The organism is Enterobacter soli (assembly GCF_964208575.1).
GTDB classification, from domain to species: domain Bacteria; phylum Pseudomonadota; class Gammaproteobacteria; order Enterobacterales; family Enterobacteriaceae; genus Enterobacter; species Enterobacter soli_A.
On the sequence record NZ_CAXOFU010000010.1, the window covers coordinates 114,645 to 169,810 of the forward strand.

Sequence of the window (55,166 nt, forward strand, 5' to 3'; positions counted from 1 at the left end):
GTGCGCCACGCGGCCGTCGCGACCGGTATAGAGCACCGGGAAGGCGGACTTCAGGCGGGTCGCAATGTAGTTGGCGTTCAGGATAGCCACCTGGCTTGCCTGCTTCAGCCCTTCCGCGCCCATCATGCGGATGTACATCCAGCTGATTGGCAGAATAGAGGCGCTGCCAAACGGCGCCGCGGACACCGCGCCCTGACGGGTCAGCATGCCTTCGATTTGCACCACGCTGTGGCCCGGCACGAACGGCGCCAGGTGCGCTTTCACGCCAATTGGCCCCATGCCCGGGCCGCCGCCGCCGTGCGGAATGCAGAAGGTTTTATGCAGGTTGAGGTGCGACACGTCCGCGCCGATAAAGCCCGGCGACGTAATGCCTACCTGCGCGTTCATGTTCGCGCCGTCGAGGTAAACCTGACCGCCGAACTGATGCACCACTTCGCACACTTCGCGGATGGTCTCTTCGTACACGCCGTGGGTGGACGGATAGGTCACCATGATGCAGGAGAGCTTATCGCCCGCCTGCTCGGCTTTGGCGCGCAGGTCGGCCAAATCAATGTTGCCGTTCTTATCGCACGCCACAACCACCACTTCCATACCCGCCATCTGGGCAGAGGCCGGGTTGGTGCCGTGGGCGGAGCTTGGGATCAGGCAGATATCGCGATGGCCTTCGTTGCGGCTTTCGTGATAGTGGCGAATCGCCAGCAGGCCCGCGTACTCGCCCTGCGCGCCGGAGTTCGGCTGCATACAGAGCGCGTCGTAGCCGGTCAGCTTCACCAGCCAGTCGGAGAGCTGGTTAATCATCAGGTGATACCCTTCCGCCTGATCCGCCGGGCAGAACGGGTGCAGCTCAGAGAACTCAGGCCAGGTGATCGGGATCATCTCGGCGGCGGCGTTCAGCTTCATGGTACAGGAGCCCAGCGGGATCATCGCCTGGTTCAGCGCCAGATCTTTGCGCTCCAGAGAGTGCATGTAGCGCATCATCTCGGTTTCGCTGTGATAGCGGTTGAACACCGGGTGCGCCAGAATGGCATCGTCACGCAGCATCGTTTCCTGGATAGAGCGGCTGTCGTGAGCCACCTCTTTGTCCAGCGCATCGATATCCAGACCGTGCGCATCGCCCAGCAGAACGTTAAACAGGTTTGCCACGTCGTCACGGGTGGTGGATTCATCCAGCGTGATCCCAACCGCGCTGAGGATGTCGCTGCGCAGGTTGATGCGCGCGGCTTCCGCGCGCGCCAGCACGCTGGCTTTATCAGCCACTTCAACGCACAGGGTGTCGAAGTAGTGCGCGTGACGCAGCTTAATGCCTTTCTGCTGCAGGCCGCAGGCCAGAATATCCGTCAGGCGGTGGATGCGGCTGGCGATACGCTTCAGGCCAGCCGGGCCATGGAAGACCGCGTACAGGCTGGCGATGTTGGCCAGCAGTACCTGAGAAGTACAAATGTTGGAGTTCGCTTTCTCGCGGCGGATATGCTGCTCGCGGGTCTGCATCGCCATGCGCAGTGCGGTGTTACCGGCGGCATCTTTCGACACGCCGATAATACGGCCAGGCATAGAGCGTTTGAATTCATCTTTCGCGGCGAAGAAGGCCGCGTGCGGGCCGCCGTAGCCCATCGGCACGCCGAAGCGTTGCGCCGAGCCGAACACAATGTCCGCGCCCTGCTTGCCTGGCGCCGTCAGCAGCACCAGCGCCATAAAATCGGCCGCCACGCTGACAATCACCTTGCGGGATTTCAGCTCGGCAATCAGCGGGCTGTAGTCGTGAACTTCCCCGGTGGTGCCAACCTGCTGCAGCAGCACGCCGAAGACGTCCTGGTGATCCAGCACTTTATCCGCATCGTCAACAATCACGTCGAAGCCGAAGGTTTCCGCGCGGGTGCGCACCACGTCCAGGGTCTGCGGATGCACGTCAGCCGCCACGAAGAAGCGGTTGGCGTTTTTCAGCTTGCTGACGCGTTTTGCCATCGCCATTGCTTCGGCGGCGGCGGTCGCTTCGTCGAGCAGCGAGGCGGAGGCGATATCCAGACCGGTCAGATCCAGCGTGACCTGCTGGAAGTTCAGCAGCGCTTCAAGACGCCCCTGAGACACTTCTGGCTGGTAAGGGGTATAGGCGGTGTACCAGCCCGGGTTTTCCAGCATATTGCGCAGGATAACCGGCGGTAACTGCACGTTGGTGTAGCCCATGCCAATATAAGACTTAAAGCGCTTGTTGAGACCGGCAATAGCTTTCAGCTCCGCCAGCGCGGCGAATTCGGTCGTGGCTTCACCCACCTGCGGCGGCGTGGCGAGCTGGATGTCTTTTGGCACTATCTGGCCGATCAGTGCGTTTAATGAATCCGCGCCAACCGTGTTCAGCATCTCCTGCTGTTGCTGAGCATCCGGCCCAATGTGACGTTCAATGAAAGCGCCACGGTTTTCAAGCTGGCTTAAAGTCTGTGTCATGAGCGATGGTTCCTGAAACGTGCAGTGAATGTGTTTTCTCCCTCTCCCTGAGGGAAAGGGCTGGGGTGAGGGTGTCGTCTGTTCCCCTCACCCTACCCTCTCCCCAAAGGGGAGAGGGATAATGGCTTACTCGTCTTCTAACAGGGCTTCGTACGCGGTCGCATCAAGCAGCGCGGCAACCTGAGACTCATCGCTGGCTTTGATTTTGAAGATCCAGCCGCCTTCATAAGGCTCGCTGTTCACCAGCTCCGGGGAGTCGCTCAGCGCGTCGTTCACGGCAACAATCTCGCCGCTCACCGGTGCATAGATGTCGGATGCCGCTTTTACGGACTCGGCAACGGCGCAGTCATCGCCCGCGCTAACGGTCGCGCCCACGTCCGGCAGGTCAACAAACACCATGTCGCCCAGCAGCTCCTGCGCGTGCTCGGTGATCCCCACGGTGTAAGTGCCGTCCGCCTCTTTACGCAGCCACTCGTGTTCTTTGCTGTATTTCAGTTCTGCTGGCACATTGCTCATTGAAGTTCTCCTGATAAAAATGATTAGGCGACCGGCTTACCGGCGCGAACAAAAATCGGTTTGGTCACGCTGACCGGCATTTCGCGATTGCGGATCTGTACCACCGCCGTTTCGCCAATGCCCGCCGGCACGCGTGCCAGTGCAATACTGTAGCCCAGCGTCGGGGAGAAGGTGCCGCTGGTGATAATGCCTTCGCGGTGATTACCGTCCGCATCGGTGAAGCGCACCGGCAGCTCGCCGCGCAGTACGCCTTTCTCGGTCATCACCAGGCCAACCAGCTGCTCCGTGCCTTTTTCACGCTGCATTTCCAGCGCTTCGCGGCCGATGAAATCGCGGTCGGCAGGCTCCCAGGCAATCGTCCAGCCCATATTGGCGGCCAGCGGAGAGACACCTTCGTCCATCTCTTGTCCGTAGAGGTTCATGCCCGCTTCCAGACGCAGCGTATCGCGCGCGCCCAGCCCGGCTGGCTTCACGCCCGCTTCTACCAGAGCACGCCAGAAATCGGCGGCCTTCTCGTTTGGCATCGCAATTTCGTAGCCCGCCTCACCGGTATAGCCGGTGGTGGCGATAAACAGATCGCCCGCCTGCACGCCGAAGAACGGCTTCATCCCTTCCGTGGCCTTGCGCTGCTCGTCGCTAAACAGAGAAGCGGCTTTCGCCTGGGCGTTCGGGCCCTGCACGGCAATCAGCGACAGGTCGTCACGCACGGTGATGTCGATGGCGTAAGGTTCAGCGTGTTGGGAAATCCAGGAGAGGTCTTTTTCGCGGGTGGCAGAGTTGACGACGAGGCGGAAGAAATCTTCAGTGAAGTAATAGACGATGAGGTCATCAATCACGCCGCCGGAGGCATTTAGCATCCCGGTGTAGAGCGCTTTGCCCGGCGTCTTCAGTTTGGCGACGTCGTTAGCCAGCAGATAACGCAAAAACTCCCGGGTGCGGCTGCCGCGCAGGTCGACAATGGTCATGTGGGACACGTCGAACATTCCGGCGTCGGTGCGCACCGCGTGGTGCTCATCGATTTGCGAGCCGTAGTGCAGCGGCATCATCCAGCCGTGGAAGTCCACCATGCGTGCGCCGCATAACACGTGTTGTTCGTACAAAGGAGTCTGTTGAGCCATCTTTTCCTCGTTGAATAAGCAGGGCTGTTTTGCGTTTCATGCGCCTAAAACTCGCCACGAAACCCGACGTCGGCATCACCTGTGGACGTCGACGCAAACGTTCTCTTTATACCTGAACTTACCACCGAAACCGGCGGTTAACCATAAGGTAAAACGGGTCATCACATTAGCTTATGACCAAAAAACGCTAAAAATCCTACAGAGTTATTCACTGGCAAAATGCGATTTACCCCGCATAAAATTAACATCATGTTCACAGGATTGCGCACATGGTGATATTTCATGCGGAAAAACGGGCGGAATTTCCGTCACATAAAAATCGCGACATTAGATTATCTAATGCGAAAAATGGCGTGGAATTAGAATATTTCAAACGAGGGGAATTTCCCGGCGCAGAGGCCGGGAAAGTAAAGTGTGACGGGGGTCAAATCACTGAAGCCAGTCGGGCAGATCGTTAAGACCCATCGCCTGACGAAGAAGCTGAGGTTTTACGCCTGGAAGGGTATCAGCCAGCTTGAGGCCGATGTCGCGCAGCAGCTTTTTCGCCGGATTCGCACCGGCGAACAGCTCGCGGAAGCCCTGCATGCCCGCCAGCATCATGGCCGCGCTGTGCTTGCGGCTGCGCTCATAGCGGCGCAGATACAGGTGCTGCCCGATATCTTTGCCTTCGCGATGCAGGCGGCGCAGCTCTTCAACCAGCTCGGCGGCGTCCATAAAGCCAAGATTCACGCCCTGCCCGGCCAGCGGATGAATGGTGTGCGCCGCGTCGCCCACCAGCGCCAGACGATGCGCCGCAAACTGACGCGCGTAGCGCCCGGTCAGCGGGAACACCAGACGCTCGCTCTCAAGCGAACACAGCCCAAGACGATTATCAAAGGCAATGCACAGCGCCTGATTAAAGTCCTCAGGAGTCGCGTCGCGCATCTGCTGCGCTTTTTCCGGCACCAGTGACCAGACGATAGAGCACAGATGCGGATCGCTTAGCGGCAGGAACGCCAGGATGCCGTCGTCGTGGAAGATCTGGCGGGCAACGCCGCCGTGCGGCTCGTCGGTACGAATGGTGGCTACCAGCGCGTGATGGCGATAATCCCAGAAGGTCAGCGGAATATCGGCCTTATTGCGCAGCCAGGAGTTTGCGCCGTCAGCGCCCACCACCAGCCGTGCGGTGAGCATGTCGCCGCTTTGCAGGGTCAGGAAGGCTTCGTTTTCGCCCCACGCCACCTGCTGAATCTGCGCCGGGGCCATCAGGGTGATGTCGCTACAGCTCTGGGCTTTTTGCCACAGCGCGTGGTGAATCACCGCATTTTCAACGATGTGGCCCAGATGGCTATAGCCCATGCTTTGATCGTCGAAAGCGATATGGCCAAAGCTGTCTTTGTCCCACACTTCCATGCCGTGATAGCAGCTGGCGCGGTGCGCCACGATATCTGACCACACGCCGAGGTGCGTCAGCAGCTTTTCGCTGGCGGCATTAATGGCCGACACGCGCAGCTCGGACGGCGCATCGTGCGCGACGGGCTGCGGCTGTTTTTGCTCCAGCACGGCCACGCGCAGGCCGCTGCCCTGTAAACCACAGGCCAGCGCCAGACCAACCATTCCGCCGCCGACAATGGCAACATCAACATTATGCACGGTGTTAACTCCTTAACGCGCGACCCAACCCAGGGTCCGCTGCGCCAGCACGTCGCGTGCCGGAATGAATAATTCCATCGCCATCAGCCCGAGGTTACGCCCCGCAACCAGCGGCGCCCAGCGGTTGGCAAACAGATGCACCAGACCGTCGGCGACGCCAATCGTCGCCGCTTTATCGGCCTGACGTCGCTTCTGGTAATGGCTAAGTACGGAATACGCGCCGCAGTCCTGCTGCTCTCGCCACGCCTGTGAGAGCGATTCGGCCAGGCTCATCACGTCGCGCAGCCCCAGGTTAAACCCCTGTCCGGCAATCGGATGCAGGGTTTGCGCCGCATTTCCCACCAGCGCAACGCGATGGGAAATGGACTGCGAAGCCGTGGTCAACGACAGCGGATACGCCGCGCGCTTGCCCGCGTGGGTGATACGACCGAGCCGCCAGCCGAAGGCCTTTTGCAGCTCGGAACAAAAACGTTCATCAGACCAGCTTAGCACTTCATCCGCCTTTTCCTGCGGATGGCACCACACCAGCGAGCAGCGCCCGCCGGACATCGGTAGCATCGCCAGCGGCCCGTGCTGGGTGAAGCGCTCAAACGCCCGCCCATGATGGTCGCTCGCGGTCGACACGTTCGCAATCACCGCAACCTGCCCATAAGGCTGAGAGCGCCACTCCACGCCGCTCCGGGCGCCGATCGCAGAGCGCGAACCGTCCGCGGCCACGAGCAGCTGCCCTTCAAGAGTCGTGCCATTTTCCAGCGTCACGCTAACGGCATCGTCGCGGCGGCTAAAGCTGGCAACGCGCGCCGGGCAGTGCAGGGTCACGCCGGGCGCGTCCTGCAGCTGACGAAACAGGCGCAGCCCGACGTCATGCAGCTCAACAACCTGCCCCAGGGCGTCGATACGGTAATCGTGTGCATCGAGGGTCACAAAACCCGCATGGCCGCGATCGCTGACGTGTACGGTGCCGATTGGGGTTGCACAGTCGGCGATGGCCTGCCAGACGCCAATGCGCGAAAGCTGCTGGCATGTGCCCTGCGCCAGCGCAATGGCGCGGGCGTCAAAGCCGGGATGATCGGTAGTCTGAGGGGCAACGGCTTCAACCAGGTGAACCGGAAGCTGCCCCTGGGTTAAGTGGGAGATAGCCAGCGCGAGCGTCGCCCCGGTCATGCCGCCGCCAACGATAATCACGCTCATACGCGTGCCGCCGCCATCAGCGCCTCAATGTCGTCCGCTTTTTTCACCACCGACGCCGTCAGGTTTTCATTGCCGGTTTCCGTAATCACGATGTCGTCTTCGATACGAATGCCAATCCCGCGATACTCTTCCGGCACGTCCGCATCCGGCGCGATGTACAGCCCGGGCTCGACGGTTAATACCATTCCCGGCTCCAGCGTACGGGAGCGATCCGGGCCGTAAACGCCCACGTCGTGTACGTCCAGCCCCAGCCAGTGGCTCAGGCCGTGCATAAAGAATGGACGATGGGCATTCTCGGTAATCAGGGTATCCACGTCGCCCTTCAGGATATCGAGCTTCACCAGACCGGTAATCATGATACGCACCACCTCGCCGGTGACGTCCTGAATGGAGGTGCCCGGGCGGAACAGCCTCAGCGCCGTTTCCAGAGATTCCAGAACGATGTCATAAATCGCGCGCTGGGCCGGGGTGAATTTGCCGTTCACCGGGAAGGTATGGGTGATATCCCCGGCGTATCCCAGATATTCACAGCCGGCGTCGATCAGCACCAGATCGCCATCGCGCAGCTCGCTTTCGTTTTCGGTGTAGTGCAGGATGCAGCCGTTAACGCCGCCGCCAACGATGGTGTTGTAAGAAGGATACCGCGCGCCGTGACGGATAAACTCGTGGTGAATTTCCCCTTCAAGCTGATACTCGAACATGCCCGGGCGGCACTTTTCCATCGCACGGGTATGCGCCAGGGCGCTGATTTCACCCGCGCGACGCATCACGCTCAGCTCTTCTTCGGATTTAAACAGGCGCATCTCGTGCACCATCGGACGCCAGTCGGTGAGCGTTGCCGGAGCCGACAGGTTCTGGCGCGAGCCCTTGCGCAGCTTGTCCAGCGCGGTAAAGACGATCTCATCGGCCCAGGCATATTCGCCCTGGGCGTGGTAAAGCACGTCCAGACCGTTAAGCAGCTGATACAGCTGCTGGTTGATTTCGCTGAACGCCAGGGCGCGATCGACGCCGAGCTTTTCCGGCGCGGCCTCCTGCCCCAGGCGGCGGCCAAACCAGATTTCGGCGGTGAGATCGCGCACGCGGTTGAAAATCACGCTGTGGTTATGGGTGTCATTACTCTTAATCAGCACCAGTACCGCTTCCGGTTCGTTGAACCCGGTGAAGTACCAGAAATCGCTGTTCTGACGATAAGGATATTCAGTGTCTGCGCTGCGCGCGACTTCCGGCGCCGCAAAAATCAGTGCGGCACTGCCCGGCTGCATTTGCGCCAGCAGCGCCTGACGACGGCGAGAATACTCTTGATTCGAGATAACCATGACACCCCCTGTGCGTTGTTTTTCTTAATGTAAGGTTGGTTTACGGACTTCTGGCGCGGTTGGCTGCGAGCGCGTAAAGGTGCCGTGGCACAGCAGCGCGGCAACACGAACATACTCAACGATCTCTTCGAGAGACATTTCCAGCTCTTCCTGGTCTTCCTCTTCGTCGTAGCCGAGCTGGGCGATATTGCGCAGATCGTCGATCGCTTCGCCCGCTTCACCGGTCACTTTATCAAGCTTAGGCTGAGATACGCCGAGGCCCAGCAGATAGTGGTTTACCCAGCCCGCGAGCGCATCGGCGCGATCGAACACGCTGACGTCATCGCCATCAGGCAGATAAAGCTGAAAAAGGAAGCCATCGTCTTCAAGCGAATCGCTGGTTGCCGAGTGCATTTTACGCAGCGCTTCGGCCAGCTCGTGACCGAAGGCCAGACCTTCGTTGGTCAGGTCGTGAACCAGCGGCTGCCAAGAGCTGTCGCTGTTTCCGCCGCACAGTATCCCACTGATCAGACCGTGCATTTCCGCAGGGGTTAATCCGACTCCCTGCTGGTTCAGTAACTGGCTTACTTCGTTGTAACCAGGCATTTCGTTCTGTATAGACATACGCATTCGTCATCAAAGGGAGGAATATTCATGATATGCTACCACTTTGGACCCTGGTGATACCAGAAAAGGGCTTGTATCTTCATATCAGGGTAGCTATAGTGTCGCCCCTTCGCAGCCCCCGGGGCAGTAAGCGAAGGTAGCGCAGTCAATCAGCAGGAAGGTGGCATGTCTGCACAACCCGTCGATCTCCAGATTTTTGGCCGTTCACTGCGAGTGAATTGTCCACCTGAACAAAGGGATGCTTTGAATCAGGCTGCGGACGATTTGAATCAGCGGTTGCAAGATCTAAAAGAACGCACTAGAGTCACAAATACTGAGCAGCTGGTGTTTATCGCCGCGTTGAACATCAGCTATGAACTGACTCAGGAAAAAGCAAAGACCCGCGACTACGCGGCGAGCATGGAGCAACGCATTAAAATGCTCCAGCAGACCATTGAACAGGCATTGCTTGATCAGGGTCGCAATCCCGAAAGACCGGGACCAAAGTTTGAATAACACTTCGCAGTTGACTATGGTAGAGTAACTGTGAAGACAAAATTTCTCTGAGATGTTCGCAAGCGGGCCAGTCCCCTGAGCCGATATTTCATACCACAAGAATGTGGCGCTCCATGGTTGGTGAGCAGGCTCGGTTCGTCCGAGAAGCCTTAAAACTATGACGACACATTCACCTTGAACCAAGGGTTCAAGGGTTACAGCCTGCGGCGGCATCTCGGAGATTCCCTCTTTCTTCTCTACCCACTACCATGACTCAATTTCCTGAAGTTTCTTCATCTCGACAAGAAATCCGTCAGTTAATTCGTAAACGCCGTCGCGCGTTAACTCCCGAACAGCAAACCCATTTCGCCCAACAGGCCGCTGCACGCATGATGGCATATCCGCCCGTCGTGATGGCGCACACTGTCGCCCTGTTTTTGTCGTTTGACGGCGAGCTGGATACGCAGCCGCTGATCGAACAGCTCTGGCGCGCCGGGAAAAAAGTGTACCTGCCCGTACTGCATCCGTTTAGCCCGGGAAACCTGCTGTTTCTCCACTACCATCCGCGCAGCGAACTGGTGGTGAATCGTCTGAAAATCACCGAGCCTAAGCTCGACGTGCGCGACGTGCTGCCGCTTTCGCAGCTGGACGTGCTGATTACGCCGCTGGTGGCGTTTGATGAGCAGGGACAACGCTTAGGAATGGGCGGCGGTTTTTACGACAGAACGCTGCAAAACTGGCAGCAGTATGGGCTTCAGCCGGTGGGCTATGCGCATGATTGTCAGGGCGTGGAGGCATTGCCGGTGGAGAAATGGGATGTGCCGCTGCCGGCGGTGATAACGCCATCAAAGTTGTGGGAGTGGTAATACAGGCGTGCAGCCTGATGCCCTCACCCCAGCCCTCTCCCACAGGGAGAGGGTGAAAACATCAAAAACGGTAACTCTTGTTACCGTTTTGCATTTACCTCACACGATCAGTACAGCAGACGCGCGCGAATGGTTCCTGGAATGGCCTTCATGCTCTGCAGCGCTTTCTCGGCCACGTCTTCATCGGCTTCGATATCAATAACCACGTAACCCATCTGCGAGTTCGTTTGCAGATACTGTGCGGCAATGTTCACGCCCTGATCGGCAAAGATCTGGTTGATGGCGGTCAGCACGCCCGGGCGGTTTTCGTGAATGTGCAGCAGACGACGGCCGCCGTGCAGCGGCAGAGACACTTCCGGGAAGTTCACCGCAGAGAGCGTAGAGCCGTTGTCGGAGTATTTGCTCAGTTTGCCCGCCACTTCCAGGCCGATGTTCTCCTGCGCTTCCTGAGTTGAGCCACCGATGTGCGGCGTCAGGATCACGTTGTCGAACTCGCACAGCGGCGACGTAAACGGATCGCTGTTGGTTGCCGGTTCCGTCGGGAAGACGTCGATTGCCGCGCCCGCCAGGTGCTTACGCTTCAGCGCATCCGCCAGCGCCGGAATATCTACAACCGTACCGCGCGCGGCGTTGATCAGCAGCGAACCCGGCTTCATCAGCGCCAGCTCTTCCGCGCCCATCATGTTTTTGGTGGACGCATTTTCCGGCACGTGCAGGCTCACCACGTCGCTCATGTTCAGCAGATCGGACAGATGCTGAACCTGCGTCGCATTACCCAGCGGCAGCTTGCTTTCGATATCGTAGAAGAAGACGTTCATGCCGAGAGATTCAGCCAGAATGCCGAGCTGCGTCCCGATGTGGCCGTAACCGATAATCCCCAGTTTTTTACCACGCGCTTCGAACGAGCCGGAGGCCAGTTTGTTCCACACGCCGCGGTGCGCCTTGGCGTTGGCTTCCGGGATGCCGCGCAGCAGCAGCAGCAGCTCGCCGATCACCAGCTCCGCAACGGAACGGGTGTTTGAGAACGGGGCGTTAAAGACCGGAATACCGCGTTTTGCCGCCGCGTTCAGATCAACCTGGTTGGTGCCGATGCAGAAGCAGCCGATGGCAACCAGCTTTTCTGCCGCGGCGATAACGTCTTCAGTCAGATGAGTACGGGATCGCAGGCCAATGAAGTGGGCATCACGGATGGACGCTTTCAGCTCTTCAGTATCCAGCGCGCCTTTGTGAAATTCGATGTTGGTGTACCCTGCCGCACGAAGGCTGTCGAGCGCTTTCTGATGCACGCCTTCAACCAGCAGGAATTTAATCTTGTCTTTCTCCAGTGATACCTTTGCCATTTACCCGACCCTGTTTTTTGTCTGAACTGATGTTGTGCTGGATTTAAATCCGCTCCAGCCAACATATCAAAAAAAACTATTGCAGCAATATGAACGTTTGCGTCGGGACTCTGAAGAAAAGTCATACAGAGCGAAATGGCAGAGGAATATGCTGCGTTGAATTACGAAAGCGGCAGGATCGGCAATAGAGGCGCAAAAGCGTGACACAAGTCACCGAATTTAGCTTTTCAAAAATTTTTTAGCGGGGGGAGGCCTCCCCCCGTCAGATCATTTTACGATGGTTTTCACACCGTCAGCCGTACCGATCAGCGCGACGTCCGCGCCACGGTTGGCGAATAACCCTACGGTTACTACGCCCGGGATGCCGTTGATGGCATTTTCCAGCGCAACCGCGTCGAGGATTTCCAGACCGTGCACATCGAGGATCACGTTGCCGTTATCGGTCACAACGCCCTGACGGTATTCCGGACGGCCGCCCAGCTTCACCAGCTCACGCGCCACTGCGCTGCGGGCCATTGGGATCACTTCAACCGGCAGCGGGAAGTTGCCCAGGATATCAACCTGCTTGGAGGCATCCGCGATGCAGATGAATTTATCCGCGACCGAAGCGATGATCTTCTCACGCGTCAGCGCCGCGCCGCCGCCTTTGATCATCTGCATGTGGCCGTTGATTTCGTCCGCGCCATCAACATAGATCCCCAGGCGATCGACTTCGTTCAGGTCGAAAACGGTAATGCCGAGGCTTTTCAGCTTTTCCGTGGAAGCATCGGAGCTGGAAACTGCCCCCTCGATCTGCCCTTTCATTGTGCCCAGTGCATCAATGAAGTGTGCCGCGGTCGACCCTGTACCAACACCGACGATAGTACCCGGTTGCACGTACTGGAGAGCGGCCCATCCTACTGCTTTTTTCAGTTCATCCTGCGTCATGATCGTTTTGCCTGTGGTGTGAAAACTCAGCGCGCATTATAGAACACGTCGAAAGGATTTCGTCTGCCACGAGGGGAAAATTGTGTCATAGTGCAGAATAAGCAAAATTAAGGAGTAAGCCAGAGCAATGAAACGTCCGGACTACAGAACACTACAGGCACTTGATGCGGTTATTCGTGAACGAGGTTTTGAGCGCGCGGCGCAAAAGCTGTGCATCACTCAGTCCGCCGTATCACAACGTATCAAACAGCTTGAAAACATGTTCGGGCAGCCGCTTCTGGTGCGTACCGTGCCGCCTCGCCCAACGGAGCAAGGGCAGAAGCTGCTCGCGCTGCTGCGTCAGGTTGAGCTGCTGGAAGATGAGTGGCTGGGCGATGAGCAGACCGGCTCCACGCCGCTGCTGCTCTCTCTGGCGGTGAACGCCGACAGCCTTGCAACCTGGCTGTTACCGGCGCTGGCGCCGGTGCTCGCCGACTCCCCTATTCGCTTGAACCTGCAGGTTGAAGATGAAACCCGCACGCAGGAACGCCTGCGCCGCGGCGAAGTGGTGGGCGCCGTCAGTATTCAGCCTCAGGCGCTGCCAAGCTGTCTGGTGGATCAGCTGGGTGCGCTGGATTATCTGTTTGTCGGTTCAAAAGCCTTTGCCGAGCGCTACTTCCCCAACGGCGTGACCCGCGCCGCCCTGCTGAAAGCACCTGCGGTAGCGTTCGACCATCTCGACGATATGCATCAGGCCTTCTTACAGCAAAACTTCGATCTGCCGCCGGGCAGCGTGCCCTGCCATATCGTGAACTCCTCGGAAGCCTTCGTACAGCTGGCGCGTCAGGGAACCACCTGCTGCATGATCCCGCATCTGCAAATCGAAAAAGAGTTGAAAAGCGGCGAGCTGATCGATTTAACGCCGGGTCTGTACCAGCGCCGGATGCTTTACTGGCACCGTTTTGCGCCGGAAAGCCGCATGATGCGCAACGTCACCGACGCGCTGCTGGCATTTGGGCATAAGGTGTTGCGACAGGACTAATCGCGTGACTTCCCTCTCCCGGTGGGAGAGGGTTAGGGTGAGGGCAAATTACTGCGCCTTAGCCGCCTCAGCTGGCTGAGTTTGCTGAGTTTGCTGAGTTTGCTGAGTTTGCTGAGTTTGCTGAGTTTGCTGAGTTTGCTGAGTTTGAGTTGGCTCCAGCTGGAACACCACATCAACCTGATCGTCGAACTGAATGGTCGGCTGCTCGTAAGTTTCCTGAGCAGATACCGGCGCAGCGTCGGCTTTCATCATCCGCACCATCGGGCTCGGCTGATAGTTAGAGACATGGTAACGCACGCTGTAAACCGGGCCGAGCTTGCTCTTAAAGCCGGACGCCAGCTGCTGCGCCTGATGAATAGCATCATCAATTGCCGCTTTACGCGCTTCGTCTTTGTATTTCTCCGGTTGCGCAACGCCCAGTGAGACAGAACGAATTTCGTTCAGACCCGCCTTCAGCGCGCCGTCCAGCAGTGAATTAAGCTTATCGAGCTGGCGCAGCGTCACCTCTACGGTACGTACCGCACGATACCCTTTCAGGATGCTTTTGCCGTTCTGGTAGTCGTAATCTGGCTGAGTGCGGAGGTTCGCGGAGTTGATGTCTTTCTTCGCGACGCCGTTCTGCTCAAGGAAAGAGAGATATTGCGCAACACGATCGTCTGCCTGCTTTTTGGCAGAAGCGGCGTCTTTCGCGGCCACGTTAACTTCGATTGCGAGGGTTGCCACATCCGGTACGGCGTCCACGCTGGCTGTGCCTGAAGTCACAATGTGCGGGCCATCAGGCAGTTCGCTCGCCTGTACCGACACCGCACCAAAACTCACTAATGCCGCGAGGGCCATCACTTTAAACTTCACTGTCATTCCTCCATGTTGCGAAGAGTGCCCCATCATAAACAGGGCTCATGCCAGCAAGCTTAGCGGGTCTGACTCAGTTGTCCATAAGACAACGCTTAGTTGAGTAATCCTTGCACATGATGGAGACCATCTTTGGCCAACTGGAAAGCGATAAACCACATCACCAGCCCCACCAGGGTATTAATGATGCGCTGCGCTTTCGCGGTGCGCAGCCGGGGCGCCAGCCACGCGGCCAGAATCGCCAGGCCAAAGAACCACAGGAACGAGGCGCTCACCGTACCCAGCGCGAACCAGCGCTTCGGCTCAACGTCCAGCTGCCCGCCCAGGCTCCCCAGCACCACAAAGGTATCAAGATAGACGTGAGGGTTGAGCCAGGTGACCGCCAGCATGGTGACGATAATCTTCCAGCGCCCCTGCTTCATGACCTCGGCGCTCGCCAGCTCAATATTGCTGCTCATCGCTGTTTTCAGCGCCCCGAAGCCGTACCACAGCAGGAACGCCACCCCGCCCCAGGTCACCAGCGCCAGCAGCCACGGAGACTGCATCAGCAGCGCGCTGCCGCCAAATATCCCGGCGCAAATCAGCAGTAAATCGCTTACCGCGCACAGCAGCGCAATCATCAGATGGTACTGACGGCGAATGCCCTGGTTCATCACGAACGCGTTCTGCGGGCCGAGGGGAAGGATCATGGCTGCGCCTAGAGCAAGCCCTTGAAAATAATAAGATAACATACTGAAATTCTCACAAATGTGTCCTGGGGGCAGACTATACTGCGAGAATAACATTAGAGGAAATGGATAATATTAATTGGGGATTAGCAAAGCTTATAAGAATAAAGCCCGGTAGCGCTAGCGCTTACCGGGCCTGCGGGTGACGTTATTCCGCTTCTTTTACTTTTTTGACGTTTACGTCCATCTGCGGATACGGGAAGCTGATGCCGTTCGCATCGAAGTCGCGCTTAATGCGCTCCAGCACATCCCAGTAAACGTTCTGCAGATCGCTGCTCTTGCTCCAGATACGCACCACAAAGTTAATGGATGACGCACCGAGCTCATTCAGACGCACGGTCTGCTCTTTGTCTTTCAGAATGCGATCGTCAGAGGCAATGATGTTGGTAATCAGGGACTTCACCTGATCGATATCTGAATCATAGGCCACGCTAACGATCAGCTCGTTACGACGCACCGGCTCGCGGGAGAAGTTAATGATGTTGCCCGCGATGATTTTGCCGTTTGGCACCACCACGATGCGGCCATCAACGGTGCGCAGGGTGGTGGAGAAGATTTGCACCTGCAGTACGGTGCCGGCAATGCCGCCCAAATCAACGTATTCGCCCGAGCGGAACGGACGGAAGGTTACCAGCAGAACGCCGGCCGCCAGGTTTGCGAGCGAGCCCTGCAAAGCCAGACCAATGGCCAGACCCGCAGCACCGAGCACCGCAATCACGGACGCCGTTTGTACCCCTACACGCCCCAGCGCGGCGATCAGCGTAAAGGCGATAATCCCATAGCGCACCAGCGCGGAGAGGAAGTCAGCAACCGTCGCGTCAATGTGGCGCGCAACCATCACGCGGTTAAGCGCATTCGACACGATACGCGCCACGATCATACCCACGATAATGATCGCGATTGCCGCCACGATATTTACCGCATAGCTCAACAGCAACGCCTGATTGCGCACCAGCCAGGTGCCCGCGTTGTTGATGCCATCTACTACACCGAGATCTTCCATTCATCCATCCTTACGAAAAAGCAAAACACAAAAATCCATCCCCCACGGAGACAGGCAGGTCTGTAAAGGGTAAACAAAAAGCGCAAATATTGCCAAAGAGATCACAAAACCTAAAAAGGACAGCCCGTTGAAAAGGCATAAAAAAAGGCCCGCGATTGCGGGCCTTCTGATGCTGTTAGCAGCTCAAATTACAGAACGTCGATTGCGTTCAGCTCTTTGAATGCCTGCTCCAGACGCGTCACCATGGAAGTCTGCGCAGCGCGCAGCCATACGCGTGGATCGTAGTATTTCTTGTTCGGCTGGTCTTCGCCTTTCGGGTTGCCCAGCTGACCCTGCAGGTAAGCTTCGTTGGTTTTGTAGTACTGCAGGATACCGTCCCAGGTCGCCCATTGGGTGTCGGTATCGATATTCATTTTCACTACGCCGTAGCTTACAGAGTCTTTGATTTCCTGAGCAGAAGAACCGGAACCGCCGTGGAACACGAAGTTCAAGCTGTTGTGCGGCAGGTTGTGTTTCTTAGAAACATATTCCTGAGAATCGCGCAGGATGGTTGGAGTCAGAACAACGTTACCTGGTTTGTAAACGCCGTGCACGTTACCGAAGGACGCTGCAATGGTGAAGCGTGGGCTGATTTTGCTCAGCTCGGTGTAAGCGTAATCAACGTCTTCTGGCTGGGTGTACAGTGCAGAAGCGTCCATGTGGCTGTTGTCCACGCCGTCTTCTTCACCACCGGTGCAGCCCAGTTCGATTTCCAGGGTCATGTCCATTTTGGCCATGCGCGCCAGGTACTTAGAGCAGATTTCGATGTTTTCGTGCAGTGACTCTTCAGACAGGTCGATCATGTGGGAAGAGAACAGTGGCTTACCGGTAGCCGCGAAGTGTTTTTCACCTGCGTCCAGCAGACCGTCGATCCACGGCAGCAGTTTCTTCGCGCAGTGGTCGGTGTGCAGGATAACTGGAACACCGTAGTGTTCAGCCATCTGGTGTACGTGGTGCGCACCAGAGATAGCACCCAGGATGGCAGCACCCTGAGGAACGTCAGTTTTCACGCCTTTACCTGCGATGAACGCAGCGCCGCCGTTAGAGAACTGTACGATGACCGGAGCTTTAACTTTTGCAGCGGTTTCCAGAACGGCGTTAATGGAGTCAGTACCTACGCAGTTAACAGCTGGCAGAGCAAAGTTGTTCTCTTTAGCTACCTGGAACACTTTCTGAACGTCATCACCAGTGATCACGCCAGGTTTTACGAAATCAAAAATTTTAGACATGTTACGAGTCCTGTATCTTCGGCCTTGGAAAGAGGTGCGTGCCCTAAAGCGCGCTGAAAATTGGGCAGGTTTCCCTGCCCTTAAATGACTTACTTCTTAGCGCGCTCTTCGAGCATTGCTACTGCTGGCAGAACTTTACCTTCCACGAATTCGAGGAATGCGCCGCCACCAGTTGAGATGTAGGAGATTTTGTCAGCGATACCGAACAGGTCGATTGCTGCCAGGGTGTCACCGCCGCCTGCGATAGAGAACGCTTCGCTGTCTGCGATGGCGTTAGCAACGATTTCAGTACCTTTGCGGAAGTTCGGGAATTCGAACACGCCAACCGGGCCGTTCCACAGGATAGTTTTTGCGTTTTTCAGGATTTCAGCCAGTTTCTCGGCAGAAACATCGCCCAGGTCCAGAATCTGTTCTTCATCTTTGATGTCGTTAACAGATTTCAGAGTGGCAGTTGCGGTTTCAGAGAACTCAGTTGCAACGCGCACGTCAGTTGGAACAGGGATATCGCAGGTGCTCAGCAGGCGCTTAGCTTCGTCAACCAGGTCTGCTTCGTACAGGGATTTACCGACGTTGTGGCCTTGAGCGGCAACGAAGGTGTTCGCGATCCCACCACCAACGATCAGCTGGTCAGCGATTTTAGACAGGGAATCCAGAACGGTCAGTTTGGTAGAAACTTTAGAACCACCAACGATAGCAACCATTGGACGTGCTGGTTCTTTCAGTGCTTTACCCAGCGCTTCCAGTTCGTCAGCCAGCAGTGGACCTGCGCAAGCTACGTCTGCGAATTTACCGATACCGTGGGTAGAAGCCTGAGCACGGTGAGCCGTACCGAACGCATCCATTACGAATACGTCGCACAGTGCAGCGTATTTCTTAGACAGCGCTTCGTCGTCTTTCTTTTCGCCTTTGTTGAAGCGAACGTTTTCCAGAACAACCAGTTCACCCGCAGCAACTTCAACGCCGTCGAGGTAATCTTTTACCAGGCGAACCGGGTTAGACAGTTTGTCTTTCAGGTAATTAACAACCGGCAGCAGAGAGAACTCTTCGTTGTATTCGCCTTCAGTCGGACGACCCAGGTGGGAGGTGACCATCACTTTAGCGCCTTGCTTCAGTGCCAGTTCGATGGTTGGCAGAGATGCACGGATACGCGCGTCGCTGGTCACTTTGCCATCTTTAACTGGTACGTTCAGATCGGCACGGATGAAAACGCGTTTACCAGCCAGATCCAGATCGGTCATCTTAATTACAGACATGGTGAATCCTCTCGTTGATTCTAAAAGTTTTGCAAGCGCAACATGCGCTCTACCTGAAACCTTTCGCGGCCATTGCTAACGTGGTGTCTATCATACGGTTAGCAAAGCCCCATTCGTTATCACACCAGACCAGCGTCTTGATAAGGTGTGCGCCACTGACGCGCGTTTGAGTGCCATCAACAATGGCGCTGTGCGGGTCGTGGTTAAAATCTACTGAGACCAACGGTAATTCCGTATAGTCAACTATACCATGAAATGCACCCTGTGCTGCCTTTTGAAGCAACAGGTTGACTTCACAGGCTTTTACCGGTTTTTTCACCGTCACGCTAAGATCGATTGCGGTGACGTTGATGGTCGGAACGCGGACTGCAATGGCTTCAAAACGATCGTTAAACTGGGGGAAAATACGGGTGATCCCCGCAGCCAGTTTAGTATCTACCGGAATAATCGACTGACTCGCTGCGCGGGTGCGTCGGAGATCCGGGTGATACGCGTCGATCACCTGCTGATCGTGCATGGCGGAGTGAATCGTGGTCACGGTGCCAGATTCAATGCCATACGCATCGTCTAACAGTTTGATGACCGGAATAATGCAGTTGGTGGTACAGGAGGCGTTGGAGACAATGCGGTGTTCGGCCTGCAGCTCGTGCTGGTTCACGCCAAAGACGATGGTTGCGTCAAGGTCGTTGCTGCCGGGATGGGAGAACAGGACTTTTTTCGCACCGGCGTTCAGATGCGCTTCGCCATGTTCACGGTTGCCGTACACGCCGGTACAGTCAAGCACCACATCCACACCCAGTTCGCGCCACGGCAGCGCGTCGATGCTGCGCTCATGGAGTACGCGAATCACATCGTCACCGACAAAGAGCTGATCCCTTTCCTGGCGAACATCCCAGGCAAAGCGGCCATGGCTGGTGTCGTATTTCAATAAATGCGCCATGCCCGTGGCATCCGCCAGTTCATTGATTGCCACCACGGTGATTTCCGCACGACGCCCGGATTCATATAAAGCACGAACCACGTTGCGCCCGATGCGACCGAAGCCATTAATCGCTACGCGTACGGTCATAGATCTCCTGCAAAGCTATCCCTGGGTTTGAGGTGGCTGAAAGAGTAATCCAGCTACGCCCGAAGGGGAATCCTTGCCTGTCACAAACTGCGATTGATTGGTCAATTGTCGAACGTTTAATCGACTGAAACGCTTCAGCCAGAATAAGCGAAACGGGGAATAAAAGGAATGTCACGCCAGGGCAATAAGCCAGCTATATGACTTGCGTCACATTTTTGATGGAATAATTCACAGCGCTGTTACATGGTTCAGGAATAACAGATACAAAAAAGCCGGTTCAGCGCTGACGCTCAACCGGCCTGGTTTTGGTGCCATTTTCAGACCCGGCAGGCGCATGCGCTACCGGGTAGAACGGCGATTACAGCAGTTCTTTCGCTTTAGCGACAACGTTCTCAACGGTGAAGCCGAACTCTTCGAACAGCAGCTCTGCCGGAGCAGATTCACCGAAGGTGGTCATGCCGACGATTGCGCCGTTCAGACCCACGTATTTATACCAGTAGTCAGCGATACCCGCTTCCACCGCCACGCGAGCGGAAACCGCTTTCGGCAGTACGGATTCACGGTATGCCGCATCCTGCTTGTCGAAGGCATCGGTAGACGGCATGGAAACCACGCGCGCTTTCACGCCTTCAGCAGACAGCTTGTCCCATGCCGCCACGGCCAGCTCAACTTCAGAACCGGTGGCGATGAAGATAAGCTCTGGCTGACCCTCGCAATCTTTCAGCACGTAACCACCGCGAGCGATGTTTGCCAGCTGCGCTTCGGTACGATCCTGCTGTGCCAGGTTCTGACGGGAGAGGATCAGCGCGGTTGGGCCGTCGTGACGCTCTACGCCGTATTTCCACGCAACGGCGGATTCAACCTGGTCACACGGACGCCATGTGCTCATGTTTGGCGTAACGCGCAGAGAAGCAACCTGCTCTACCGGCTGGTGAGTTGGGCCATCTTCGCCCAGACCGATGGAGTCGTGGGTGTAGACCATCACCTGACGCTGTTTCATCAGCGCAGCCATACGCACGGCGTTACGTGCATACTCGACGAACATCAGGAAGGTAGAGGTGTACGGCAGGAAACCGCCGTGCAGGGAGATACCGTTGGCGATCGCGGTCATACCGAATTCACGTACACCGTAATGGATGTAGTTACCGGCAGTATCTTCGTTGATTGGCTTAGAACCAGACCACAGGGTCAGGTTTGATGGTGCCAGGTCAGCGGAGCCGCCCAGGAACTCTGGCAGCAGAGGGCCGAAGGCTTCGATAGCATTCTGGGACGCTTTACGGCTTGCGATTTTAGACGGGTTCGCCTGCAGCTTAGCGATGAATTCGTTCGCTTTCGCGTCGAAGTCGGAAGGCATTTCGCCTTTCATACGACGGGTGAACTCAGCGGCTTCCTGCGGGAAGGCTTTCGCATAGGCAGCGAACTTCTCGTTCCAGGCCGCTTCTTTAACCTGACCCGCTTCTTTCGCATCCCACTGAGCATAGATGTCAGATGGAATTTCGAATGCAGGGTGGTTCCAGCCCAGCGCTTCACGCGTCAGCGCGATTTCTGCATCACCCAGCGGCGCGCCGTGGGAGTCGTGGGTACCCGCTTTGTTCGGGGAACCGAAACCGATGATGGTTTTGCACATCAGCAGGGACGGTTTGTCGGTGACTGCACGCGCTTCTTCTACTGCACGTTTAATCGAGTCAGCATCGTGGCCGTCAACGCCACGTACAACGTGCCAGCCGTACGCTTCGAAACGTGCCGCGGTATCGTCGGTGAACCAGCCTTCAACGTGGCCGTCGATGGAGATGCCGTTGTCGTCATAGAACGCAACCAGTTTGCCCAGCTTCAGGGTACCTGCCAGGGAGCACACTTCGTGAGAAATGCCTTCCATCATGCAGCCGTCGCCCATGAATGCATAGGTGAAGTGGTCAACGATGTCGTGACCAGGACGGTTGAACTGTGCAGCCAGCGTTTTCTCTGCAATCGCCATACCTACGGCGTTAGCAATACCCTGCCCCAGCGGGCCAGTGGTGGTTTCAACACCCGCGGTGTAACCCACTTCCGGGTGACCTGGAGTTTTGGAGTGCAGCTGACGGAAGTTTTTCAGCTCTTCGATTGGCAGATCATAGCCGGTGAGGTGCAGCAGGCTATAAATCAGCATAGAGCCGTGGCCGTTGGACAGGACGAAACGGTCGCGGTCAGCCCATGATGGGTTTTGTGGGTTGTGGTTCAGGAAATCACGCCACAGGACTTCGGCAATGTCAGCCATACCCATAGGGGCGCCCGGGTGACCGGATTTGGCTTTCTGTACTGCGTCCATGCTCAGCGCACGAATAGCATTAGCAAGCTCTTTACGTGAGGACATTTTAACTCCAGATCGGACTGTTAAAGGCCATGCCCTTGACGACAGCGCGTTTTGGGCTACGCCGGAAAAAAGTGCCAACAATGTAACCCAAGCCGCAAAGCATGTACATGGAGCATTCTTTTGCCGCATCAGAAATCTCTGGATCACGCTCGCATGTTGCGCAATCTGCTCGCCCGGGCTCACCGATATTCCTTATACTTAGCCCGACACCGGCTCGCTGAGCGGTGGATTTTTCGGATTAAATTCAGATTAACGAGTACGGAAGCAACATCATGAAAATGCGTGCAATAGTGCTGGCTCTTGGTACAACGCTCCTGCTGAGCGGCTGTCAGAATATGGACTCTAACGGCCTGATGACCTCTGGCGCAGAAGCTTTTCAGGCTTACTCCCTGAGCGATGCACAGGTGAAAGCGCTGAGCGACCAGGCCTGTAAAGATATGGATAGTAAAGCCACCATCGCCCCTGCCAACAGCACTTACGCGCAGCGTCTGAATAAGATTGCTTCCGCACTGGGCGACAACATCAACGGTCAGCCGGTGAACTACAAGGTTTACATGGCGAAAGACGTCAACGCCTTCGCCATGGCGAACGGCTGTATCCGCGTTTACAGCGCCCTGATGGACATGATGACCGACAACGAAGTTGAAGCGGTTATCGGCCACGAAATGGGCCACGTGGCGCTGGGTCACGTGAAGAAAGGGATGCAGGTCGCGCTCGGTACCAACGCGGTTCGCGCGGCGGCAGCCTCAGCGGGCGGTATCGTCGGCAGCCTCTCCCAGTCTCAGCTGGGTGATATGGGCGAAAAGCTGGTGAACTCCCAGTTCTCCCAGCGCCAGGAATCCGAAGCGGATGATTACTCCTACGATCTGTTGCGCAAACGCGGCATTAATCCGGTCGGTTTAGCCACCAGCTTCGAAAAGCTGGCAAAACAGGAAGCGGGACGTCAAAGCTCCATGTTTGATGACCACCCGGCCTCCGAAGCCCGCGCACAACATATTCGCGACCGTATGGCCGCAGACGGAATTAAATAATTTTGGAAGGAGGCATTTTTGCCTCCTTTTTATTTCGCACGTATTGATAATTTAATCGCACGTATCGATAACACCGCTGCAAGCCCCGTAAAATCAGCCCCCTGCCCCTGTAACCTTTAGTCACATAATTATTGCAATCGGTAACTTTTCCGGTAATTATCCCTTCGCAGTCTTTCAAATTAATATATCGAAACAGAGATGTTCCCTCCGTGAAAAAACAATTATCGTTAGTTGCTTTAAGCTTATTTTCCGCGTTACCGGCCGTTGCAAGCCAACAATCAGACAGCCAGGGTTTTATCGACGACAGCCATTTGGATCTGTTTTTACGTAATGCTTATATCAGCCGTGACTACCATCAGGGCCAGCAGGATAAAGCCGAATGGGGCCAGGGGATTATCGCGACGTTCGAGTCCGGTTATACCGAAGGGCTGGTCGGCTTTGGCGTGGACGGCATTGCCCAGTACGGCGTGCGCCTGGACGGCGGCCGCGGCAAGAGCGGCGCGGGCGGTATCGACTTCTTCAAACAGGCAGACGATGGCCGTGCGAAATCCGACCTCGCGAAATTTGGCGCGACCGCCAAAATGCGTATTTCCAATACCGTTCTGAGCTACGGCAACCAGCGCCCGGAGCTGCCAATCATCAATGCCGACAGCTCCCGCCTGCTGTTTGAGAGCTACACCGGCACCATGCTGACCTCAAAAGAGATCGACGGTCTGGAAGTGAACGCCGGCTACTTTACCGATGAACAGCGCAAGAGTGACGACCGCCACGACAGCGGCCTGAAGAGCCTCTCCTTCGGCGGCGCGAGCTACCAGTTTAACGACCAGTTCAGCGGTGCGCTGTATGCGTCACACGTTGAAGAGGTGATGAACAAGCAGTATCTGGGCATGAACTTCAAACAGCCGTTCAGCACCGGGCAGCAGCTGGTTCTCGACTTCAACGGCTACAACTCCCGTCTGGATCAGGGCTACGCTGACAGCCTCGACACCGGGCGCAGCAACACCATCTGGAGCCTGGCGGCAAGCTACATCTGGGATATTCACACGTTCAAAGTGGCGTACCAGCAGAGCAGCGGCAGCACCGGCTACAACTACGGCGGCTACCGCGACCAGGGCGGCGTGGGCGACGGCGGCAACACCATCTGGCTGGCGAACTCCTACTGGTCTGATTTCAACGGTGAAGACGAACGTTCATGGCAGGCATCCTACGGGCTGGACTTTGCCGGTCTGGGCGTGCCGGGCCTGAGCTGGACGACCGCCTACGTGCGCGGCGACAACATTAAGACCTCTGAAACCAGCAACGGTAAAGAGCACGAGTGGTTTAACCAGGTTCAGTACCAGGTGCAGGACGGCCCGGCAAAAGATCTGAAGCTGAAGCTGCGCTACTCCGTGCTGCGCGTGTCCAGCAACGCCAGCGATTACAACGTGGGCGGGGATGAGATCCGCGTGTACGTGGAATATCCGTTTAACGTGTTCTGATGAAAAAAGCCGGGTGGCGGCTATCCCCTCACCCTAACCCTCTCCCCAAAGGGGCGAGGGAATTAAGACACCCTCTCCCTTTGGGAGAGGGCTTCAGACCGCACTACACGGCTAGTAAAGCGTCTTCTGCGGTGGCCCGGCAAACTTCAGCGCGCCAATCCGCTCCATCCGCACCTCCACCACCGACGGCCCCGGCATTGCCAGCGCTTCCGTCATCACCGCGTCAAAATCCTCCGCCCGCTCCACGCTCCACGCCTGTAGCCCCATCGCCTGCGCCAGCAGGGTGAAGTCCGGCGTATGCAGCACGTTGTAGTACTGACGGCCGCCAAAGTACTTGTCCTGGATGCCGCGCATCACGCCGTAGCCGCCGTCGTTCATGACCAGCAGCGTGACGTTGGCCTTCTCCTGCGCCAGCGTCGCTATTTCGCCAAGGTTCAGGCTCAGCCCGCCGTCACCCACCAGCCCCACTACCTTGCGCTGCGGGTTGGCAATCGCGGTGCCAATCGCCATCGGCAGCCCCATACCAATCGCGCCCGCCAGGGAGTGAATGTTCATCAGCGGGCCGTTGGCGCGAAACAGACGGCTGCCCCACAGGCTACCGGAAACGGTAATGTCGCGCACCAGCAGGCCGTCCTGCGGCAACGCCTTCTCGATGGCGTCGTTGAGCTTCGCGTAAGCGCCGCACTGGTCGCGCAGCCCCTGCTCGGCTTTGGCCACCGCCTGCTGCACCTGCGTATCCCACTGGGCACTTCCCCACTCACGGCCCTGAACCTTCTCGGCCAGCGCACTCAGCAAGGCGGAACAATCGGCGACCAGCGTATTGTCCATCAGGTAGTTACGGCTCGCCGCCGCCGGGTCGATGTCAATCTGCACGCGCGGGTGCGGCAGCTCCAGCGTCCAGGAGCGGGTTTCGTTGCTGCGCAGGCGCGAACCGGCCACCAGCGTAAAGTCGCACTGGGCGATCAGCGCTTCCACCGACGGCGAGTTATGGAACGCCCGCAGGCTGGCGCGGTGGCCGTCCGGCAGCACCCCGCGCGCGTGGGTGCTGGAGATAACGGTGATGCCCGCATCCGCCAGCCTTTTCACGGCGTCAGCGCTGCCCAGCGCCCCGCCGCCCAGCCACAGCAGCGGCTGTTTTGCCTGTTTCATCTGCGACCACAGCGCGTCGACGGCCTCGGCGTCAACATCGCCAACCAAAGCCGGCTTCACGGGCTTCGTCACCAGCGACAGCGGAATTTTCGCGCCCTGAATATCAATGGGGATTTCAACGGAGACCGGCCCGCACGGCGGGGTTTGCGCCTCCTGAATGGCCTTGTGCAGGATCGCTATCGCCTGATTCGCGTTGCTGATGCGGTACGCCCGCTTTGAGCTGGCCTTCAGGAAGGTCAGCTGGTCGCGGGTTTCATGGATAAAGCCGGTATCGGCGTCCAGCCAGGTTTTCTCCACCTGCCCGGTCAAATGCAGCAGCGGCGTACAGGCGTTCATCGCCTCCACCAGCGCGCCGACCGCGTTACCCGCCCCTGCGCCGGTGCTGGTCAGCGCCACCCCGAGGCCGGAAAAACGCCCGTGGGCGTCGGCCATGGTCACCGAGCCCGCCTCGCCGCGGGCGGGCACAAAGCGGATCCGGCCGCGCTGCCCCACCGCATCGGCAATCGGCAGATTGTGGATGGAGATGACGCCGTAGATGGCTTCAACCTGATACTGCTCCAGCGTTCTGGCGATGGCGTCGCCGACGGTTATCATTTCGCTCATTGCTCACCCTTTCTCAGTCGCACCAGTGGTTGACGCCGTTACCCGTCGCCAGATAAATGCTCTTTTGCTGCATCCAGGCTTTCAGCCCCTGGATACCCTTCTCGCGGCCCAGGCCGCTCTCCTTAAAGCCCCCGAACGGGGTCGAAATCGCAAACACTTTGTAGGTGTTGATCCACACCGTGCCCGCTTCGAGCTGCTCGCTCAGGCGCAGGGCGCGCCCGGTATCCCGCGTCCAGATCCCCGCCGCCAGGCCGTAAACCGAGTCGTTCGCCTCGCGGACAAGCGCGGCCTCGTCGCGAAACGGCATCGCCACCAGCACCGGGCCGAAGATCTCCTCCTGGCAGGCGCGGGCGCCGTTGCTCAGCCCCTCGATAATCGTGGGCTGGAAGAAGCTGCCGTTTGCAAGGCTCGGATCGGCCGGGATCTCCCCGCCGCACAGCACGCGCCCGCCCTCGCGCTTCGCCAGCTCGACATACGCCTGCACGCTCTGACGATGCCTGTCATTGATCAGCGGCCCAACGTGTACGCCGTCGGTAAACGGGTGCCCGACGCGCAGGCCGCGCGTGAGCTCCAGCAGCCGCGCCATCAGCGGAGCGTAAATACTCTCGTGGATAAACAGCCGCGAGCCGGCGATGCACGCCTGCCCCGCCGAGCTGAAAATGCCGTAGCAGATCCCGCGCGCGGCCTGCTCGATATCCGCGTCCTCCAGCACGATGGTCGGGGACTTCCCGCCCAGCTCCAGCGAGGCAGGGATCAGCTTTTCCGCCGCCACGTGCGCCAGATGGCGCCCCGTGGTGGTGCCGCCGGTAAAGGAGATTTTGCGCACCTTAGGGTGACGCGCCAGCGCATCGCCAATCACCGAGCCTTTGCCCGGCAGCACGCTCAGCAGCCCGGCGGGCAGCCCGGCCTGCTCAAAAATTCGCGCCAGCTCCAGCGCCATCAGCGGCGTGGCTTCGGCTGGCTTGAGGATCACCGCGTTACCGGCCGCAATCGCCGGGGCGACTTTTTGCATTTCGCTGGCAATCGGCGAGTTCCACGGGGTGATGGCCGCAACTACACCGAGCGGCTCATAGCGGCTCAGCGTCAGCACATCGGGCTGGCGCGGGGTCGGCAGCTCCCCTTCCAGCAGCTCGCAGGCGGCGGCGAAATAGCGCGCGGTGCCCGCCGCGCTCATCACCAGGCCGCGCGCTTCCGCCAACGGTTTGCCGTTATCGCGGCTTTGCATGCGCGCCAGCTCGTCAGCGCGGGACTCAATCAGATCCGCGACCTTGTGCAGGAGCTTCGCCCGCAGATGCGGCAGGCTGTTGCGCCATGCGGGATCGCGCCAGGCGCGCTCTCCGGCCTCAACGGCCTGCTCCAAATCGTCCAGGCTCGCGGCGTTCAGCGCCGCATTCAGCGAAGCGTCCGCCGGGAAGTGGCTCTGCATCGGGTTGCCGCCGCCGCGTCGCCAGTGGCCGCCAATAAAAATCTTCAGATCGTCCATCGTCACTCCTCAGCTCAGGGCCAGCTCGCGGCAGGCGCGTACCGCGCTGAGTGCCGCCAGCGTGGAGGTTTTGGGGTTCGACGCCAGCGGCAGGCCGCTCAGCTCCAGATGGAATTCCCCGAACGCCCCCTCAACGTGCAGGGTGTGGGTATTGCGCTGCGTATCCGGGTCGACCATCAGCTGCACGCGCGTGTCGTCCATCCCCACGCCGCCGAGGGCCACCGTCGCCGCCACGTTCGCGTTGGCCGGGAACAAGCGCGCCGCCTCGCGGGCGCTGCCCTCGAAGAACACCTGCGCCGCTGACACGCCGTTGAGATCGATCAGCTGCTCGGCGTAGCTGCCGCGCCAGCTGGCCGGGCTTTTGCGCGACCGATAGGTGACGCGCTCCAGCCCGCCCTCTTTCGCCGCCGCCAGACCGTCGATACCGGCTACCGCCCCCGAGAGCAGCGTCAGCCTGCCCCCCGCGCTCTGCAGGCGCTGCTCCAGCGCGCTGTCCGCCAGCGCCCCGGTGGAGATGACCGCCAGATGCCAGCCGCGGCGCAGGATCGCTTCGCCGTACTGCGCCACCGCCTGCTGGCTGGCGCACTCCAGCACCAGGTCCGGCGTTTGCGTACATTCCGTCGGGGAGGCCAGCGCCGTTACAGCATCGCCGAACTGCGCGCGGATCGCCGCGTGGTGCGGCTCGCGGGCGACGATCCACCCAATAGCCACGCCGGCGGGCAGACGCTCAATCACCGCCTGCGCCATCGCCCCGTAGCCAATTAACATGATCTTTTTCATGATGCGTCCTTACAGATGTCGGCAGAAGCCGCCGGAAACGTCCAGCGCCGCGCCGGTGGTAAACGAGGCCAGCGGCGAGGCGAGGAACAGCAGCGCCTGCGCGGGCTCCTGCGGCTTGCCGAGGCGCGCCATCGGAATGCCGCGCTTGCGCGCGATATCCGCCGTCCACTCCGGCCAGCTCTGGCTTTTATCCGCCCGGTTTTCAAAGCGGCGCTGCCACTGCCCGGACTCCACCATGCCGAGCAAAATGGAGTTCACGCGGATGCCTTTGCCCACCAGCTCCTTCGAGAGCGTGAGCGTCATGTTCAGCAGCGCCGCACGGGCGGCAGAGGTGGCAATCATGTGCTCCTCCGGCTGCAGCGCCAGCAGGGAGTTGACGCAGGTAATAGAGGCGATATCGGACTGCTCCAGCAGAGCCTGAAACGCCTGCACCGGGTTGATCACCCCGAACAGCTTGAGCTCGGCTTCGTGCAGCCACGCCTCGCGCGGCGTGTCCTGGAAGTGCGCCACGTAGCCCTGCCCGGCGTTGTTGATCAGCATGTCCGCCGCGCCGAAGCGTGCCTGAACGGCGTCTGCAAAGGCCTGAACCTCGTCGGCCTTCAGCACGTCGCAGCGGTAAGAGAAAATCTCCCCGTCGGGATGTTCGTTTTGCAGCGCCGCGTGGGCGCTGGCGAGGCGGTCGGGATCGCGACCGCAGAAGGCCACCTTTGCCCCCTCGCCCAGCAGCAGGCGCAGCGTTTCAAAGCCAATTCCAGAAGAACCGCCGGTTACGACCGCCACGCGTCCGTCAATTTGTGCATTCATCGCGCACCTCTTCGTTAATACGTAAAAGCTGTTGGTTAAAAAACGCGTCGTTGTCGAGATAGCTGGCGTGCCCGGCCTGCGGAATGGCGGTAAACGGCATGGCGTAGCGCAGCGCCAGCCCCTGCACCAGCTCGGGCTGGGTGATCGCGTCCTGCTCGCCGCACCAGACCTCAAAGCTGCCCGGGTAGCGCGTAAGCCAGCCGTGAATGTCGTCATGCGCCAGCATCCACGCGGCAGCAAGGTAGCCTTCCGGGCGAAGCCTGCGCATGCCCGCCGCGACGGTGGCGATATCCTCCGCGCGCGCGCCGGGGCGCAGCAGCTTCGCGGCGCGGGTCTGAGCGAGAACGTCGCCGCCGAGCGCCATCTGCTGCTCGCGGCTGCGCCAGACCTGCTCGCGCTGCTCGGGCGCGGCCTGGCCGTAGCCCTGGGCAGCGTCCGCCAGCACCAGATGCAGGACGCGTTCGGGGAACTTCGCCGCAAAGGCGCTGGCAACCAGCGCGCCAAGCGAATGGCCGACCAGCACCGCCTGCCAGACGCCCGCGCGGTCGAGCATCGCCGCCAGCGCGTCGGCGTAATCCCCCGCGCTTGCGCGCTCGACCGCCAGCATCGGGCTTTCGCCATAACCGGGCATGTCCCACGCCAGCACGCGAAAACCGTCCAGCGCCATCTGCTTATGCCAGGAGGCCGCGGCGGAGCTGATACCGTGCAGCAGCATCAGCGGAATGCCGCTTCCCTGTTCACGAAAACCCGTCATCGTGCCCCCTTAGCTGCGCTTCACTTTTGAGAGCGGATGATCGGACGGATAGGTCGGGATTTCCGGCCTGTTAGTCCCCAGCATGACGCACATCAGCGCCTCTTCTTCCCCGTGGTTAAACAGCCCGCGGTAGATGCCCGGCGGGACGGAGATCAGGTCGCGCTCGCGCAGCACGGTTTCGGTGTAGTTCTCGCCGTCCTGAATCATCAGCGTGATCTGCCCTTTGAGCATGAAGAACACCTCCTCCACGTCGTCGTGCAGGTGCAGCGGCCCCTCGCACTTCGACGGCAGCACCATGGTGGAGAAGGTAAAATGGTCCGCCTGCACGGTGTTGGTGTCGTTCGCCACGCCCGTGGCCCCGGTGCCGATGTAGCGCATCTGCGCGCGGCGGTATTTCGGGTCAAAATCAGCCTGGAACTTCAGCGCGTTCCAGTCGTATTTGCGGCCTTCGAAGCGCGCAATGCGCGACTCGACCCACTCTTCCATCGTCAGGTGGTCAGGCTTGATGCCCGATGTGTTGGTTACGGTTGAATCTGTCATGACACTCTCCTCAGTAACGTTTAAGCAGCGGCAGTAACAGGACGCAGCCCACCGCCGCCATCACCGCCAGAAAAATGAGCCCGGAATCCATGCTGTGGGTGAAGGCGATAAGCGCCCCCATCACCGCCGGCGACAGCGCGCCGGCAAAGTTTCCCAGCCCGTTGAAAATGCCCCCCGCCGTGGCGCTCACCCGCGGATGGGTGGCCTTCGCCAGCAGGGCGAAAATGTTGGGCGCCCCGGTTCCCCACATAAAGGTGCTGAAGCTCATCGCCGCGATGATGGTCAGCGGGGTATTAAGGTGCATCACCGCCGCCAGCCCGACGGCCGCCCCCGCCATCGAGATAAAGCAGGCCGCCGCGCGCTTATCGACCCGGTCTGAGAGCCACGCGCCAATCACCTCCCCGGCCAGCATGGCGATGAACGGCATCGACGACAGCCAGCCCGCATGCTCCAGATGAATGCCTTTGCCCTTGATGAGATAGCCCGGCAGCCAGCCGTTGATGCCCCACAGGTAGGTCAGGAAGGCGATGTTAAAGATGCAGATGATCCAGAAGTGCGGGCTGACGAACAGCTCGCGCCGCGCCGCGCGCCGCTCGTCCTGAGACGCCTGCGAGGTGCAGGGCTTCGCCTCCAGACGGATCCCGCGCAGGCCGACGCGCACGAAGATCAGCACCGGCACGGTGAGCATCGCCATTACGAAGAAGGTGCTCTGCCAGCCGAAGGTGTTCAGCAGCCACAGGGAAAGCGGGAAACCAATCGCCGCGCCCACCGGCGTGCCCAGCAGCCAGAGCATGGTGGCGCGCGCCTGCAAATGCTGCGGGAAGTTGTGGCGCACGATAGCGAAGGCCAGCGGGAACAGCGGCCCTTCCGCCACGCCCAGCAGGATGCGCAGAACGATCATCAGCGTGTAGTTATGGGTAAAGCCCATCGCCACCATCAGCACGCACCACACCACCATCATCCCGGTGAGCAGGCGCAGCGGCGCGATTTTGTCCCCCAGCCCGCTGAGAAAAACCGACGAAAAGCCGTAGCTCAGCAGGAAGGCGCTCATCAGAATGCCGAGGCGCGTGGTGTCAAAATCGATGCCCATCGCCTGCTGGAAATGGCCGTCGGAAAACAGCGCCGCAATGCTGATTTTGTCGAAAAACGCCAGCAGCACGCAGGCCAGCAGCGACAGCGGGATGGCCCAGCGCACCGCTTTTTCAGGCGTGCGGGTTCCCTCACCGCTCGCCTCAACGGGCGCGGTGTTGGTCTCGAATGTGGTCATGTCTCCCCCTACGGGTGCGGGTTAGCTATCGCAATGACATCAGTGAAAAAGCCGGGTCGGCGAGCGGCACGTCAGAGAGATCCCGCCCTGCCGCCATCCAGCGCTTCGCCAGCTTGACGGTGCGCGCATCGTTGAACGCCACCAGCTGCGTCAGCCGCCCGCCGTCGTCCAGCGAGAAGTACAGCGCGTCTTCCCGCACGATGGTGCTGCCGCCCGGCTGCGGAATGCCGAGGATCTGGATGTTGTGCTGGTATTGATCCGACCATAGCCACGGCGCCTCGTCGTAGCCCGGAGCGTCGGGGTTAAGCATCGCTTTCGCCGTCGCCACCGCCTGGTTCTGGGCGAAAGCCCAGGACTGAATGCACAGGCCGTAGCGATGGTGCTGGGCCACGTCCCCGGCGGCAAAGATGAACGGATCCGAGGTGCGCCCCTGAGCATCCACGACGATCCCGCGCTCGGTCTTCAGCCCCGCGTCCCGCGCCAGCTCCAGGTTGAGATCGACGCCGATCCCCACCACCACCGCGTCAAAGGTTTCGCGCTGGCCGTCGCAGTGGATAACCGGCAGGCCGCTGTCGTCTTCCAGCTCCAGCGCGCCGCAGCCGGTGCGGATCTGCACGCCCTGCTCGCGATGCATTGTGGCTAAACGCTGCGAGACCTCGCCGCTCACCGAGCGCATGCACAGCGCGGGCTGCTGCTCGAACAGCGTGACCGCCACGCCGCTTTTGCGCGCGGAGGCGGCAATCTCCAGGCCGATCCACCCGCCGCCGATAATCGCCAGCTGGCGGCTTTCCGCGAGGCGACGCTTCAGGCGCTGCGCGTCCTGCCAGTGGCGCAGGGTGTAGACCTGCGGATGCCTTGACCACGCTTCGCCCGGCAGGCGCGCCCGCCCTCCGGTGGCCAGTAAAAGCATGTTGTAACTAAGGCGTTCGCCGCTGCTTAACATTACCGTTTTCGCGTCGCGGTCGATCTGCACCGCGCGCAGCGGTCGGTGCCAGGTCAGGTTCAGCGCCCGCTGCGCCTCGTCGGTAAACAGGCGCGGGAGCGCCGCGTCCGGCTCCAGCAAAGACGCTTTAGACAGCGGCGGACGCTCGTAGAAATCCCACTCCTCTTCCGCCACCACGCAAATCTCGCCGTCGAAGCCCTCGTCGCGCAGGGTTTTCGCCGCCCAGCCGCCCGCCTGGCCGCCGCCGATAATGACAATGCGCGACGTCATACCGCCTCCGGCTTTTTCTGCTGGCGGCGCGTATCGTGGTCGATGCCGCCCTCCACCGCCCATTCGGTAAAGGAGACCAGAGAGTGCTCCAGCTCGCGCGGCTGCCAGTTTTCGGTCAGGTAATCGTCGTTGGTGTAGTACTCAAACGCGCCGCCGGTCGGGCTGTTGACGTACCAGAAATAGGCCGACGACACCGGATGGCGGCCCGGCCCGATAAAGGTGCTCCACTCATTTTTATTCATCGCGATACCGCCGCCGATCACCTCGTGGATGTCGCGCACGGTGAAGGCCACGTGGTTCAGGCCGCGCCTGCGGTTCGGCAGCTGCAGCAGGAACAGGTTGTGATGCCCGCCGCGCGCGCCGCAGCGCAGGAACACGGCGCGGTTGATGTAGCGGTCAGACACCTGGAAGCCGAGCACCTCGCGATAGAATGTCTCCACCGCCGCCAGCTCCTCCACGAAGAACACCACGTGCCCCACGTTAATCGGCTGGGCGCGTTCGTAAACCGGGCTCGGCGTGTCGATGCGGCGCGCGTCGCCCCACTGGTTGATAGGCTCCACGTTCAGCTCTACGTCGGTCTGCTGGCTGACCTGCACGCGCAGGGTCATGCCGTTCGGGTCGAGGCACTCCAGCGCGTCGCCCACTTCGCGAAAGCCGGGCTGCTGCGCAAGCTTCGGGCGCAGCGCCTCCAGATCCTGCCGGGTAGCCACCGCCCAGGTCATCCGGCGCAGGGTGTTGCCCGCTTCAAACGCCGGCGGCAGGTCGGGGCTGTCAATCGGGTTAAGCTCCACGCGCGCGCCGCTCAGGGTGGTAAAGCGCTGGCCGCTGGCATCGCCCGTCAGGCCAAAATCACGCATAAATTTGGCGCAGTGCGTCAGGTCTTCCACGCCAAATTCCAGCTTTTCAATTCCGGTTACACTCATCGTTCGTTGCCTCATCTGGCCCAAATTGGGCGTAAAACATGCCCGACGCACTCAAGCGCCTGACGTTAACTCACTGATTTAACTGGCCTGTGACAGGTATCCTAAGAAGCCAGAAATTTTATCCGCCGCGAGGCGAACCTCGTTTTGCAGACGCTCGCGGTCGGCCTGCGGGATCTCCTCCGACGGCACCAGAATGCTGACCACCGCCGCCACGCGTCCGCTTCGGTCGTACACCGGGTAGACGATGGAGGAGATGCCGTGGCGGAAGAAGGATTCGCCAATCACGTATCCCCGGGCTTTGTCCTGCTGCACCATCTGCCACAGGGCTTCGCGGTCGTGAAGCTGGCCCGGCGTGTTGCCCGGCAGGCGCTCCTGCGGGAACAGCTGTTCGAAATCAGCGCGGGAAATGTCGGTCAGCAGCATACGCCCGAGGGAGGTGCAGTGCACCGGCAGGCGGGTGCCAATGCTGACCTGATTGATGCGCGATCCGGCGGCGCTGACGCGGGCGATGTAGATAATGTCGCGCCCGTCGCGGATCGCCAGATGGCTGCTGCACTGGCTCACGTCGCGCAGCTGCTCGATCACCGGCTGGCCGACCTGCGCCACGTCCAGCGAGGCGATGTACTCAAAGCCGAGGCGCAGCACGTTCATGCCCAGCGAGAAGGTATTGGTGCGCGCGTTGCGCTCCAGAAAGCCCATGAACTCCAGCGTCTGCACCACGCGGTAGGCGGTGGCTTTTGGCATATCTACCAGCCGGTGCAGTTCGGCAAAGGTCAGTTCGCGATGCTGCTCGCCGAAGGCCAACAGCAGCTGCAGGCCGCGTTCCAGCCCCGGCACCAGATACTTCACTTCCCGATCGTTTGCCATACTCGCTCTACCTTAGTTAAAGACGAAACCGCCGTTGACCGGGATCAGCTGCCCGGTAATGAACCGCGACAGATCGCTGAGCAGCCAGACCACGCTGCCGGTGACATCTTCCGGCTGCTGCGCGCCCGCCAGCGCGCGGCCGTTTTCATACAGCTGATGCCGCTCGGCGGGGACATATTCGGTTGCCTCGACGCGGGTTAACCCCGGGGCGATGGCGTTGATGCGAATGCGTTTTTCGCCCAGCTCGCGGGCCATTGAGCGGGTCATGGCAATCACCGCGCCCTTGCTGGCGACGTAGGCCATCAGGCGCGGCGCGCCCCACAGCGCGGTGTCGGACGCCACGTTCACGATCCCCGCCCCGTCGCGCAGCAGCGGCACGGCGGCGCGGGTCACCAGCCAGGTGCCTTTGACGTTGACGCGCATCACCCGATCCCAGAGATCCGGATCGTAATCGAGCATGTCTTTGCCGCCCACGCCGGTCGCCATCGCCGCGTTGTTCACCAGGCCGTCAATTTGCCCTTTTTCGCCAACGGCGCTGAAGACCCGTTCTATGGAGTGCGGATCGGCCAGATCGATAACCTGCGATTCGATCGCAAAGCCCCGCTCGCGCAGCCCGTGGGCGCTTTCAGCCAGCTCGCCTTCGAGGATGTCGCACATCACCACCGCCGCGCCCTGCTCCGCGCAGGCTCTGGCAAAGTGATAGCCCAGCCCACGCGCCGCGCCGGTCACGACAATGCGCTTGCCGCTCAGCAGGCCATTCATCAGGCGGCTCCCTGCTGCTCTTCGCGCGTCGCCAGCTGCTCTTTCGCCGCCTTTTGCATCATGCGGCGCAGTCGGGAGAGGCCGACGTCGTGCTGGTAAAGGTATTCGTGGTCGCGGGCGTTTGGTGCCAGGCTTTCCAGCACCACGCGATCCTGCTCGAGCACTTCCCAGTGCAGTTTTTCCAGACGGTTGCGGTACATGAAGCGCCACATGTCGCGCTGCCAGCCCTGAACGCGGCGGATGCGCCAGAAGAAGACGCGGCAGTTGTCGTTATCTTCCGGCACCACCATGCCGACGATAAAGAAGTGGCCGCCCGGCCCGAAGCGCTTCTTATAGGGGATGGACAGGCGCATCCAGCAGGTGCCGCTGTTGCCCAGCTCGACCCAGTCGAAGTTGACGCCGCTCTGGCCTTTTTTCTCGAAAATAAAGCCGGTTTTGGTTGGCTGGAGCACCATGTCAGCCTTGCGATCCCCTTCCGCCATCGAGTGCGACGACGAGTGCAGATAGGTGCCGTGCATCGGGTCCATGACGTTTTCCAGCGCGTACTGGTAGTTGCATTTCCACGCCGCGGTGCAGAGGAAGTTGCTGAAGTTCTCCGTGTCTGCGAGCTCGTCCGGGAAGGTCAGCGCGTCCGGCTGCTGGTCGGCGGTGACGCCGAACCACAGGAAGATGGCGCCGTGCGCTTCCTGCACGCTATAGCTGCGCACGCACTGCTGGCCGACCAGCGGGCATTTATCCACGGCGGGCACATCTTTCACCTCGCCGTTGCCCGCCACTTCCACGCCGTGATACCAGCAGGCGATGCGGTCGCCGAGGTTCCAGCCCATCGACAGACGCGCGCCGCGATGCGGACAGCGGTCTTCCAGCGCCTGCACCTGGCCGTCTTTGTTGCGCCAGACCACAATCTGCTCGCCCAGGCGGGTAATGCCCACAGGAGCAGACTGCACTTCCCAGCTGGACAGCACCGGATACCAGAGGCCGCGCAGACCCTTATCGAGATAGTTTTGTACGGTAGTCGTCATCGCTTTGCCCTCAGTAGCCGTTAACCTGTAAGAATGCCTGGAAGCTGGACTCGCTCCACGGCTCGCCCTGCTGGTCGTGCATGCGCACGGCGTTCAGCCCGTTGACCAGATCCGGCAGGGTTTCCGCGCCCTGTTCAAAGAGATCTTCCAGCGTGGCGATGAGATTCAGCTCCCAGCTTTCCGGCTCGCGGCTGCGCGTCTGCCAGATCAGATTCTGGTAATCACCCGGCTTATGGATGGCGCCGTTGCCGCCCTCCGCAGGCGGGGCAAACTGGCGGCTCTCCGGCAGCGCCGGGTTGAAGTTCAGGGTATCGCTCATGCCACGGTCTCCTCGACAAAGGTAATCTGGATTTGGTTTTCAAAGACCCGCACCGGGTAGCGGTTAAGGTTGCGGCCACCGGGGCCGTGCAGGCACTGGCCGGTTTTGACGTCGAAAACCGCCTCGTGCAGCGGGCATTCCACCTTGCCGTCTTCCACAAATCCCTGGCTCAGCAGGGCATAAGCGTGCGGACATACGTCTTCCAGCGCGTAATATTCACCGTCAATCAAATAAACGCCGATCTCTTTACCCTCGACGCTGCCGCTAAAAGGGAAATCTTCCTGTACTTGCTCTGCGTCACATACGCCTATCCAGCTCATCACGATCCTCCAGGCTTTTGTTTCATATATGAAACTCTGTTTCTTATTTAATACGGTCAATATAAAAGCGATGAATGTTTCGTCAAGCATCAATGTGACGAATTTGTTAATCGAAAGGCAATTAATTAACTAAGTGTGCAAAGGATCACGAAAAAATGCAGCGATATGAAATTTTCATTATTACGGCGTGAATGAATACGATTTATCGATGGCTTTAAATTTGAATAAAGAGATATTGACTTCTTTTCTTTTTGTTCCTTAAAAATAAAAGAGATGCCGGATTCGGTGTTTCATATATGAAACTCATTTTTATTTTATCGTTTATAAACAATGAGTTTCACAGGTGAACCATTTTAGCTCCGTGACAATCACACTGATAAAAATATAAATAAACGCAAGCACAAGGCAGGATTTATGACGGCAAGATGGCAAGGCACAATTGCACTGTTATTACTCATTATTATTTCCTACGTCGACCGGGTAAATATCTCGGTAATGATTTTAAACCCAGAATTTGCCGAACATTTTCGGCTAAATGAAAACAGAATGTTACAGGGAATGCTGATGACCTGCTTTCTGCTGGGTTATGGTTTTTCGGCTTTATTATTAACGCCAGTTATTGAAAGCAAGCTGCATTACCGGCAGGGATTATTAAGCAGCATTGCGATTTGGGCCGCGGTGTGCGCGATTTCCCCCCTGCTCGGCTCGCTGATGGGGATGCTCATCGCCCGCGTCATTTTGGGGATTGCCGAAGGGCCGCTCTTTTCGATGAAAACGCGCTTCATTAGCGACAGCTTTAGCGCAGAGGAGATCGGCAAACCCAATGCCGTGACCGCGCTGGGCGTTTCCCTCGGGCTGGCGGTCGGCTTTCCGCTGGTCACCTGGCTGATGGCCCATCTCGGCTGGGCCGGCTCGTTCTATGCGCTGGCGGCGATCAACCTGGTTCTCGGGGGCGGCCTCATCTGGCGTTTCCTGCCCGCTCCGGCGCGGACGGTGAACGCCGTCAGGCCGGGCTTTGTGCAGACCTTCACCCTGGCGTGGCAAACGCCCCTGCTGGGCTGGATCCTGCTGGTTGAAATCGCCACGCTGAGCTATCTCTGGGGCAGCAGCGCGTGGCTGCCCGCATGGCTGCGCGACGAGCACCACTTCTCGCTGCACGCCACGGGCTGGCTGGCGGCCATTCCCTTCCTGCTGAGCCTGGGCTCTAAATTCCTCGGCGGGGTGCTGCTCGACAAAATGCGCCCGGAGCAGGCGCCGCTGCTTTTTGTGGCGGGCGGGGCGCTAACGGCGCTGTCCGTTGTCGCGCTGATGCTGAGCCATCAGCCCGCATGGCTGGCGCTGTTTATGCTTTCGGCGAACGTCTTCTGGGGGCTTCAGGGCGCGGCAATCCCAGCGGTTATCCAGCATCACGCCGCGCGGGAAGCGGTGGGCAGCGCATACGGAATCATTAACGGGATCGGGAATATTTGCGCGGCGTTTATTCCGCTGCTGATGGGGATGGTGATGAAATCAATGGGGTCGGTCAGCTCCGGATTTTCGGTGCTGGTCGTGTCGCAGGTCGTTACCCTGCTGGCGGGAGGAATGTTGCTGCTGCGCATGCGTCGCGCAGCAGCACTCGGCGTCTAGGCTTATTCGCCTTTTTTCGCCGCCTGGATGTAGAGCATTTCCAGCGCCAGGGTCGCCGCGGCCAGCGCGGTGATCTCGGACTGGTCATAGGCCGGAGCCACTTCCACCACGTCCATCCCCACGATGTTCAGATCCTTCAGACCGCGCACCAGCTTGATGGCGCGGTCAGAAGTCAGGCCGCCGATCACCGGCGTACCGGTGCCCGGTGCAAACGCCGGATCCAGGCAGTCGATGTCGAAGGTCAGGTAGACAGGCATATCGCCGACGATCTGCTTCACCTGCGCGATGATGTCGTCCACGCCGCGATCGTTCACCTGGCAGGCGTCCAGCACGGTAAAGCCGTTGTCTTTGTCGAACTCGGTACGAATACCAATCTGCACGGAGTGGTTCGGATCGATCAGGCCTTCTTTCGGTGCGGTGAAGAACATGGTGCCGTGGTCGAATTCGCAGCCGTTCGCGTAGGTGTCGGTGTGGGCGTCAAAGTGAACCAGCGCCATTTTGCCGAAGTGTTTCGCGTGCGCGCGCAGCAGCGGCAGGGTCACGAAGTGGTCGCCGCCGAAGGAGAGCATACGCTTGCCGGCAGCCAGCAGCTTCTCGGCGTGGGCCTGCAGCTTTTCGCTCATTTCACGCGCGTCGCCGAAGGCGTAGACCAGGTCGCCGCAGTCCACCACGTTCAGGCGCTCGCGCATGTCGAAGTTCCACGGGAAGCGGTTGTGCTCCCAGGCCAGGTTAGTGGACACCTGACGGATTGCCGCCGGGCCGTGACGACCGCCCGCGCGGCCAGAGGTAGCCATATCAAACGGCACGCCGGTGATCACCCAGTCAGCGTCGCTGTCGTAGGGCTGGAAATTCATTGGAAGGCGTAAAAAACCAAACGCGTTAGATACCAGAGAGTTATCGTACTGATGACCTAAAGTGCTCATGACCTGACCTCTTTTAAAGTCGATACATTAAAAACGGATGAAAAAAAATCCCCTCCGCGTCGTTAAACCCGACGAGGAAGGGATTGATTCGTAAATCGCTGATTGGGGCGAATTATCGCCGTTAATTCATACGGGTTCAAGAGAGTATAGCATTCTGCCGGATGACGGCTCCGCCTTATCCGGCCTACATTCGTAGGCCCGGTAAGCACAGCGCCACCGGGCATCAGCGGTACAGCAGCCTGTTGCCCTCACCCCGCCCCTCTCCCACCGGGAGAGGGTGATTTTCCTACTCGTCTTCCAGGTACGTATACCCGTACAGACCCGCTTCAAACTCTTCCAGGAACTGCTGCTGCAGCGCGTCGTCCAGACCGGTGTTTTTCACCTGGTCGCGGAACTGGGTCAGCAGGGTTTTCGGATCGAGCTGCACGTACTCCAGCATGTCCGCCACGGTATCCCCTTCGTCGGACAACTCAACTTCCACGCTGCCGTCAGGGAAGACAAACACGTCAACCGCTTCGGTATCGCCGAACAGGTTGTGCATGTTACCGAGGATCTCCTGATACGCACCGACCATAAAGAAGCCCAGCATCGGCGGGTTCTCCGGGTCGTACTCCGGCATCGGCATGGTGGTCGCAATACCGTCGCCGTCCACGTAGTGATCGATAGCGCCGTCGGAGTCGCAGGTGATGTCCAGCAGCACCGCGCGACGCTCAGGGGCGTGGTTCAGCCCTTCCAGCGGCAGAACCGGGAACAGCTGATCGATACCCCAGGCATCCGGCATCGACTGGAACAGGGAGAAGTTGACGTAAATCTTGTCCGCCATACGCTCCTGCAGCTCGTCGATAATCGGACGGTGCGCGCGGTTGCTCGGATCAAGCTGCTTCTGCACTTCGTGGCACATGTTCAGATAGAGCTGCTCTGCCCACGCGCGCTCCTGCAGGCTGAAGGTGCCTGAAGAGTAGCCGACGTGAATATCATGCAGATCCATCTGGCTATCGTGCAGCCATTCGCGCAGGGAACGGCGCGTGCCCGGCTCGTGCATCTCCTGCCAGGTTTCCCACATGCTTTGCAGGGAACGCGGGGCATCGTCCGCCGGAGGCGTCGCTTCGGTGGTTTCGCTACGCTCCACGCCGATGATGTTGGACACCAGGACGGTGTGGTGCGCGGTCACCGCGCGGCCAGACTCGGTGATCACCGTCGGGTGCGGCAGGCCGTTCTCTTCACAGGCGTCGCCAATCGCCCAGATGATGTTGTTGGCGTACTCGTTCAGGCCGTAGTTTACCGAGCAGTCAGACTGCGAGCGGGTCCCTTCGTAGTCCACGCCCAGGCCGCCGCCCACGTCGAAGCACTGAATGTTGACGCCGAGCTTGTGCAGCTCAACGTAGAAACGGGCCGATTCGCGCACGCCGGTGGCGATATCGCGAATGTTCGCCATCTGCGAGCCGAGGTGGAAGTGCAGCAGCTGAATGCTGTCCAGACGACCGCGTTCCCGCAGGATCTCCACCAGCTGGAGAACCTGGTTCGCCGCGAGGCCGAACTTGGATTTTTCGCCGCCGGAGGACTGCCATTTACCGGAGCCCTGGGACGCCAGACGCGCACGCACGCCGAGGCGCGGGATAACGTTCAGACGCTCGGCCTCTTCCAGCACGATGGCGATTTCGGTCATCTTCTCGATAACCAGATAGACCTTGTGGCCCATCTTCTCGCCGATCAGCGCCAGACGAATGTATTCACGGTCTTTATAGCCGTTACAGACGATCACCGAACGAGTCATGCCCGCGTGCGCCAGAACCGCCATCAGCTCGGCTTTGGAACCTGCTTCCAGGCCCAGCGGCTCGCCGGAGTGGATCAGGGATTCAATGACGCGGCGATGCTGGTTCACCTTGATCGGGTAAACCAGGAAGTAGTCGCCCTTATAGCCGTAAGATTCACGCGCGCGTTTGAAGGCGGCGTTAATGGAACGCAGGCGATGTTGCAGGATCTGCGGGAAGCAGAACAGTGCAGGCAAACGCTGGCCCTGCGCTTCGCGGGCTTTCACCAGCTTAGCGAGATCCACGCGCGCTTCAGGGACGTCGGGATCCGGGCAAACGCTGATGTGGCCCAGCTCGTTGACGTCGTAGTAGTTATTGCCCCACCAGGCAATATTGTATGTGCGCAGCATCTTGCTGGCTTCCTCGGAGCTCATCGCAACCTCCTGCATAGAACGTAGTACACCCTGGTCGCCTGCTGACGAAGGCGAAACCGAAGACATGTCGTCAGACATAGCGAACCTCAACTCTTTGTATTAAGTGTAAAACAGTTGACTACTATCGCAGCGTTATACGGCGATAACAACCCATAAACGGCCCGGTTTCCCAGCAGAGAATGCTGAAATCCAGACCGTGCGACCGGTTTCTTATTCATATCATTGTAAAACACGTATCCGAACTCTGTATGACAGGTTCGGCGAAACCACGAGAAAACTCCTGAATTAACAAGAGCGCCCTTGTTCAGTTTTCACAGAGCGTGACCGGCCCTGGAGTCCTGAGAAGCACCGAGATGGGTATAACATCGGCAGGTTTGCAGACTAGATTTGCGGGTTGCGGGAATCAAATGCGCGCCAGAACGGCTGCGCTGAATTAGCGGAAAACGATGGTTCATTATCTGTTATCACCTCCACGGCCGTTCCTGCTGAAACGGACCACAAGCCAAAGCTAAATGTTCACTGCTTAACCCGGCTGGAAGTGGCGACACGATGAGTTCATCGAGCGCTTATTTTATATGAGCCGCGCGCCGCGTTTTATACCGAGAAGGGGGCTAAAAAGCAAAACAAAAATGCGCGTGTTGCCAGCAGCGTCAGGAAAAATTTCCAGCCGCCATTTCAACGCAGTGAGAGCTGAATCAAAAAAAACTGGAAATCGGGCGAAGAAGTGACCTAAAATAGACGTCCAGATGTTAATCCATCCATACCGATTAACACTCAGACTGCCAGTGTCAAAAACCTGCAGGCCTTGGTAGAATTATCTCCATAGGCTATTCCACACAGCAGCTTGAGCTAACCAAATTCCTCTTAGGTGAAATAAAACATGGCAAAACACCTGTTTACGTCCGAGTCCGTATCAGAAGGACATCCTGATAAAATTGCTGACCAAATCTCCGATGCGGTGCTGGATGCGATCCTCGCTCAGGATCCGAAAGCGCGCGTAGCGTGTGAAACCTATGTCAAAACCGGCATGGTTCTGGTTGGCGGTGAGATCACCACCAGCGCTTGGGTTGATATCGAAGAGATCACCCGTAACACGGTGCGTGAAATCGGCTATGTGCATTCTGATATGGGCTTTGATGCCAACTCTTGCGCGGTACTGAGCGCCATTGGCAAACAGTCTCCTGACATCAACCAGGGCGTTGACCGTGCCGATCCGCTGGAACAGGGCGCGGGCGACCAGGGCCTGATGTTTGGCTACGCAACCAACGAAACCGACGTGCTGATGCCAGCGCCTGTGACCTACGCGCACCGTCTGGTGCAGCGTCAGGGCGAAGTGCGTAAAAACGGCACCCTGCCGTGGCTGCGCCCGGATGCGAAAAGCCAGGTCACCTTCCAGTATGACGACGGCAAAATCGTTGGTATCGATGCCGTGGTTCTGTCCACTCAGCACGCCGAAGATATTGACCAGAAATCCCTGCAGGAAGCGGTGATGGAAGAGATCATCAAGCCGGTTCTGCCAACTGAATGGCTGAGCTCCGCGACCAAATTCTTCATCAACCCAACCGGCCGTTTCGTTATCGGTGGCCCAATGGGCGACTGCGGCCTGACCGGCCGTAAAATCATCGTTGATACCTACGGCGGCATGGCTCGCCATGGCGGCGGTGCGTTCTCCGGTAAAGATCCGTCTAAAGTTGACCGTTCTGCTGCCTACGCTGCACGCTATGTTGCGAAAAACATCGTTGCCGCGGGCCTGGCTGACCGCTGTGAGATCCAGGTTTCCTACGCTATCGGCGTGGCTGAACCGACCTCCATCATGGTGGAAACCTTCGGTACCGAAAAAGTGCCTTCAGAACAGCTGACCCTGCTGGTCCGCGAGTTCTTCGACCTGCGTCCTTACGGTCTGATTCAGATGCTGGATCTGCTGCACCCTATCTACCAGGAAACCGCTGCATACGGTCACTTTGGTCGCGAACATTTCCCATGGGAAAAAACCGACAAAGCCGCCCTGCTGCGTGAAGCTGCCGGTCTGAAGTAATCGACCGTCATCGCGTTTAAAAGGCCAGCCTTCGGGCTGGCCTTTTGCATTTGTACGATCGCCTTTGCGCGGGCCTACGGGCTTTGCGGTATTTGTAGGCCGGGTAAGGCGCAGCCGCCACCCGGCAGAAAGCCGCACCACATGGAACCGATTACACCGCAGCGAATATCTCCCGCTTTCAGACTATTCTCTTTGCATGATCGCATTTCTTCTGCTGTTACATTCCCTTTCAGTTAAGTCTGAAATGTGCTTTTCCGCGATGCATATCAATTAATTTAGCTCTATATTTTCAAAGCTTTAATTACATTTACGATTACGCATTAGTGTAACCGATTACACCTATGTGACTAATCTCACATATTTTTACGGGTTGCTCACCTACCCTTAACATCGACAAAACTGATAACCCAACTGGAGGGCATAATGCCTGACAATAAAAAACAGGGGCGTACGTCCAATAAGGCGATGACTTTCTTCGTCTGCTTCCTCGCAGCCCTGGCAGGATTACTCTTTGGCCTGGATATCGGCGTGATTGCCGGTGCATTACCTTTCATCACCGATGAATTCCAGATAAACGCACACACGCAAGAGTGGGTCGTGAGCTCCATGATGTTCGGTGCGGCGGTCGGGGCGGTCGGCAGCGGCTGGCTCTCCTTCAAGCTCGGGCGTAAAAAGAGCCTGATGATCGGCGCAATCCTGTTCGTGGCGGGTTCGCTGTTCTCGGCAGCGGCGCCGAACGTTGAAGTGCTGCTGGTCTCCCGCGTGCTGCTGGGTCTGGCCGTGGGCGTTGCCTCTTACACCGCACCGCTGTATCTGTCTGAAATCGCGCCAGAAAAAATTCGCGGCAGCATGATTTCAATGTATCAGCTGATGATCACCATCGGTATTTTGGGCGCGTACCTGTCCGACACCGCGTTCAGCTACAGCGGTGCATGGCGCTGGATGCTGGGCGTGATCATCATCCCTGCCGTTCTGCTGCTGATTGGCGTCTTCTTCCTGCCGGACAGCCCGCGCTGGTTCGCGGCGAAGCGCCGCTTCCACGATGCCGAGCGCGTGCTGATGCGTCTGCGCGATACCAGCGCTGAGGCGAAAAACGAGCTGGAAGAGATCCGCGAAAGCCTGAAGGTGAAGCAGTCCGGCTGGGCGCTGTTCAAAGAGAACAGCAACTTCCGCCGCGCGGTGTTCCTCGGCGTGCTGCTGCAGGTTATGCAGCAGTTTACCGGGATGAACGTCATCATGTACTACGCGCCAAAAATCTTTGAGCTGGCGGGTTACACCAACACCACCGAGCAGATGTGGGGGACGGTTATCGTTGGCCTGACCAACGTGCTGGCAACCTTTATCGCTATCGGTCTGGTTGACCGCTGGGGTCGTAAGCCAACCCTGACGCTGGGCTTCCTGGTGATGGCAGTCGGCATGGGCGTGCTCGGTACGATGATGCATGTGGGCATTCACTCACCAACGGCGCAGTACTTTGCCGTGGCGATGCTGCTGATGTTCATCGTTGGTTTTGCGATGAGCGCCGGTCCGCTGATTTGGGTTCTGTGTTCTGAGATCCAGCCGCTGAAAGGCCGCGATTTCGGTATCACCTGCTCCACCGCGACCAACTGGGTAGCCAACATGATCGTCGGCGCAACCTTCCTGACGATGCTCAACACCCTCGGTAACGCCAACACCTTCTGGGTTTACTCCGGCCTGAACCTGTTCTTCATTATTCTGACCGTCTGGCTGGTTCCTGAAACGAAACACGTTTCCCTGGAACATATTGAACGTAACCTGATGAAAGGTCGTCCGCTGCGCGAAATCGGCGCACACGACTGATTCACCGCGCGGGAGGTGCCTCTTGCACCTCCCCGCTTCGCGTTTTATGCTCTGCCCCTATGAAAACTCCCCGCCTTCCTATCGCTCTTCAGCAGGCCGTTATGCGCAGCCTGCGGGAAAAACTCGCCCAGGCAAACCTGAAGCTCGGACGTAACTATCCTGAGCCAAAAGTGGTTTATCAGCAGCGCGGCACCTCGGCGGGCACCGCCTGGCTGGACTCTTACGAAATCCGCCTGAACCCGGTGCTGATGCTGGAGAACGCGCAGGCGTTTATCGATGAGGTGGTTCCGCACGAGCTGGCGCACCTGCTGGTGTGGAAACACTTTGGCCGCGTGGCGCCGCACGGCAAAGAGTGGAAGTGGATGATGGAAGCCGTCCTCGGCGTGCCGGCGCGCCGCACGCACCAGTTTGAACTGGGTTCCGTTCGCCGCAATACCTTCCCCTATCGCTGCCAGTGCCAGCAGCATCAGCTGACCGTGCGTCGCCACAACCGCGTGGTGCGCGGAGAAGCGACCTATCGCTGCGTTAAATGCGGTGAACCGCTGGTTGTCGAATAACCTTTGCACAATCAGGAACTTTCCTGATCTGACTGATTGCATACAAGAACAACATTCGTTACGTTGCGGGCTTATTTTGACACGGAGTCAACGATGTCCCGTAATTTCGCTTTCACGGTTGCGCTTCTGGCAACCGCTCTCTCAGGCCAGGCGCTGGCCGAAGGTATCAACAGCTTCTCACAGGCCAAATCCGCGGGCGTTAAGGTTAACGCCGACGTACCGGGTGATTTCTACTGCGGCTGCAAAATTAACTGGCAGGGCAAAAAAGGGGTCGTAGACCTTGAGTCCTGCGGCTACAAAGTGCGTAAAAACGAAAACCGCGCCAGCCGAATCGAATGGGAACATGTGGTTCCCGCCTGGCAATTCGGCCACCAGCGCCAGTGCTGGCAGGACGGCGGACGCAAAAACTGCAGCAAAGATCCGGTCTATCGCCAGATGGAAAGCGACATGCACAACCTGCAGCCGGCGGTGGGCGAAGTGAATGGCGACCGCGGCAACTTCATGTACGGCCAGTGGAACGGCGGCGAAGGCCAGTACGGACAGTGCGCCATGAAGGTTGATTTCAAAGAGAAAGTCGCCGAGCCACCGGCGCGCGCGCGCGGCAGCATCGCCCGCACCTACTTCTACATGCGCGACCGCTATGACCTCAACCTGTCGCGTCAGCAAACCCAGCTGTTTAACGCCTGGGACAAGCAATATCCGGTTACCGACTGGGAGTGCCAGCGCGACGAGCGCATCGCTAAGGTTCAGGGCAACCACAACCCTTACGTCCAGCGGGCTTGCCAGGCGCAAAAGAGCTAACCTACACTAGCGGCATTCATTTTCTCTCGCACCACACATGGAATTCTGACTATGCGCGTTCCCCGCATCTACCACCCTGAACTGATTACCGTGGGCAATGAAATCGCCCTGTCTGACGACGCCGCAAACCACGTGGGCCGCGTGCTGCGCATGGGCGCGGGTCAGGCAATCCAGCTTTTTGATGGGTCGAATCAGGTATTCGACGCCGAAATCACACGCGCGGATAAAAAGAGCGTGCACGTGAACGTGCTGCGCGGCGAGGTGGACGACCGTGAATCCCCGCTGCACATCCATTTAGGCCAGGTGATGTCGCGCGGTGAGAAGATGGAATTCACCATTCAGAAATCCATTGAGCTGGGCGTAAGCCTCATTACGCCACTTTTTTCTGAACGCTGTGGCGTTAAACTGGATGCTGAACGTCTGAACAAGAAGATCCAGCAGTGGCAGAAAATCGCCATTGCTGCCTGCGAACAGAGCGGACGTAACCGCATCCCGGAGATCCGCCCGGCGATGGATCTGGAAGCGTGGTGTGCCGAAGAGGAAACCGGGCTTAAGCTCAATCTTCATCCGCGCGCCAGCGCCAGTATCAACACGCTGCCGCTGCCCGTTGAACGCGTGCGCCTGCTGATTGGCCCCGAAGGCGGCCTTTCGGCGGACGAAATTGCCATGACGGCCCGTTACGCGTTTACTGATATTCTGTTGGGACCTCGCGTTCTGCGTACTGAGACAACTGCGCTCACTGCCATCACCGCGCTACAGGTGCGTTTTGGCGATCTGGGTTGACGTATAAATGGAGAAGAACATGATCAAGCTCGGCATCGTGATGGATCCCATCGCAAACATTAACATCAAGAAAGATTCCAGCTTCGCTATGCTGCTGGAAGCCCAGCGCCGCGGTTACGAACTCCACTATATGGAGATGAACGATCTTTACCTGATCAACGGTGAAGCCCGCGCGCGTACCCGCCTCTTAAGCGTCGAGCAGAATTACGATAAATGGTATGAATTCGGCACCGAGCAGGATATCCAGCTTGCCGACCTCGACGTTATCCTGATGCGTAAAGATCCGCCGTTCGACACCGAGTTCATTTACTGCACCTATATCCTTGAGCGCGCAGAAGAGAAAGGCACGCTGATCGTTAACAAACCGCAGAGCCTGCGCGACTGTAACGAGAAGCTCTATACCGCCTGGTTCTCTGACCTGACCCCGGAAACGCTGGTAACGCGCAACAAGGCCCAGTTGAAAGCCTTCTGGCAGAAGCACGGCGATATCATCATGAAGCCGCTGGACGGCATGGGCGGCGCGTCTATTTTCCGCGTGAAAGAGAGCGACCCGAACATTGGCGTGATTGCCGAAACCCTGACCGAGCTGGGCACGCGCTACTGCATGGCGCAGAACTACCTGCCCGCCATCGTCGACGGCGACAAGCGCGTTCTGGTGGTGGACGGCGAGCCGGTGCCTTACTGCCTGGCGCGCATTCCGCAGGGCGGCGAAACCCGCGGCAACCTGGCGGCTGGTGGCCGCGGCGAACCGCGTCCGCTGACCGAAAGCGACTGGGAAATTGCCCGCCGCGTCGGCCCAACGCTCAAAGCCAAAGGCCTGATCTTTGTTGGCCTGGACATCATCGGCGACCGTCTGACCGAGGTGAACGTCACCAGCCCGACCTGCATTCGTGAAATCGAAGCGGAATTCCCGGTCTCGATCACCGGAATGCTGATGGACGCAATCGAAAAACGTATTCAGAAATAACCTGTGACAGCGCCCTGGTTTATCCCCATACTGGGCGCTGTCGCTTTTTAAACCAGGAAACAGTACCTCTGACAATGAATTTACAGCATCACTTTCTTATTGCCATGCCTGCTCTCCAGGATCCGATTTTCCGCCGCTCCGTCGTTTATATCTGTGAATACAATGAAGACGGCGCGATGGGCATTATCATCAATAAGCCGCTGGAAAACCTGCAAGTCGAAGGCATTCTGGAAAAGCTTAAAATCACGACCGAAGAACGCCTCCCGGAGATCCGTCTTGATAAGCCGGTGATGCTGGGCGGGCCGCTTGCGGAAGATCGTGGCTTTATCCTGCATACGCCTCCGGCGTTCTCCTCCAGCATTCGTATTTCGGATAACACCGTCATCACCACCTCCCGCGACGTGCTTGAAACGCTGGGAACGGCGGATCAACCGTCCGAAGTGCTGGTTGCGCTGGGCTATGCCTCGTGGGAAAAGGGCCAGCTTGAGCAGGAGATCCTGGATAACGCATGGCTGACGGCACCTGCGGATCTGAACATCCTGTTTAAAACGCCTATCGCCGATCGCTGGCGTGATTCCGCAAAGCTGATTGGCATTGATATTCTGACCATGCCTGGCGTAGCGGGGCACGCATAATGAGCGGAACGCTTCTGGCCTTCGACTTTGGCACCAAAAGTATCGGCGTTGCCGTGGGCCAGCGCATTACCGGCACGGCACGCCCGCTGACGGCGCTCAAGGCTAACGACGGCACGCCAGACTGGACGCTTATCGAACGCCTGCTGAAAGAGTGGCAGCCGGATGACGTTATCGTCGGCCTGCCGCTCAACATGGATGGCACCGAGCAGCCGCTCACCGCGCGCGCGCGCAAGTTCGCGAACAAAATCCACGGTCGATTCGGCGTGTCGGTAAAGCTGCACGACGAGCGTCTGAGCACCGTTGAGGCCCGCGCGGGTCTGTTTGAACACGGCGGCTTCAGGGCGCTCAACAAAGGCAGCGTAGACTCTGCCTCTGCCGTGATTATCCTCGAAAGCTTCTTCGAGCAGGGCTACTGATCCGCGTCTGATTTGCCCGCGAAATCGGGCACCTTCAGCAGCTTTTCATTGAGCTGCTCAAGCTCGCCAAGGCGCGCCTCCACCACCGACTCTTCGACATTCCACATCCCGGCAAACGCCAGCGCGGCCTGATGCGCCCCGACGGGAATGGCCATCGAGACTTCCCCGTCGTCGTGATGCCAGACAACGCGCCCGGTTTTACGCTGCTGCTCAAGGTGGGGCGCCAGATTTAGCCACTGCGCCTCGGTGAAACGCTGCATCAGCTGCTCGTCGCTCTCGTCAGCCAGCAGCGCCATGCCAATGACCGACTGCCAGGCCGGAAGCATACGATACCCCGCCAGCGCCTGCGTGGTCTGGCTGCCGGGAACCGAGTGCCAGATGTAGATAATCTGGTCTTCCCAGAGCACGCCCAGCGCGACCACGATATCCCGCGGCGCGTGGCGCTCAAGAATCGGCAGCGCGCGTGAAAACAGCGCCGAGCCACGAATCGACTGCGCCGCCAGGGCGTGAATACCCGGCCCCGGCAGATAACGACGCTGCTCATCCTGCATCGTCAGGCCAATCGAGGCCATGGTCATGAGCAGGCGGTTAGCCCGCGTGGTGTTAATTCCCATCAGGCGCGCCAGCTCGCGACACCCAATTGCACGATCGCTGGAGACCAGATATTGCAGACAGCGGATACCGTCAATGAGGCTTTGATTGGGTTGTGATGACATGGTTTCGTCTGCTCTTAAGGAGGAAAGTCGATTCTACCGCTCGCGCGGCAGGAAACAAGGTCATGCCTGCGCCCTCTCAGCCCTTTCACTGAGCCGCCCCTGGGCGCAGCGTTCGGCGCGGCTCTGGGCGAAATTCTGCATGCCCGCCTGCTGCCCGGTCTGGATGATCCCCGGCAGCTGCCAGGTTTTGCCCTCGCGGATCAGGTTTGCCGCCGCCGCGGTGTTCACCAGCAGTTCGTAAAGCGCTACGCGTCCGCCCTGCGCGTCCGGACAGAGCTTTTGTGCCAGCACGGCGCGTAAGCTGCCCGCCAGCTGGTTACGCACCGGATCTTTTTCCTGCGCCGGAAAGGTATCCACCAGCCGTTCAATGGCCTGCGGCGCCCCGCGCGTATGCAGCGTTGCCAGCACCAGATGCCCGGTCTCCGCCGCCGTTAGCGCAAGACGGATAGTTTCACCGTCGCGCAGCTCCCCCAACAGGATGACGTCAGGATCTTCGCGCAGGGCACCGCGCAGCGCATCGGCAAACGAGCGGCAGTGCTGGCCGACCTCCCGCTGCTGGATGAGGCAACGCTCGCTTTGATAAATAAACTCCACCGGATCCTCCAGCGTCAGGATATGCCCGTCCAGATGATTGTTAAGGTGATCCACCATCGCCGCCAGGGTGGTGGATTTACCGCTGCCGGTCGCGCCCGTGACCAGAATCAGGCCGCCGTCATTTTCCAGCAGCGACGGGATAGCCTTCGGCACGCCCAGCGCCGCAAGCTGCGGGCAGGACGCAGGGAGCAGCCTCAGCGCGAGCGACGCGCCGTTGATATGGCTGAAGGCGCTCCCGCGCAGCCGCTGGCCGCCGGGGAGCGTCAGGGCAAAATCCACCTGCCCGTTTGCCCACCACTCGCCCTGCTGTTCGTCGGTCAGCCAGGTTTTTAACAGCTGGCCGACGTCAGGTGAGGGAAACGGCGCAGGCTCCAGCAGGCCGGCCCTGCGCCAGCGGGGTGGCGAATCACTGCACAGGTGTAGATCCGACACGTTATGCTTTACACTAAGGGCCACAATTTCTTCCAACACCACACGACTCTCCTCGGAAAATGAACGACATTGCGCATAACCTGGCACAGGTCCGGGACAAAATCTCAGCCGCTGCAAAGCGTTGCGGCCGTGCTCCAGAAGAAGTTACGTTACTTGCAGTCAGCAAAACCAAACCTGCGAGCGCCATCGCAGAAGCGATTGCCGCCGGCCATCGCGCGTTTGGCGAAAACTACGTGCAGGAAGGCGTGGATAAAATTCGCTATTTCCGTGAAGCGGGAAACGGTGGCCTGGAGTGGCACTTTATCGGCCCGCTGCAGTCGAACAAAAGCCGTCTGGTGGCGGAGCATTTCGACTGGTGTCACACCCTCGATCGTCTGCGTATCGCCACCCGCCTCAGCGAGCAGCGCCCGGCGGATTTACCGCCGCTTAACGTGCTGATTCAAATCAACATTAGCGACGAAAACAGCAAGTCCGGTATCGCACTGGATGAGCTGGATACGCTGGCCGCCGAGGTGGCTGCGCTGCCGGGGTTAACCCTGCGCGGGTTGATGGCAATCCCGGCGCCTGAGTCAAGTTACGAAAGGCAGTTTGCCGTGGCACAGCAAATGGCTGTAGCATTTGAGGCGCTTAAGGCCCGCTATTCAACGGTAGACACGCTTTCGCTTGGCATGTCGGACGATATGGAAGCCGCGATTGCGGCAGGCAGCACTATGGTGCGCATCGGCACGGCTATTTTCGGTGCGCGCGATTACTCCCAAAAATAAGGAAACCTGAGGAACGCCATGAAGACGTTGACTTTCCTGCTCTCAACGGTCATTGAGCTGTATACGATGGCGCTTTTGCTGCGCGTCTGGATGCAGTGGGCTCGTTGTGATTTTTACAATCCCTTCTCGCAGTTTGTCGTGAAAATCACACAACCTGTTGTCGGGCCGCTGCGCCGCGTGATCCCGGCGATGGGGCCAATCGACAGCGCCTCGCTGCTGGTGTCGTTTGTGCTGAGCGTGATCAAAGCCATCGTGCTGTTTATGGTGGTGACCTTCCAGCCGATCATCTGGATTGCCGCGGTGCTGATCCTGGTGAAGACCATTGGCCTGCTGATTTTCTGGGTGCTGCTGGTTATGGCGATCATGAGCTGGGTAAGCCAGGGCCGTAGCCCGGTGGAGTACGCGCTGATCCAGCTGGCGGAGCCGCTGCTGCGACCAATCCGTAATCTGCTGCCTTCCATGGGCGGTATCGACTTCTCGCCAATGATTCTGGTGCTGCTGCTGTACGTTATCAATATGGGCATCGCCGAGCTGCTGCAGGCCACGGGCAACATGCTGCTGCCGGGGCTGTGGATGGCGCTATGAGTGCGGTAAGCACCTGCGCCGACGGGCTGGTTTTACGGCTGTATATTCAGCCGAAAGCCAGCCGCGACAGCATTGTAGGACTGCATGGCGACGAACTGAAAGTCGCCATCACCGCCCCACCCGTTGATGGCCAGGCCAATGCGCATCTGACCAAATATCTGGCAAAACAGTTCCGCGTGGCAAAAAGTCAGGTCATCATTGAAAAGGGTGAACTTGGGCGTCATAAACAGGTAAAAATCCTCAATCCGCAATCCATCCCGACGGAAGTCGCGGCGTTGACAGAATAGGAAAAAACGATGCAGAAAGTTGTTCTCGCTACCGGTAACGCCGGTAAAGTGCGCGAGCTGGCCTCGCTGTTGAATGATTTTGGTCTGGATGTGGTGGCACAGACAGAGCTGGGCGTGGACTCTGCCGAAGAGACAGGCCTGACGTTTATCGAAAACGCGATCCTGAAAGCCCGCCACGCGGCGCAGGTGACCGGCCTGCCGGCCATTGCCGACGATTCGGGCCTGGCGGTGGATTATCTGGGCGGCGCGCCGGGGATCTACTCCGCGCGCTATTCCGGCGAAGGCGCTACCGACCAGCGCAATCTGGAAAAGCTGCTGGACACCCTGAAAGAGGTGCCGGACGCGCAGCGCACCGCGCAGTTCCACTGCGTGCTGGTTTATCTGCGCCATGCCGAAGACCCAACCCCGATCGTCTGCCACGGCAGCTGGCCGGGCGTGATTACCCGCGAAGCAGCAGGCAGCGGCGGCTTTGGCTACGACCCGATTTTCTTTGTCCCGACCGAGGGCAAAACCGCCGCGGAGCTGACCCGCGAAGAGAAAAGCGCGATTTCCCACCGTGGGCGCGCACTGAAACTGTTACTGGAAGCATTACGTAATGGCTAATTTGCCACCTCTGAGTCTTTATATTCATATCCCGTGGTGCGTGCAGAAATGCCCGTACTGCGACTTCAACTCGCACGCGCTGAAGGGCGAAGTGCCTCACGATGATTACGTTGCGCATCTGCTGGCCGACCTGGACGCCGATGTACCTTACGCACAGGGACGTGAAGTTAAGACCATTTTTATTGGTGGCGGTACGCCGAGCCTGCTTTCAGGCCCGGCGATGCAAACGCTGCTGGACGGCGTGCGTGCGCGCCTCAACCTAGCAGCGGATGCAGAAATTACGATGGAGGCGAACCCCGGCACCGTTGAGGCCGACCGTTTTGTCGACTATCAGCGTGCGGGCGTGAACCGTATCTCCATCGGCGTGCAGAGCTTTAGCGAGCCGAAGCTTAAGCGCCTGGGGCGTATCCACGGCCCGGAAGAGGCAAAACGCGCGGCGAACCTGGCAACCGGGCTTAATCTTCGCAGCTTTAACCTCGATCTGATGCACGGCCTGCCGGATCAGTCGCTGGAAGAGGCGCTGGACGACCTGCGACAGGCGATTGCGCTTAACCCGCCGCACCTCTCCTGGTATCAGCTGACCATCGAGCCGAACACGCTGTTTGGCTCCCGCCCGCCCGTGCTGCCGGACGACGACGCGCTGTGGGATATTTTCGAGCAAGGCCATCGGCTGCTGACCGACGCGGGCTATCAGCAGTATGAAACCTCCGCCTACGCGAAGCCGGGGTATCAGTGTCAGCACAACCTCAACTACTGGCGCTTTGGTGACTATCTGGGGATTGGCTGCGGCGCGCACGGCAAGGTGACCTTCCCGGACGGGCGTATTCTGCGTACCGCCAAAACGCGCCACCCGCGCGGGTATATGGAAGGGCGCTATCTGGAACGTCAACACGACGTGGAAGTGGCCGACAAGCCGTTCGAGTTCTTTATGAACCGCTTCCGCCTGCTGGAAGCCGCGCCACGCGCTGAGTTCACGCTGTATACCGGGCTGCCGGAAACGGTCATCCGCCCGCAGATTGACGAGGCGCTGGCGAAGGGGTATCTCACTGAGACTGACGAAATCTGGCAAATCACCGAGCACGGCAAGCTGTTTTTAAACTCCCTCCTTGAGCTGTTCCTCGCCGAAGGATCCTGAAGACAGGTTCAGGATTT

The 55,166-nt window shown here is 58.9% G+C and carries 55 protein-coding genes and 1 other RNA gene (1 of these 56 only partly in view); 20 read left to right on the forward strand and 36 right to left on the reverse strand.

Annotated features, from left to right (window positions below; translation table 11 throughout):
- The 7 genes from gcvP to AB6V08_RS12470 form a co-directional block, all read right to left on the reverse strand.
- Window positions 1-2,439, reverse strand: partial view of an aminomethyl-transferring glycine dehydrogenase gene (gene gcvP / locus AB6V08_RS12440; protein ID WP_368542954.1) — the 5' portion only. Its footprint begins 435 nt before the window's first position; the window shows 2,439 of its 2,874 coding nt (coding positions 1-2,439); the start codon lies at window positions 2,437-2,439; its stop codon lies off the left edge, out of view.
- Window positions 2,440-2,565: 126 nt separating this feature from the next.
- Window positions 2,566-2,955 carry a glycine cleavage system protein GcvH gene (gene gcvH, locus AB6V08_RS12445; RefSeq protein ID WP_045335237.1) on the reverse strand — a complete coding sequence of 130 codons (390 nt, stop codon included), beginning with the start codon at window positions 2,953-2,955 and terminating at the stop codon, window positions 2,566-2,568.
- Between the two features lie 23 nt (window positions 2,956-2,978).
- Window positions 2,979-4,073, reverse strand: coding sequence for a glycine cleavage system aminomethyltransferase GcvT (gene gcvT, locus AB6V08_RS12450; RefSeq protein ID WP_368542956.1), 1,095 nt, complete (start codon window positions 4,071-4,073; stop codon window positions 2,979-2,981).
- A 429-nt stretch (window positions 4,074-4,502) separates the two neighbouring features.
- Window positions 4,503-5,705 (reverse strand): FAD-dependent 2-octaprenylphenol hydroxylase, encoded by a 1,203-nt coding sequence (ubiI, locus tag AB6V08_RS12455; protein WP_368542958.1) that lies wholly within the window; start codon window positions 5,703-5,705, stop codon window positions 4,503-4,505.
- Window positions 5,706-5,717: 12 nt separating this feature from the next.
- Window positions 5,718-6,896 (reverse strand): 2-octaprenyl-6-methoxyphenyl hydroxylase, encoded by a 1,179-nt coding sequence (gene ubiH, locus AB6V08_RS12460; protein ID WP_368542960.1) that lies wholly within the window; start codon window positions 6,894-6,896, stop codon window positions 5,718-5,720.
- A complete protein-coding gene (gene pepP / locus AB6V08_RS12465) occupies window positions 6,893-8,206 on the reverse strand; it encodes a Xaa-Pro aminopeptidase (RefSeq protein ID WP_368543070.1) in 1,314 nt (437 codons plus the stop codon). Before pepP ends, ubiH begins: the two co-directional genes overlap by 4 nt.
- A gap of 30 nt (window positions 8,207-8,236) precedes the next feature.
- Window positions 8,237-8,815, reverse strand: coding sequence for a YecA family protein (locus AB6V08_RS12470; protein ID WP_368542962.1), 579 nt, complete (start codon window positions 8,813-8,815; stop codon window positions 8,237-8,239).
- Window positions 8,816-8,983: 168 nt separating this feature from the next.
- Between AB6V08_RS12470 and zapA the strand changes: the two genes are divergently transcribed.
- From zapA to AB6V08_RS12485, 3 genes are all read left to right on the forward strand, one after another.
- Window positions 8,984-9,313, forward strand: coding sequence for a cell division protein ZapA (gene zapA / locus AB6V08_RS12475; protein WP_006811891.1), 330 nt, complete (start codon window positions 8,984-8,986; stop codon window positions 9,311-9,313).
- 41 nt (window positions 9,314-9,354) lie between these two features.
- Window positions 9,355-9,538: non-coding RNA, 6S RNA (gene ssrS, locus AB6V08_RS12480), on the forward strand.
- A 23-nt stretch (window positions 9,539-9,561) separates the two neighbouring features.
- Window positions 9,562-10,158: a 5-formyltetrahydrofolate cyclo-ligase gene (locus AB6V08_RS12485; protein WP_368542965.1), complete on the forward strand. Its 597-nt coding sequence runs from the start codon at window positions 9,562-9,564 to the stop codon at window positions 10,156-10,158.
- 107 nt (window positions 10,159-10,265) lie between these two features.
- Here the strand turns inward: AB6V08_RS12485 and serA are convergent, their stop codons facing one another.
- The gene (gene serA, locus AB6V08_RS12490; protein WP_368542967.1) at window positions 10,266-11,498 is read right to left on the reverse strand and encodes a phosphoglycerate dehydrogenase; all 1,233 of its coding nucleotides are present in this window, start codon (window positions 11,496-11,498) and stop codon (window positions 10,266-10,268) included.
- Window positions 11,499-11,765: 267 nt separating this feature from the next.
- On the reverse strand, window positions 11,766-12,425 hold the full coding sequence (rpiA, locus tag AB6V08_RS12495) for a ribose-5-phosphate isomerase RpiA (protein ID WP_101737021.1): 660 nt from the start codon (window positions 12,423-12,425) through the stop codon (window positions 11,766-11,768).
- A gap of 127 nt (window positions 12,426-12,552) precedes the next feature.
- Here rpiA and argP point away from each other — a divergent pair, with 127 nt between their 5' ends.
- A complete protein-coding gene (gene argP / locus AB6V08_RS12500; protein WP_003860089.1) occupies window positions 12,553-13,446 on the forward strand; it encodes a DNA-binding transcriptional regulator ArgP in 894 nt (297 codons plus the stop codon).
- 48 nt (window positions 13,447-13,494) lie between these two features.
- Here argP and AB6V08_RS12505 read toward each other — a convergent pair whose 3' ends face one another.
- The 7 genes from AB6V08_RS12505 to tkt all read right to left on the reverse strand — a co-directional run bounded on the left by AB6V08_RS12505 (window position 13,495) and on the right by tkt (window position 21,969).
- Entirely contained in the window at window positions 13,495-14,298 is an 804-nt protein-coding gene (locus AB6V08_RS12505; RefSeq protein ID WP_368542970.1) for an oxidative stress defense protein, read from the reverse strand.
- A 95-nt stretch (window positions 14,299-14,393) separates the two neighbouring features.
- Entirely contained in the window at window positions 14,394-15,029 is a 636-nt protein-coding gene (gene argO, locus AB6V08_RS12510) for an arginine exporter ArgO (RefSeq protein WP_368542972.1), read from the reverse strand.
- A 145-nt stretch (window positions 15,030-15,174) separates the two neighbouring features.
- The gene (mscS, locus tag AB6V08_RS12515; protein WP_368542974.1) at window positions 15,175-16,029 is read right to left on the reverse strand and encodes a small-conductance mechanosensitive channel MscS; all 855 of its coding nucleotides are present in this window, start codon (window positions 16,027-16,029) and stop codon (window positions 15,175-15,177) included.
- 188 nt (window positions 16,030-16,217) lie between these two features.
- Window positions 16,218-17,297 carry a class II fructose-bisphosphate aldolase gene (fbaA, locus tag AB6V08_RS12520; RefSeq protein ID WP_042715531.1) on the reverse strand — a complete coding sequence of 360 codons (1,080 nt, stop codon included), beginning with the start codon at window positions 17,295-17,297 and terminating at the stop codon, window positions 16,218-16,220.
- 89 nt (window positions 17,298-17,386) lie between these two features.
- Window positions 17,387-18,550 carry a phosphoglycerate kinase gene (gene pgk / locus AB6V08_RS12525; protein WP_368542977.1) on the reverse strand — a complete coding sequence of 388 codons (1,164 nt, stop codon included), beginning with the start codon at window positions 18,548-18,550 and terminating at the stop codon, window positions 17,387-17,389.
- A gap of 49 nt (window positions 18,551-18,599) precedes the next feature.
- Window positions 18,600-19,619, reverse strand: a complete 1,020-nt coding sequence (gene epd, locus AB6V08_RS12530) for an erythrose-4-phosphate dehydrogenase (RefSeq protein ID WP_368542979.1) — start codon at window positions 19,617-19,619, stop codon at window positions 18,600-18,602.
- Window positions 19,620-19,977: 358 nt separating this feature from the next.
- Complete coding sequence (gene tkt, locus AB6V08_RS12535; RefSeq protein WP_368542981.1) at window positions 19,978-21,969, reverse strand: transketolase; 1,992 nt, start codon at window positions 21,967-21,969, stop codon at window positions 19,978-19,980.
- 272 nt (window positions 21,970-22,241) lie between these two features.
- Here tkt and AB6V08_RS12540 point away from each other — a divergent pair, with 272 nt between their 5' ends.
- Entirely contained in the window at window positions 22,242-23,000 is a 759-nt protein-coding gene (locus AB6V08_RS12540; RefSeq protein ID WP_368542983.1) for a M48 family metallopeptidase, read from the forward strand.
- Window positions 23,001-23,209: 209 nt separating this feature from the next.
- Window positions 23,210-24,478, forward strand: coding sequence for an OprD family outer membrane porin (locus tag AB6V08_RS12545; RefSeq protein WP_368542985.1), 1,269 nt, complete (start codon window positions 23,210-23,212; stop codon window positions 24,476-24,478).
- A gap of 111 nt (window positions 24,479-24,589) precedes the next feature.
- On the opposite strand, the gene AB6V08_RS12550 is transcribed toward AB6V08_RS12545, so the two are convergent.
- The 14 genes from AB6V08_RS12550 to AB6V08_RS12615 all read right to left on the reverse strand — a co-directional run bounded on the left by AB6V08_RS12550 (window position 24,590) and on the right by AB6V08_RS12615 (window position 37,284).
- Window positions 24,590-26,230, reverse strand: a complete 1,641-nt coding sequence (locus AB6V08_RS12550; RefSeq protein ID WP_368542987.1) for a thiamine pyrophosphate-binding protein — start codon at window positions 26,228-26,230, stop codon at window positions 24,590-24,592.
- A gap of 13 nt (window positions 26,231-26,243) precedes the next feature.
- On the reverse strand, window positions 26,244-27,713 hold the full coding sequence (locus AB6V08_RS12555; RefSeq protein ID WP_368542989.1) for an aldehyde dehydrogenase: 1,470 nt from the start codon (window positions 27,711-27,713) through the stop codon (window positions 26,244-26,246).
- A 9-nt stretch (window positions 27,714-27,722) separates the two neighbouring features.
- Entirely contained in the window at window positions 27,723-28,493 is a 771-nt protein-coding gene (locus AB6V08_RS12560) for an aspartate dehydrogenase (protein ID WP_368542991.1), read from the reverse strand.
- Window positions 28,494-28,502: 9 nt separating this feature from the next.
- Window positions 28,503-29,297, reverse strand: coding sequence for an SDR family oxidoreductase (locus AB6V08_RS12565; RefSeq protein ID WP_368542993.1), 795 nt, complete (start codon window positions 29,295-29,297; stop codon window positions 28,503-28,505).
- On the reverse strand, window positions 29,281-30,051 hold the full coding sequence (locus tag AB6V08_RS12570; RefSeq protein ID WP_368542995.1) for an alpha/beta fold hydrolase: 771 nt from the start codon (window positions 30,049-30,051) through the stop codon (window positions 29,281-29,283). Before AB6V08_RS12570 ends, AB6V08_RS12565 begins: the two co-directional genes overlap by 17 nt.
- Window positions 30,052-30,060: 9 nt before the next feature.
- Complete coding sequence (locus AB6V08_RS12575) at window positions 30,061-30,591, reverse strand: cupin domain-containing protein (protein ID WP_368542997.1); 531 nt, start codon at window positions 30,589-30,591, stop codon at window positions 30,061-30,063.
- A 10-nt stretch (window positions 30,592-30,601) separates the two neighbouring features.
- Window positions 30,602-31,858, reverse strand: coding sequence for an MFS transporter (locus AB6V08_RS12580; protein ID WP_368542999.1), 1,257 nt, complete (start codon window positions 31,856-31,858; stop codon window positions 30,602-30,604).
- A gap of 25 nt (window positions 31,859-31,883) precedes the next feature.
- Window positions 31,884-33,071 carry an NAD(P)/FAD-dependent oxidoreductase gene (locus AB6V08_RS12585; protein ID WP_368543001.1) on the reverse strand — a complete coding sequence of 396 codons (1,188 nt, stop codon included), beginning with the start codon at window positions 33,069-33,071 and terminating at the stop codon, window positions 31,884-31,886.
- Window positions 33,068-33,994: a VOC family protein gene (locus AB6V08_RS12590; RefSeq protein ID WP_368543003.1), complete on the reverse strand. Its 927-nt coding sequence runs from the start codon at window positions 33,992-33,994 to the stop codon at window positions 33,068-33,070. The genes AB6V08_RS12585 and AB6V08_RS12590 overlap by 4 nt, the downstream gene beginning before the upstream one ends.
- 78 nt (window positions 33,995-34,072) lie before the next feature.
- On the reverse strand, window positions 34,073-34,861 hold the full coding sequence (locus AB6V08_RS12595) for an IclR family transcriptional regulator (RefSeq protein ID WP_368543005.1): 789 nt from the start codon (window positions 34,859-34,861) through the stop codon (window positions 34,073-34,075).
- 12 nt (window positions 34,862-34,873) lie between these two features.
- The gene (locus AB6V08_RS12600; RefSeq protein WP_368543007.1) at window positions 34,874-35,623 is read right to left on the reverse strand and encodes an SDR family oxidoreductase; all 750 of its coding nucleotides are present in this window, start codon (window positions 35,621-35,623) and stop codon (window positions 34,874-34,876) included.
- Window positions 35,623-36,645 (reverse strand): Rieske 2Fe-2S domain-containing protein, encoded by a 1,023-nt coding sequence (locus tag AB6V08_RS12605; protein WP_368543009.1) that lies wholly within the window; start codon window positions 36,643-36,645, stop codon window positions 35,623-35,625. Before AB6V08_RS12605 ends, AB6V08_RS12600 begins: the two co-directional genes overlap by 1 nt.
- Before the next feature lie 10 nt (window positions 36,646-36,655).
- Window positions 36,656-36,964 (reverse strand): recombinase-like helix-turn-helix domain-containing protein, encoded by a 309-nt coding sequence (locus AB6V08_RS12610; protein WP_368543011.1) that lies wholly within the window; start codon window positions 36,962-36,964, stop codon window positions 36,656-36,658.
- The gene (locus AB6V08_RS12615) at window positions 36,961-37,284 is read right to left on the reverse strand and encodes a Rieske (2Fe-2S) protein (RefSeq protein WP_061097121.1); all 324 of its coding nucleotides are present in this window, start codon (window positions 37,282-37,284) and stop codon (window positions 36,961-36,963) included. The genes AB6V08_RS12610 and AB6V08_RS12615 overlap by 4 nt, the downstream gene beginning before the upstream one ends.
- A 414-nt stretch (window positions 37,285-37,698) precedes the next feature.
- On the opposite strand from AB6V08_RS12615, the gene AB6V08_RS12620 reads away from it, so the two are divergent.
- A complete protein-coding gene (locus tag AB6V08_RS12620; RefSeq protein WP_368543013.1) occupies window positions 37,699-38,910 on the forward strand; it encodes an MFS transporter in 1,212 nt (403 codons plus the stop codon).
- 2 nt (window positions 38,911-38,912) lie between these two features.
- Here the strand turns inward: AB6V08_RS12620 and speB are convergent, their stop codons facing one another.
- From speB to AB6V08_RS23235, 4 genes are all read right to left on the reverse strand, one after another.
- The gene (gene speB / locus AB6V08_RS12625) at window positions 38,913-39,833 is read right to left on the reverse strand and encodes an agmatinase (RefSeq protein WP_058608614.1); all 921 of its coding nucleotides are present in this window, start codon (window positions 39,831-39,833) and stop codon (window positions 38,913-38,915) included.
- Window positions 39,834-40,119: 286 nt separating this feature from the next.
- Entirely contained in the window at window positions 40,120-42,096 is a 1,977-nt protein-coding gene (gene speA / locus AB6V08_RS12630) for a biosynthetic arginine decarboxylase (protein WP_368543016.1), read from the reverse strand.
- A gap of 8 nt (window positions 42,097-42,104) precedes the next feature.
- Window positions 42,105-42,236, reverse strand: coding sequence for an acid stress response protein YqgB (gene yqgB / locus AB6V08_RS12635; RefSeq protein WP_368543018.1), 132 nt, complete (start codon window positions 42,234-42,236; stop codon window positions 42,105-42,107).
- A gap of 93 nt (window positions 42,237-42,329) precedes the next feature.
- Window positions 42,330-42,473 carry a hypothetical protein gene (locus AB6V08_RS23235; protein ID WP_439649880.1) on the reverse strand — a complete coding sequence of 48 codons (144 nt, stop codon included), beginning with the start codon at window positions 42,471-42,473 and terminating at the stop codon, window positions 42,330-42,332.
- A 425-nt stretch (window positions 42,474-42,898) separates the two neighbouring features.
- On the opposite strand from AB6V08_RS23235, the gene metK reads away from it, so the two are divergent.
- The 8 genes from metK (at window position 42,899) to ruvX (ending at window position 50,033) form a co-directional block, all read left to right on the forward strand.
- On the forward strand, window positions 42,899-44,053 hold the full coding sequence (metK, locus tag AB6V08_RS12640) for a methionine adenosyltransferase (RefSeq protein WP_368543020.1): 1,155 nt from the start codon (window positions 42,899-42,901) through the stop codon (window positions 44,051-44,053).
- Window positions 44,054-44,476: 423 nt separating this feature from the next.
- Window positions 44,477-45,874, forward strand: a complete 1,398-nt coding sequence (galP, locus tag AB6V08_RS12645) for a galactose/proton symporter (RefSeq protein ID WP_368543022.1) — start codon at window positions 44,477-44,479, stop codon at window positions 45,872-45,874.
- A 59-nt stretch (window positions 45,875-45,933) separates the two neighbouring features.
- Window positions 45,934-46,431 carry a SprT family zinc-dependent metalloprotease gene (locus tag AB6V08_RS12650; protein WP_368543024.1) on the forward strand — a complete coding sequence of 166 codons (498 nt, stop codon included), beginning with the start codon at window positions 45,934-45,936 and terminating at the stop codon, window positions 46,429-46,431.
- Window positions 46,432-46,524: 93 nt separating this feature from the next.
- On the forward strand, window positions 46,525-47,232 hold the full coding sequence (gene endA / locus AB6V08_RS12655) for a deoxyribonuclease I (RefSeq protein ID WP_368543026.1): 708 nt from the start codon (window positions 46,525-46,527) through the stop codon (window positions 47,230-47,232).
- A gap of 51 nt (window positions 47,233-47,283) precedes the next feature.
- Window positions 47,284-48,015 (forward strand): 16S rRNA (uracil(1498)-N(3))-methyltransferase, encoded by a 732-nt coding sequence (rsmE, locus tag AB6V08_RS12660; protein WP_368543028.1) that lies wholly within the window; start codon window positions 47,284-47,286, stop codon window positions 48,013-48,015.
- A 19-nt stretch (window positions 48,016-48,034) separates the two neighbouring features.
- On the forward strand, window positions 48,035-48,982 hold the full coding sequence (gene gshB / locus AB6V08_RS12665; protein ID WP_368543030.1) for a glutathione synthase: 948 nt from the start codon (window positions 48,035-48,037) through the stop codon (window positions 48,980-48,982).
- A gap of 74 nt (window positions 48,983-49,056) precedes the next feature.
- Window positions 49,057-49,617, forward strand: coding sequence for a YqgE/AlgH family protein (locus AB6V08_RS12670; RefSeq protein ID WP_368543033.1), 561 nt, complete (start codon window positions 49,057-49,059; stop codon window positions 49,615-49,617).
- On the forward strand, window positions 49,617-50,033 hold the full coding sequence (gene ruvX / locus AB6V08_RS12675; protein WP_368543035.1) for a Holliday junction resolvase RuvX: 417 nt from the start codon (window positions 49,617-49,619) through the stop codon (window positions 50,031-50,033). The genes AB6V08_RS12670 and ruvX overlap by 1 nt, the downstream gene beginning before the upstream one ends.
- On the opposite strand, the gene AB6V08_RS12680 is transcribed toward ruvX, so the two are convergent.
- Window positions 50,027-50,749, reverse strand: a complete 723-nt coding sequence (locus AB6V08_RS12680; protein WP_368543037.1) for an IclR family transcriptional regulator domain-containing protein — start codon at window positions 50,747-50,749, stop codon at window positions 50,027-50,029. The two genes, ruvX and AB6V08_RS12680, sit on opposite strands and share 7 nt — an antisense overlap.
- 60 nt (window positions 50,750-50,809) lie before the next feature.
- Complete coding sequence (locus AB6V08_RS12685; RefSeq protein WP_368543039.1) at window positions 50,810-51,817, reverse strand: type IV pilus twitching motility protein PilT; 1,008 nt, start codon at window positions 51,815-51,817, stop codon at window positions 50,810-50,812.
- Between the two features lie 17 nt (window positions 51,818-51,834).
- On the opposite strand from AB6V08_RS12685, the gene AB6V08_RS12690 reads away from it, so the two are divergent.
- From AB6V08_RS12690 to hemW, 5 genes are read left to right on the forward strand one after another with little or no spacing between them, the layout of a single operon-like run.
- Window positions 51,835-52,539 (forward strand): YggS family pyridoxal phosphate-dependent enzyme, encoded by a 705-nt coding sequence (locus AB6V08_RS12690; RefSeq protein WP_368543041.1) that lies wholly within the window; start codon window positions 51,835-51,837, stop codon window positions 52,537-52,539.
- Window positions 52,540-52,557: 18 nt separating this feature from the next.
- Complete coding sequence (locus AB6V08_RS12695) at window positions 52,558-53,124, forward strand: YggT family protein (RefSeq protein ID WP_368543043.1); 567 nt, start codon at window positions 52,558-52,560, stop codon at window positions 53,122-53,124.
- A complete protein-coding gene (yggU, locus tag AB6V08_RS12700) occupies window positions 53,121-53,411 on the forward strand; it encodes a DUF167 family protein YggU (protein ID WP_368543045.1) in 291 nt (96 codons plus the stop codon). The genes AB6V08_RS12695 and yggU overlap by 4 nt, the downstream gene beginning before the upstream one ends.
- A 9-nt stretch (window positions 53,412-53,420) precedes the next feature.
- A complete protein-coding gene (locus AB6V08_RS12705; protein ID WP_368543047.1) occupies window positions 53,421-54,014 on the forward strand; it encodes an XTP/dITP diphosphatase in 594 nt (197 codons plus the stop codon).
- The gene (gene hemW / locus AB6V08_RS12710) at window positions 54,007-55,149 is read left to right on the forward strand and encodes a radical SAM family heme chaperone HemW (RefSeq protein ID WP_368543049.1); all 1,143 of its coding nucleotides are present in this window, start codon (window positions 54,007-54,009) and stop codon (window positions 55,147-55,149) included. The genes AB6V08_RS12705 and hemW overlap by 8 nt, the downstream gene beginning before the upstream one ends.
- Window positions 55,150-55,166 lie beyond the last annotated feature (17 nt).

Bases quoted from the DNA above. Each gene is read 5' to 3' on its own strand.
- gcvH (WP_045335237.1), bottom strand. From the start codon at position 2,955: ATGAGCAATGTGCCAGCAGAACTGAAATACAGCAAAGAACACGAGTGG.
- gcvT (WP_368542956.1), bottom strand. From the start codon at position 4,073: ATGGCTCAACAGACTCCTTTGTACGAACAACACGTGTTATGCGGCGCA.
- ubiH (WP_368542960.1), bottom strand. From the start codon at position 6,896: ATGAGCGTGATTATCGTTGGCGGCGGCATGACCGGGGCGACGCTCGCG.
- AB6V08_RS12470 (WP_368542962.1), bottom strand. From the start codon at position 8,815: ATGTCTATACAGAACGAAATGCCTGGTTACAACGAAGTAAGCCAGTTA.
- zapA (WP_006811891.1), top strand. From the start codon at position 8,984: ATGTCTGCACAACCCGTCGATCTCCAGATTTTTGGCCGTTCACTGCGA.
- AB6V08_RS12485 (WP_368542965.1), top strand. From the start codon at position 9,562: ATGACTCAATTTCCTGAAGTTTCTTCATCTCGACAAGAAATCCGTCAG.
- serA (WP_368542967.1), bottom strand. From the start codon at position 11,498: ATGGCAAAGGTATCACTGGAGAAAGACAAGATTAAATTCCTGCTGGTT.
- rpiA (WP_101737021.1), bottom strand. From the start codon at position 12,425: ATGACGCAGGATGAACTGAAAAAAGCAGTAGGATGGGCCGCTCTCCAG.
- argP (WP_003860089.1), top strand. From the start codon at position 12,553: ATGAAACGTCCGGACTACAGAACACTACAGGCACTTGATGCGGTTATT.
- argO (WP_368542972.1), bottom strand. From the start codon at position 15,029: ATGTTATCTTATTATTTTCAAGGGCTTGCTCTAGGCGCAGCCATGATC.
- mscS (WP_368542974.1), bottom strand. From the start codon at position 16,029: ATGGAAGATCTCGGTGTAGTAGATGGCATCAACAACGCGGGCACCTGG.
- fbaA (WP_042715531.1), bottom strand. From the start codon at position 17,297: ATGTCTAAAATTTTTGATTTCGTAAAACCTGGCGTGATCACTGGTGAT.
- pgk (WP_368542977.1), bottom strand. From the start codon at position 18,550: ATGTCTGTAATTAAGATGACCGATCTGGATCTGGCTGGTAAACGCGTT.
- epd (WP_368542979.1), bottom strand. From the start codon at position 19,619: ATGACCGTACGCGTAGCGATTAATGGCTTCGGTCGCATCGGGCGCAAC.
- tkt (WP_368542981.1), bottom strand. From the start codon at position 21,969: ATGTCCTCACGTAAAGAGCTTGCTAATGCTATTCGTGCGCTGAGCATG.
- AB6V08_RS12540 (WP_368542983.1), top strand. From the start codon at position 22,242: ATGAAAATGCGTGCAATAGTGCTGGCTCTTGGTACAACGCTCCTGCTG.
- AB6V08_RS12550 (WP_368542987.1), bottom strand. From the start codon at position 26,230: ATGAGCGAAATGATAACCGTCGGCGACGCCATCGCCAGAACGCTGGAG.
- AB6V08_RS12555 (WP_368542989.1), bottom strand. From the start codon at position 27,713: ATGGACGATCTGAAGATTTTTATTGGCGGCCACTGGCGACGCGGCGGC.
- AB6V08_RS12560 (WP_368542991.1), bottom strand. From the start codon at position 28,493: ATGAAAAAGATCATGTTAATTGGCTACGGGGCGATGGCGCAGGCGGTG.
- AB6V08_RS12565 (WP_368542993.1), bottom strand. From the start codon at position 29,297: ATGAATGCACAAATTGACGGACGCGTGGCGGTCGTAACCGGCGGTTCT.
- AB6V08_RS12570 (WP_368542995.1), bottom strand. From the start codon at position 30,051: ATGACGGGTTTTCGTGAACAGGGAAGCGGCATTCCGCTGATGCTGCTG.
- AB6V08_RS12575 (WP_368542997.1), bottom strand. From the start codon at position 30,591: ATGACAGATTCAACCGTAACCAACACATCGGGCATCAAGCCTGACCAC.
- AB6V08_RS12580 (WP_368542999.1), bottom strand. From the start codon at position 31,858: ATGACCACATTCGAGACCAACACCGCGCCCGTTGAGGCGAGCGGTGAG.
- AB6V08_RS12585 (WP_368543001.1), bottom strand. From the start codon at position 33,071: ATGACGTCGCGCATTGTCATTATCGGCGGCGGCCAGGCGGGCGGCTGG.
- AB6V08_RS12590 (WP_368543003.1), bottom strand. From the start codon at position 33,994: ATGAGTGTAACCGGAATTGAAAAGCTGGAATTTGGCGTGGAAGACCTG.
- AB6V08_RS12595 (WP_368543005.1), bottom strand. From the start codon at position 34,861: ATGGCAAACGATCGGGAAGTGAAGTATCTGGTGCCGGGGCTGGAACGC.
- AB6V08_RS12600 (WP_368543007.1), bottom strand. From the start codon at position 35,623: ATGAATGGCCTGCTGAGCGGCAAGCGCATTGTCGTGACCGGCGCGGCG.
- AB6V08_RS12605 (WP_368543009.1), bottom strand. From the start codon at position 36,645: ATGACGACTACCGTACAAAACTATCTCGATAAGGGTCTGCGCGGCCTC.
- AB6V08_RS12610 (WP_368543011.1), bottom strand. From the start codon at position 36,964: ATGAGCGATACCCTGAACTTCAACCCGGCGCTGCCGGAGAGCCGCCAG.
- AB6V08_RS12615 (WP_061097121.1), bottom strand. From the start codon at position 37,284: ATGAGCTGGATAGGCGTATGTGACGCAGAGCAAGTACAGGAAGATTTC.
- AB6V08_RS12620 (WP_368543013.1), top strand. From the start codon at position 37,699: ATGACGGCAAGATGGCAAGGCACAATTGCACTGTTATTACTCATTATT.
- speB (WP_058608614.1), bottom strand. From the start codon at position 39,833: ATGAGCACTTTAGGTCATCAGTACGATAACTCTCTGGTATCTAACGCG.
- speA (WP_368543016.1), bottom strand. From the start codon at position 42,096: ATGTCTGACGACATGTCTTCGGTTTCGCCTTCGTCAGCAGGCGACCAG.
- yqgB (WP_368543018.1), bottom strand. From the start codon at position 42,236: ATGAATAAGAAACCGGTCGCACGGTCTGGATTTCAGCATTCTCTGCTG.
- AB6V08_RS23235 (WP_439649880.1), bottom strand. From the start codon at position 42,473: ATGAACCATCGTTTTCCGCTAATTCAGCGCAGCCGTTCTGGCGCGCAT.
- metK (WP_368543020.1), top strand. From the start codon at position 42,899: ATGGCAAAACACCTGTTTACGTCCGAGTCCGTATCAGAAGGACATCCT.
- galP (WP_368543022.1), top strand. From the start codon at position 44,477: ATGCCTGACAATAAAAAACAGGGGCGTACGTCCAATAAGGCGATGACT.
- AB6V08_RS12650 (WP_368543024.1), top strand. From the start codon at position 45,934: ATGAAAACTCCCCGCCTTCCTATCGCTCTTCAGCAGGCCGTTATGCGC.
- endA (WP_368543026.1), top strand. From the start codon at position 46,525: ATGTCCCGTAATTTCGCTTTCACGGTTGCGCTTCTGGCAACCGCTCTC.
- rsmE (WP_368543028.1), top strand. From the start codon at position 47,284: ATGCGCGTTCCCCGCATCTACCACCCTGAACTGATTACCGTGGGCAAT.
- gshB (WP_368543030.1), top strand. From the start codon at position 48,035: ATGATCAAGCTCGGCATCGTGATGGATCCCATCGCAAACATTAACATC.
- AB6V08_RS12670 (WP_368543033.1), top strand. From the start codon at position 49,057: ATGAATTTACAGCATCACTTTCTTATTGCCATGCCTGCTCTCCAGGAT.
- ruvX (WP_368543035.1), top strand. From the start codon at position 49,617: ATGAGCGGAACGCTTCTGGCCTTCGACTTTGGCACCAAAAGTATCGGC.
- AB6V08_RS12680 (WP_368543037.1), bottom strand. From the start codon at position 50,749: ATGTCATCACAACCCAATCAAAGCCTCATTGACGGTATCCGCTGTCTG.
- AB6V08_RS12690 (WP_368543041.1), top strand. From the start codon at position 51,835: ATGAACGACATTGCGCATAACCTGGCACAGGTCCGGGACAAAATCTCA.
- AB6V08_RS12695 (WP_368543043.1), top strand. From the start codon at position 52,558: ATGAAGACGTTGACTTTCCTGCTCTCAACGGTCATTGAGCTGTATACG.
- yggU (WP_368543045.1), top strand. From the start codon at position 53,121: ATGAGTGCGGTAAGCACCTGCGCCGACGGGCTGGTTTTACGGCTGTAT.
- AB6V08_RS12705 (WP_368543047.1), top strand. From the start codon at position 53,421: ATGCAGAAAGTTGTTCTCGCTACCGGTAACGCCGGTAAAGTGCGCGAG.
- hemW (WP_368543049.1), top strand. From the start codon at position 54,007: ATGGCTAATTTGCCACCTCTGAGTCTTTATATTCATATCCCGTGGTGC.